The following is a 56,616-nucleotide window of genomic DNA, read 5'->3' as shown; positions in this document are numbered from 1 at the left end:
CCCCACGTTGTAATTGAGCTTCCTGCCGGTCAGGAACTCCAGCGCCCCGCCACCGGTGGCCATGTAGCCCAGGCTGCCGACCAGATCGACGTTGGGATAGAAGCCTGCATGCGCCACGTCGATGCCCCGGGCCTGCGCCGCCACTTGCCAGCGGCTGGCGACCACGTCCGGACGTTGCCCGAGCAACTGCGCGGGCAACGACGACGGCAATTTCAGCGCTGCGCCCAGCGACAGCGTCGGCCGTTGCAATTGCGCCCCCTCCCCCGGCCCCTTGCCTGCGAGTGCAGCCAGTTGGTTGCGGCTCAGGGCGATTTCCTCGTCCAGTGCATCGATCTGGCGATGGGTTTCCGGCAGGGGCGTCTCGGCCTGGCTGACTTCGAAATGGGTGCCGATGCCGCCGTTCAGGCGCTTGTGTGCCAGATCAAGGATTTGCTGTTGCTGCTTCAATGTCGCTTCGACGATGTCCCGCTGCGCGTAATGCAACGAGAGCTCGATATAGACGCGCACGATGTTGTTCTGCAATTCGAGCTGCGCCTGACGCGCTTCGGCGACGGTCATGTGGGCCATGTCCACGGCGCGCTCGGTGGCATTGCTTTCACGGCCCCAGAGGTCGAGGGCGTAACTGAAGCCCAGCGCCGCGTTGTTGTCCCAGGTCGTGCTGTTGGCCAGATCGCCAGGGCCGTAGAACTGATCGGTGGGCCAATTGTGGCGCTTGAGCGTGGATTGGCCGTTGATCTGCAACGACTCGGCCGACTCGGCCACACCGGCGATGGAATTGGCCTGACGCACTCGCGCGGCGGCCATGGCCATGGTCGGGCTGCCTTGCACGGCGAGGTCGATCCAGCGATTCAGTTGCGGATCGCCATAAGCCTGCCACCATTGAGCAGTGGGCCAGTGCGCATCCTGCGCGGCGCTCTGGATGGCTTCGTCGGTGGCCAGCGAATCAGCCTCCAGCGCCTTGCCCTGCGGGGCGATACCTCCGGTTCCGATGCAGCCGCTGATTGCCAGGGTTAAAGCCAGAATACTGAGGGGTTGAAGCGTTCTGCTGATGCGACGCGGCACTGCTGAAAATTCCTGAGGTGGGGAACATAGGAGGGACGGCGCAATTCTAGGGGTGGGTTTTGAAGGCGATAAGCTGGGATTCCTGTGAATCTTTGTTACCGTTAACGCGATAATCCCTTTGTAGGGGTCTCCGCCCCTGAAACTTCGTGTCACAATTTGCCATCGAACCCGAGAGCACCCCATGGACACATTGCAAAACATGCGCGCCTTCAGTTACGTGGCCGAGGCCGGCAGCTTCACCGCCGCCGCCGTGCAACTGGACACCACCACGGCCAACGTCTCGCGCGCGGTCTCCAACCTGGAAGCCCACCTGCAAACCCGTCTGCTCAACCGAACGACACGTCGCATCGCCCTGACGGAAGCCGGCAAGCGCTATTTGCTGCGCTGCGAACAGATTCTGACGTACGTGGAAGAAGCCGAGGCAGAGGCCAGCGATGCCCACGCGCGCCCGGCCGGGCAGCTCAAGGTGCACACCATGACCGGTATCGGCCAGCACTTCGTGATCGACGCCATCGCCCGCTATCGCAAGACCCACCCGGACGTGACCTTCGACCTGACCATGGCCAACCGCGTGCCGGACCTGCTGGACGAGGGCTACGACGTGTCCATAGTGCTCGCCAGCGAACTGCCGGATTCGGGCTTTGTCTCCCAGCGCCTGGGGATCACCTACAGCATCGTTTGCGCGTCGCCGGCCTACGTTAAAGCCAACGGCTGCGCGCAAAAACCCAGCGATCTGCTGAACCACGCATGCCTGCGCCTGGTGAGCCCGGTCATCCCCTTGGAAAAGTGGGCCTTCGACGGACCCGAAGGGCAGGAAATGGTCACCATCAACAGCTCGCCGTTCCTGGTGAACTCGGCCGATGCGATGAAAACCGCGATCACCAGTGGCATGGGCGTTGGTGTACTGCCGCTGTATGCCGCGATCGACGGTTTGCGTAACGGCACGCTGGTGCGGGTGATGCCCAAGTACCGCTCGCAGGAGCTGAACCTGTACGCGATCTATCCGTCGCGGCAGTACCTGGATGCGAAGATCAAGACTTGGGTGGAGTACCTGCGCGGGTCGTTGCCGGAGTTGCTGGCGGCGCATCAGGCGGAATTGGCGGCGTATGAATTGAGCGGCAGTCTCGCCGGGGCGCGACTGCCAAACTGAGACGTTCCTGAACGACAGGCAAAGAAAACCGGACCAGATCCGTAATGCTGTTCACTTAAGCCATCGTGGTTTAACGGGAACGATCAGAACGACAGGCGATAAAAAACCCGGATCAGGTCCGGGTTTTTTATCGCCTGGGCTAGATCAGTGCAGGATCTGGCTCAGGAACAACTTGGTGCGTTCGTTCTGCGGGTTGTCGAAGAAGTCGTTCGGCGCCGCCTGCTCGACGATTTCGCCCTTGTCCATGAAGATCACGCGATTGGCCACGGTGCGGGCAAAGCCCATTTCGTGGGTCACGCAGAGCATGGTCATGCCGTCTTCAGCCAGGCCGATCATGGTGTCCAGAACCTCCTTCACCATCTCGGGGTCGAGTGCCGAAGTCGGTTCGTCGAACAACATGATTTTCGGTTTCATGCACAGCGCACGGGCAATCGCCACTCGCTGTTGCTGCCCGCCGGACAGTTGCCCCGGGTACTTGTGTGCCTGCTCCGGAATGCGTACGCGTTCCAGGTAGTGCATGGCGATTTCCTCGGCCTTGCGCTTGGGCATCTTGCGTACCCACATCGGCGCCAGGGTGCAGTTCTGCAGGATGGTCAGGTGCGGGAACAGGTTGAAGTGCTGGAACACCATGCCGACTTCGCGGCGGATCGCTTCGATCTGCTTGAGGTCATTGGTCAGTTCCACGCCATCGACCACGATGCGGCCCTGCTGGTGTTCTTCCAGGCGATTGAGGCAGCGGATGGTGGTGGACTTGCCCGAACCCGACGGCCCGCACAGGACGATCCGCTCGCCCTGCTTGACGTTGAGGTTGATGTCCTTGAGTACGTGAAACTGACCGTACCACTTGTTCACGCCCTGCATCTGGATAATGCCTTCAGGGCTCACAGGCTTCTTGATTGCTTCGCTCATAAAAAGAACTCCTAACGCTTGTGGCCTGTGTCGAGCTTGCGTTCCAGATGCATGGAATAGCGCGACATACCAAAACAGAAAATCCAGAACACCAGGGCGGCGAACACATAGCCTTCAGTGGCCATGCCCAGCCATTTCGGGTCGGCGGCGGCTTGCTTGACGCTGTTGAGCAGGTCGAACAGGCCGATGATGATCACCAGGCTCGTGTCCTTGAACAGCGCGATGAAGGTGTTGACGATGCCGGGGATCACCAGCTTCAGGGCTTGCGGCAGAATCACCAGGCCCATGCTGCGCCAGTAGCCCAGGCCCATTGCCGCGGCCGCTTCGTACTGTCCTTTAGGGATCGCTTGCAGACCGCCGCGCACCACCTCGGCCACGTAGGCCGACTGGAACAGGATCACGCCGATCAGCGCCCGCAGCAGCTTGTCGAAGTTCATGCCTTCGGGCAGGAACAACGGCAGCATCACCGAGGACATGAACAGCACCGTGATCAACGGCACGCCGCGCCAGAATTCGATGAAGGTCACGCAAACCACTCGAATCGCCGGCATGTTCGAACGTCGGCCCAATGCCAGGACAATCCCCAGGGGCAAGGCACCGGCAATACCGACGGTGGCGATCACCAGGGTCAGCATCAGGCCACCCCATTGGCTGGTCGCCACCTGGGTCAGGCCGAAGACGCCGCCGTGCAGCAGGCACCAGGCAATGATCGGGTACAGCACCAGGAAGCTCAGGCCATACACCGCTTTGTGATGGAATCGCGAGATGAACAACGGAGCCACGCCGATAACCGCCAGCCACACGGTCAGGTCGACGCGCCAGCGCAGTTCCGGCGGGTAGTAGCCGTACATGAACTGGCCGAAGCGCTGCTGGATGAACACCCAGCAGGCGCCCTCCTTGGTGCAGTCGGCGCGGGTGGTGCCCACCCAGTTGGCATCGATGATCGCCCAACTCAGGATCGGCGGTATCACCAGGTAGATCAGGTAGAACGCGAACAAGGTCAGCAGGGTGTTGAGCCAACTGGAGAACATGTTCGCGCGCATCCACGCCATCGGGCCGAAGACCTTGGCCGGCGGTGGCATGTCGGGTTTGAAAGTATGAGTACTCATGCGCTATTCCTTACCGCTCGATCAGCGCAATGCGCTTGTTGTACCAGTTCATCAGCAGGGAAATGCTGATACTGATCGCCAGGTAAACGCTCATGGTGATGGCAATCACCTCGATCGCCTGGCCGGTCTGGTTGAGCACCGTGCCTGCGAACAGCGAGACCATCTCCGGATACCCGATACCAGCCGCCAGCGAGGAGTTTTTCGCCAGGTTCAGGTATTGGCTGGTCAGCGGCGGAATGATCACGCGCAGGGCTTGCGGGATGATCACCTTGCGCAGGGTCGGACCGTTGCGCAGGCCGAGCGAATGCGCAGCTTCGGTCTGGCCGTGGCTGACCGACTTGATGCCCGAACGCACGATCTCGGCGATGAACGCGGCGGTGTACACCGTGAGCGCCAGGGTCAAGGCCAGCAGTTCCGGGATCAGCACCCAGCCGCCGACGAAGTTGAAGCCTTGCAGCTTGGGCATTTCCCAGTGCACTGGCGCGCCGAAGATCAACACGCACAGCGCCGGGATCGCCAGGAACAACGCCAGGCCAACCCAGAACTTGTGGAACGGCTCGCCCGTGGCTTCAAAGCGCTTGTTGGCCCAGCGGCTCATCAGCACGATGGCGACAATGGCCACGACGATGCTGATCACGAACGCCCAGAAACCATCGGCCATCAGCGCCGCCGGCATGTTCAGGCCGCGGCTGCTGACGAAGAAGGTGTCACCGAAGTTATGGCTGTTGCGCGGCCCCGGCATGGTCAGGAACACTGCGAAGTACCAGAACAGGATCTGCAGCAGAGGTGGAATGTTGCGGAATACCTCCACGTACACAGTCGCCAGCTTGGCGATGATCCAGTTCTTCGACAGTCGGGCCACGCCGACGATGAAACCGAGGATCGTCGCCAGGATCACGCCGATGAAGGTCACCAGCAAGGTGTTGAGCAACCCGATGACAAACACCCGGGCATAGCTGTCCGCTTCGGTGTAGTCGATCAGGTGTTGGGCGATGCCGAACCCGGCACTGCGCTCCAGAAAGTCAAAACCGGAGGTAATGCCCCGGTGTTGCAGGTTGGTCTGTGTGTTGTCGAACAGATACCAGCCGAGCGAGACCACCCCGATAATGGTGATGATCTGGAATACCCACGCACGCACTCGTGGATCGCTGAGGCTGAGCCTCTGCTTTGGTGCGCCGATTGAATTTTGCATGAAGTGCCCCGCAAAGAATGGAACAGAACATCACCCGGTGGTTGGCCCACCGGGTGATAGAACCATCAGCGCACTGGTGGTGCGTATTGAATGCCGCCAGCGTTCCACAAGGCGTTCAGCCCGCGGTCGATTTCCAGCGGAGTGCTCTTGCCGAGGTTTTTCTCGAACACTTCACCGTAGTTGCCGACTTGCTTGACGATCTGCACGACCCAGTCTTTCTTCACTTTCAGGTCTTTGCCGTATTCACCGTCGGTACCCAGCAGACGAGCGACGTCCGGGTTCTTGGTGGCCTTGGCTTCGGCTTCGACGTTTTTCGAGGTGATGCCGGCTTCTTCAGCGTTGAGCATGGCGTAGCCAACCCAGCGCACGATGGCCAGCCACTCGTCGTCGCCGTTACGCACGACCGGGCCCAGTGGCTCCTTGGAAATGGTTTCCGGCAGGACCACATAGTCCTTCGGCGAGGCCAGCTTGCTGCGCTGGGCAAACAGTTGGGATTTGTCCGAGGTCAGTACGTCGCAACGACCGGATTCAAGCGACTTGGCGCTCTCGTCGGAGGTGTCGAAAGTGATTGGGGTGTATTTCAGACCGTTGCCACGGAAGTAGTCGGAAACGTTCAGTTCGGTGGTGGTACCGGCCTGGATGCAGATGGTCGCGCCATCCAGCTCTTTGGCGCTCTTGACGCCCAGCTTGTTGTTGACCAGGAAGCCGATGCCATCGTAGTAGGTGATGAAGCCAGGGAATTTCAGACCCATGCCCGCGTCACGGGAGCTGGTCATGGTGGTGTTGCGCGACAGGATGTCGATCTCGCCGGACTGCAGCGCGGTGAAACGCTCCTTGGCGTTCAACTGGCTGAACTTGACCTTGGTCGCGTCGCCGAACACGGCAGCGGCCACGGCACGGCAGTAGTCGGCATCGATACCGACGATCTTGCCGGTGGAATCTGGAACCGAGAAGCCCGGCAGGCCATCGCTGACGCCGCACTGTACGAAACCTTTCTTCTGTACTGCATCCAGGGTCGCGCCCGCCTGAGCGAACCCACTGACGCCGAGTACCGCGGCTGCAGTCACGACTGCCAGGGTGGATTTCAACATCTTCATTCAAACCTCCAGTTTTGCTCTTGTTGTGTCGGAGCGTGAGTCCAGTCGCACCCTTTTGAGGCGTTGGTGACCCTTGTTGGCTTTTTATAGGGTCAACCGACGTAGGACCGTAGCCATGAGTCTAGTAGGAGAAAATCCATATAAAGGACAACTCACTTCTCACCAATCGGCCGAACGGGCTGTAGCCCTTTCTCGTTCGCGAAGCCCGTAGCGGCCACTGGCGAACATCCATTACCGGATTTTTTTGCTATCCCACTGCCAACAATGGCCTGATAGTGTTACCGACAGATGTGGGATTTTCGTACCAGCTTGCGTATAGCAAAGCCCGTACCACACCGACTGCTTAAGCGGTTAAGCGACAGGTCAATAGCAAAACTTGTAACCTTGCGACATCTTCGTAACTGATCAACCAGAGACGCCCTCAGACCTCGCACTCAATGAGAGCGCCCGCACATGTTTGGAGCAGCCATGACCAACCCATTGATTCTTGAACCCATCAAGACCGCAGATGCCTGCGTTATCTGGCTCCACGGCCTGGGCGCCGATCGATACGACTTCCTGCCAGTGGCCGAAGCCCTGCAGGAGACTTTGCTGAGTACACGATTCGTCCTGCCCCAGGCACCGACCCGCGCCGTCACCATCAATGGCGGTTACGAGATGCCGAGCTGGTACGACATATTGGCCATGAGCCCGGCACGGGCGATCAATCGCGAGCAGCTGGAAGAGTCGGCCAACTGGATAATCGAATTGCTCGAACAGCAGCGCGCCACCGGAATAGACGCTTCGCGAATTTTTCTCGCCGGCTTTTCCCAAGGCGGCGCCGTGGTTCTACACACCGCGTTTCTGAAATGGCAGGGCCCGCTGGGTGGCGTACTTGCCCTCTCGACTTATGCACCGACCTTCAGCGACACGCTGGAACTGTCCGCCAGCCAGCAGCGCATTCCGGTGCTTTCGCTGCACGGCCAGTACGATGACGTGGTGCAAAACTCGATGGGACGTAGCGCCTACGAGCATTTGAAACAGCGTGGTGTCACCGTGACATGGCAGGAATACCCAATGGGCCATGAAGTGTTACCCGAGGAAATTCGCGACATCGGCGTGTGGCTCGACGAGCGCCTGCGCTAAACAATGACGTTTAAAAACGCCCTTTGATCCATCCCTCTACGCCGCGCCCGATTCTTGCATTACACTGGCCGGCGTACATTCCTTAACCAATTGATGAGATGACCGTGCTCAAAGCACTCAAGAAAATGTTCGGTAAAAGCGAGACTGAGCAACTCGCGCCAGTCCCCAGCGCTCCTTCTCACGCCCCCAGCCACCGCACCGACGGTAGTCAGCCTGGCCGTACCACCGCCGTAGCGGCACCGAAACATGAGCCCGCGAGCACGGCGGCCGTCCAGCCTGCGGTGGTCGCTGCCCCCGAGCAGCCACTCAGCGCAACACCGAAACCCGCCAAACCCCGCCGCGAACCGAAGCCGAAAGCGCCGGTCATCCCCTGGAAACTCGAAGACTTCGTCGTCGAACCCCAGGAAGGCAAGACCCGTTTCCACGATTTCAAACTTGCCCCCGAACTGATGCATGCCATCCAGGACCTGGGCTTTCCGTACTGCACGCCGATCCAGGCCCAGGTGCTGGGTTTCACCCTCGCCGGCAAAGACGCCATCGGCCGCGCGCAGACCGGTACCGGCAAGACCGCGGCATTCCTGATTTCGATCATCACCCAGCTGCTGCAGACCCCGCCGCCGAAAGAGCGCTACATGGGTGAGCCGCGCGCGCTGATCATCGCACCGACTCGCGAACTGGTGGTGCAGATCGCCAAGGACGCGGCGGACCTGACCAAGTACACCGGCCTGAACGTCATGACGTTTGTGGGCGGCATGGACTTCGACAAACAACTCAAGCACCTCGAAGCCCGTCACTGCGACATTCTCGTGGCCACCCCAGGTCGCCTGCTGGACTTCAACCAGCGCGGCGACGTGCACCTGGACATGGTCGAAGTAATGGTGCTGGACGAAGCCGACCGCATGCTCGACATGGGCTTCATCCCGCAGGTGCGCCAGATCATTCGCCAGACCCCGCCAAAGAACGAGCGTCAGACGCTGCTGTTCTCGGCGACCTTCACCGATGACGTGATGAACCTGGCCAAGCAGTGGACCACCGACCCGGCCATCGTCGAGATCGAGTCGCAGAATGTGGCCAGCGAAAACGTCGAGCAGCACATCTACGCAGTGGCCGGTGCCGACAAATACAAGCTGCTCTACAACCTGGTCACCGACAACGGCTGGGAGCGGGTCATCGTCTTCGCCAACCGCAAGGACGAAGTGCGCCGCATCGAAGAACGCCTGGTGCGCGACGGGGTCAACGCCGCGCAGCTCTCGGGTGATGTGCCGCAACACAAGCGCATCAAGACCCTGGAAGGTTTCCGCGAAGGCAAGATCCGCGTGCTGGTCGCCACCGATGTGGCAGGTCGCGGTATCCATATCGACGGCATCAGCCACGTTATCAACTTCACCCTGCCGGAAGTCCCGGACGACTACGTGCATCGCATCGGCCGTACCGGCCGTGCCGGTGCCGACGGCGTTTCCATCAGTTTTGCCGGTGAAGACGACTCCTACCAGCTACCGGCTATCGAGGAAAAGCTGGGGCGCAAAATCAGCTGTGAAACACCGCCGACGCATCTATTGCGGGCGGTTGAGCGCAAGCGGCCGCACTGAGCCCCCTTGCAGTAACAAGCGCAGCCGGAAACGGACTGCGCTTTTTTTTCGCCCGGAGATTGCCAGAGATATCTAAAAGTCCATAATAGACAAATTAGTTTACATTCCAGCGCCCGGAGCCGACCATGCCCAGCACCCCTTACGTGATCAATCAGACCCAGGCCCGCGAGTTGCTGGCACAGGTGGACGTGCCGCAAATCCTGCGCAAGCTGTTCCGCGACCTGGCCGCCGGGCAAGCGGTGCAGCCGGCACAGCAACTGGTGGAGTTTCCACAGGGTGCCGGCGACTTCATCAATTACCTGGGCGTGCTGGCCGAAGACGGCGTGTACGGAATCAAGACTTCGCCATACATCGTCCGTGAACAGGGGCCACTGGTGACGGCGTGGACGTTGTTGATGTCGATGCAAACCGGGCAGCCGCTGATGCTTTGCGATGCGGGCGAGCTGACCACGGCCCGCACCGCTGCAACCACCGCCGTGGCGGTCGATGCCCTCGCGCCGCTCACCGCCAATCGCCTGGCAATCATCGGCAGCGGCAAAGTGGCCCAGGCGCACCTGCATTACGTGAAAGGCCTGCGCGATTGGCAAAGCATCAGCCTGTACTCGCCAAGCCTGAGTGAAGACCTTGAAACGGTGAGCCTGCTCAAAACCATCGAGCCGCGCCTGACCATCGCGCAAAGTCTCGAGGCCGCCATCAGTGACGCGGATGTCGTCATGCTCTGCACCTCGTCCGCAGGTCCGGTGATCGATCCGTCGAGCCTGAGTAAACCGGCGCTGATCACCTCCATCAGCACCAACGCGCCGCGCGCCCATGAGGTGCCGCCGCAGAGCCTCAATGACATGCAGGTATTCTGCGACTACCGTATGACCACCCCGGGTTCGGCCGGTGAGATGCTGATTGCGGGCGAGCAGCATGGCTGGGATAGAAATGCGATTGTTGGCGATTTGCCCGACCTGCTCAGCGAGAAAGTGCAGCGCCCCGACTATGAGCGCCATGTGTTCTTCCGCTCCATCGGCCTGGGCCTGGAGGACATTGCGCTGGCCAATGCCATCTACCGCCTACACCCCTGACACCCCAATTCACTTGTGGGAGCGAGCCTGCTCGCGAATACGATCGTTCATTCAACATTGATGTTGACTGATACGACGCTTTCGCGAGCAGGCTCGCTCCCACAGAGAATCTCGACAACATTGGCATTTGCGCCCCATCAGGAGACGTTCATGAGCCAGGCAGACTTCATCATCATCGGCGGCGGGATTGCCGGCGCTTCCACCGGTTTCTGGCTGTCGCAGCACGCACGCGTGATCGTGCTCGAACGCGAGTCCCACCCGGCCTATCACTCCACCGGACGCTCGGCGGCGCTGTACACCGCCGCCTACGGAACACCTCAGGTGCGTGCGTTAACCCAGGCCAGCCGCGACTTCTTCGACAATCCGCCAAGCGGTTTCTGCGAACACCCGCTGCTGACCCCGCGCGGCGAGATGACCGTGGACTTTACCGGCGACCCGGCCGAACTGAACAATCAATACCTGAGCGCCAAAGCCACGGTCCCTGAAATGCAATTGCTGAGCGCCGATGAGGCCTGCGTGCGCGTGCCGATCCTGCGCCGGGAAAAAGTCCACGGCGCGATCTACGATCCGACTGCCAGCGACATCGACACCGATGCCCTGCATCAGGGCTACCTGCGTGGCATCCGCCGCAATCAGGGCGAAGTCCATACCGACAGCGAAGTCCTGAGCCTGAGCCGCGATGCCGCAGGCTTGTGGCAGGTACAAACCCAGGGCCAGACCTTCAGCGCGCCGGTCATCATCAACGCCGCCGGCGCCTGGGCCGACAAGATCGGTGAAATGGCCGGTGCCCGGCCCCTGGGCCTGCAACCCAAGCGCCGCGCGGCCTTCATCTTCGCCGGCCCCGAGGGCGTGGACATCCACCATTGGCCGATGCTGGTGAGCCTCGACGAATCCTTCTACATGAAACCCGATGCCGGGATGTTCCTCGGCTCGCCGGCCAACGCAGACCCGGTCGACCCCCACGACGTGCAGCCCGAAGAGCTGGACATCGCCATGGGCATCTACCAGATCGAGGAAGCCACCACCCTGACCATCCGCCGCCCGACCCGAACCTGGGCTGGTTTGCGCAGTTTTGTCAGCGATGGCGACTTGCTGTCCGGCTTCGATCCGCAGGTGCAGGGGTTGTTCTGGGTGGCGGCACAAGGCGGCTACGGCATCCAGACCTCGCCAGCCATGGGCCAGGCCAGTGCCGCGCTCGTACGCGGTGAACCCCTGCCCGAACCCCTCACCCGCTTCGGTCTGAATGCCGCAATGCTGTCCCCTGCCCGCCTGGGTTGACTGCAGTCCTCAGGTGACGCGCCGATTCGATTGCGGCACACTTTCAGCGTCCTGTTTGACGGGGCGCTGAAGCTGCCCGGAGCCCCACTGTATGAACGCACCTGAACAAGATCCGGTCCTGAACGAGACGTCCCTGGACAACTTCCGGGCCATCGCCGATGCCATCGCCACGCTGTTTTTCCCCCACGCCGAAGTGGTGCTGCACGATTTGCGCACGCAAAAGGTCGACTACATCGCCAACAACCTGTCGAAACGGGAAATCGGTGACGACTCGGCCCTGGAGGACATGCTCAGCGACGATGTCAGCGAACGCAACATCGGGCCATACGAAAAGCTCAATTGGGATGGTCAGAAGATTCGCAGTCTCAGCACCGTGCTGCGCGACCGCGAGGGACACCCGCTGGCGGTGCTGTGCATCAACCTGAATATTTCGCTGTTCGAGAATGCCAAGGCCGCGCTGGACTTGTTCCTGTCGCCGACCAAGCTGATTCCGCAGCCCGATGCACTGTTTCGCGATGACTGGCAGGAGCGGATCAACACCTTCCTCCACGCCTGGCTGCGCGAACGCCAGCTGAGCCTGAACCTGCTAACCCGCGACCACAAACGTGAACTGGTGCTGGCCCTGCACGCCGAAGGCGCCTTCAAGGGCAAGAGCGCATCGAACTATGTGGCCAATGTACTGAACATGGGGCGGGCGACGGTGTACAAGCATTTGAAGGAACTCAAAGGCTGAGCATCCGACACCAACACACCGTATGGCCATGGTCGCCAACGATAACGCGGGAAACCCGACACCCCGCCGCGACCTCAGGCCCACCTGTAGGAGCGAGCACGCTCGCGATGTTCGTCAACGATAACGCGGGAAACCTGACACCCCGCCGTGACCTCAGGTTCATCGCGAGCATGCTCGCTCCTACAGATGGCGCGTCCCCAGCCCGTTATTCCAGCGCCGCAGCCGGGCCGAAGAACTCGTAGCGGCTCTGCTTCTCGGGTACGCCCAACGCCTTGAGGTGGCGCTTGACCGCCGCCATGAAGCCTTTAGGCCCAAGGAAGTAAGCATCCAGGTCGCGCTCTTCGGGCAACCAGGCCGCCAGTTGTTCCTGGCTCAGCAGCCCGACCTTGTGCGCTGCCGGGCTGACGCCGTCATCTTCGGCATAGCAGTAGAAACGCTTGAGTTGCGGGTGACGCTCGGCCAGCCCGTCGATCCAGTCGCGGAAGGCGTGGACGCTGCCATTGCGTGCGCAGTGGATAAAGTGCACCGGCCTCTCGGTTTCCAGGGCCGCTTCCAGCATGGCCAGGGTCGGGGTGATGCCGACGCCACCGCTGATCAGCACCAGCGGTTTGTCACTGGCGCTCAGGGTGAACTCGCCCGATGGCGGGAACAGCTGGATGCTCGCCCCTACATGCAATTGATCGTGCAAGTGATTGGAGGCTCGCCCGCCATCTTCACGCTTGACGCTAATGCGGTATTGGCCCTTGTTCGCCAACGCCGACAGCGAATAGTTGCGACGAATCTCTTCGCCATCAAGGATCAGTTTCATGCCGATGTACTGGCCTGGCTCGGCGGCGAGGATAGGCCCCTTGTCAGCCGGTTCGAAATAGAAAGAGGTGATTTCCACACTTTCCTCGACCTTGGCCGCCACGATGAATTCCCGCGCCCCGCGCCAGCCGCCCGGTGCCTGCTCTTTCTGGTCGTAGATACTGGTTTCGGCACCGATCAGGATGTCCGCCAGTTGACCGTAAGCCGCTCCCCATGCCGCAATCACTTCAGGCGTGGCGATTTCTTCGCCCAGCACCTCGGCAATGGCCCGCAGCAGGCAGCTACCTACAATCGGGTAGTGTTCCGGCAGAATCTGCAGGGCCACGTGCTTGTTGATGATCTTGGCCACCAGATCGCCCAACTGATCAAGCTGGTCGATGTGGCGGGCGTACATCAATACACCGTTCGCCAGGGCGCGCGGTTGATCACCGCTGGCCTGGTGAGCCTGGTTGAACAGAGGACGGACTTGCGGATATTCGGACAACATCATCCGGTAGAAGTGAGTGATCAGCGCTTCGCCACCGCTTTCAAGCAATGGCACAGTGGACTTGACGATGGCACGGTCTTGAACGCTCAGCATAAGGTGACTCCTGGGCAACGGGTTTTTTTAACAGTTGCCTTAGACTTATCAGTTTCCGTGCCAACTATTAAAACCTTAAAAATCAATTACTTAATTGCGCAGTAGTCATTACGACACACAGCAGGTTATAGTCTTATCGACTACACGGAGTCACTATGACTGCAAAATCCTTGCTTACTGCGCTGTTGCCACTGGTGGCGGACCTGTCCCGCGAACTCCCCGAGGGCGAACGCTATCGACGCTTGCTGGAAGCCATGCGCGCCCTGCTCCCCTGTGATGCCGCCGCCCTGCTGCGCCTCGATGGCGAATGGCTGGTGCCGCTGGCTGTCGATGGCTTGAGCACCGATACCCTCGGCCGGCGCTTCAAGGTCAGCGAACACCCGCGTTTTGAGGCACTGCTCAGCAGCGCCGGCCCCACGCGGTTTGCCGCTGACAGCAATATGCCCGACCCGTATGACGGCCTGGTCGATGGCCTGGACGATCATCTGGAAGTCCACGATTGCATGGGTTGCCCGCTGTTTATCGATGAGCGACCGTGGGGCCTGCTGACACTCGACGCCCTCAACCCGGAACAGTTCGAACCGATCGAGCTCGATGCCCTGGAGGCTTTCGCCAGCCTCGCGGCAGCTACCGTCAACGCCGCTGAACGGATCGAGCGCTTGAACAACAGGGTCGAAGACGAACACCAGCGCGCCGAGGTATACCGTCAGGCCAGCGGCCAGCAAAGCCGCGAAATGATTGGTCAAAGCAAAGCGCACAAACGCCTGGTGGAAGAGATCAACCTGGTGGGCGGCAGCGATCTGACGGTGCTGATCACCGGGGAAACCGGGGTGGGCAAGGAGCTGGTGGCCCAGGCTATCCACGCCGCCTCGCCGCGTGCCGACAAACCCATTATCAGCCTCAACTGCGCTGCCTTGCCGGATACGCTGGTGGAGAGCGAGCTGTTCGGGCACGTCCGCGGGGCCTTTACCGGGGCGCTGAACGACCGACGCGGCAAGTTTGAACTGGCCAATGGCGGCACGCTGTTCCTGGATGAGGTGGGCGAGCTGTCGCTGACCGTGCAGGCCAAATTGCTGCGCGTGCTGCAAAGCGGTCAGCTACAGCGGCTGGGTTCGGACAAGGAGCATCAGGTCGATGTGCGACTGATCGCAGCGACCAATCGCGACTTGGCCGAAGAAGTGCGCAGTGGTCGCTACCGCGCCGATTTTTATCACCGGCTCAGCGTTTACCCGTTGCTGGTACCGGCACTGCGTGACCGTGGGCGCGATGTGTTGCTGCTCAGCGGTTACTTCCTCGAACAGAACCGCTCGCGCATGGGCCTCAACAGCCTGCGCCTGAGCACCGATGCCCAAGCGGCGTTGTTGGCCTACGGTTGGCCCGGCAATGTGCGCGAGCTGGAACACCTGATCGGCCGCAGTGCGTTGAAGGCGCTGGGTAACTGCAAGGAGCGACCGAAAATTCTCAGCTTGAGTGCCGCCGACCTCGATCTGCCCCATGGCAACGTCGAAGTCAGCGCCGAGCAACCCACCGCTGCAGCCGAAACGGTGACCGGGGATTTGCGCGAAGCCACCGAGCGTTATCAGCGCCAATTGATCGGCGCTTGCCTTGAACGACACCACCACAACTGGGCGAGCGCTGCCCGCGAGCTGGGCCTGGATCGGGCCAACCTCGGGCGGATGGCCAAGCGCCTGGGGATGAAATAAGCACCGGGGGCAATCGCTGCGAGTGGCGCATAACTTGCTTCGAGAGCCATCTTCGCGGCGACATTCTGTCGCCGCTGCCTGCCCCCGGATGCGACTGACCGCCCAATGAATACGACGTTTTCCTGTGTAGGCTGTGGCAAATGCTGCAATGACCACCACGTGCCCCTGACCCTGCAAGAAGCCCGGATGTGGGCGGCCGACGGTGGCCAGGTCATCGTGTTGGTGGAAGCCTTCCTGGGCAATGGCCTGGGCCTGCCGGCTCAGCAACGCGAGCACGCCGAACGGCGCTCGGCAGTGGTGCGCAGCGGCACCTGCGAGGCTTTCGTTGCCATCACTTTTGCCGCCTACAGCACCGGCGCCTGCCGCCATCTTGACCAGGACAACCTGTGCCGCATCTACGAACGCCGGCCGCTGGTGTGCCGCATCTATCCGATGGAGATCAATCCGCACATTCCCCTGAACATCGCTGCCAAGGAATGTCCGCCGCAATCATGGGAACAGGGACCGCCGCTGATTGTCGGTGGAGAGCTGGCGGATCCGCAACTGGCGGACCTGATCCAGCGCTCTCGCCAGGCGGATCGCGATGACATCCACATCAAGGATGCGATATGCGCGCTATTGGAGATTCGAACCACTGCACTCAAGGGCGACGGGTTTACCGCTTACCTGCCGGACATGACCGCGTTCGCCACGATCATCGACGAATTGGCCGGACAGACGTTACCGGCGTGGGAAAGCGAATGGCAGTTTCATGTGTCGGGGAACGATGTCGCCGGCCCCCTATTGGCAGCGGGTGCGCAGGTGGCGACCGAGTCGCCCGCTCACTATGCTTTCATTTCGTTGCGAAAGGCTTGAGCCCACCAGGCAACACCTGTATTCGCCCCTTCGCGAAGCACACTGGATAAACCTGAGACCTAACGCTTGCCCATCGAACGGCGAGTCCCCGGAGGCGCCATCCCCGGCGTCTTGGTGTGGCCATTCTTGGCGCCGTTCTTGTACCACGGCTGGCTGGCGTCCTTGGTGGCCTGCAGCTCACCGGGCTTGAACGGGAACTTGAACGCCGGGATTGCGGATTTGGTCTCGCTGTCAGCGCTGGAGTCGACGCTGTCTGGCAGCTCTGCCTGTTCGTCGCTCAAGGCGTCGGCTACCGGCGGTTGTTTCGGGGAAGTCATGAAAAGCTCCGGGTGATGCACACTGTGTCGGGCCCGTTCAGCGAGCCGCGAAAGACGCCAGTATAGCGGAAGGGCAGGTACAAGCTTCAAGCTGCAAGCTTCAAGTTAAACGCGCTGCGGATAGCTTTTGACTTGCGGCTTGGCGCTTGAAGCTTGTAGCTTTCCTCCCATTCTCTCCGCCTGACGAGCCCTGCGCCCATGAAAAAGACTGTTCTCGCCTTCAGCCGCGTCACGCCAGAAATGGTTGAACGCCTGCAACAAGACTTCGACGTCATCGTGCCGAACCCGAAAAAGGGTGATATCAACGCTCAGTTTAACGAAGCCCTGCCCCATGCCCACGGATTGATCGGGGTCGGTCGCAAGCTCGGTCGTGCACAACTGGAAAACGCCGCCAGTCTGGAAGTCGTGTCCAGCGTTTCCGTGGGCTATGACAACTACGACGTGGACTATTTCAACGAACGCGGGATCATGCTCACCAACACCCCGGACGTGCTGACTGAAAGCACCGCCGACCTGGCCTTCGCCTTGTTGATGAGCAGTGCACGCCGCGTCGCCGAGCTCGACGCCTGGACCAAGGCAGGCCAGTGGCAAGCCACCGTCGGTGCCCCGCTGTTCGGCTGCGATGTCCACGGCAAGACCCTGGGCATTGTCGGCATGGGTAACATCGGCGCGGCCATCGCGCGCCGAGGTCGGCTGGGCTTCAACATGCCGATCATCTACAGCGGCAACAGCCGCAAGACTGCGCTGGAGCAGGAACTCGGTGCGCAAATGCGCAGCCTGGACGAGCTGTTGGCTGAAGCCGACTTCGTTTGCCTGGTGGTTCCGCTCAGCGAGAAGACCAGACACTTGATCAGCCATCGCGAACTGGCCCTGATGAAGCCGAGCGCGATCCTGGTGAACATCGCTCGGGGTCCAGTGGTGGACGAGCCAGCACTGATCGATGCGCTGCAAAACAACCGCATTCGCGGTGCCGGGCTGGACGTGTATGAAAAGGAGCCGCTGGCCGAGTCGCCGCTGTTTCAGCTGAAAAACGCAGTGACCTTGCCGCATATCGGTTCGGCCACCCATGAAACCCGCGATGCCATGGCCAACCGTGCCCTGGCGAACCTGCGCAGCGCCTTGCTAGGTGAGCGCCCACAAGACCTGGTCAACCCGCAGGTCTGGAAAGGCTGAATGAACGATGGCACGTCGGGTTGGACGTGCCATTTTTTCATAACTTCAAGCGACCTGCTATTAAATAGTACAGACGACATAACTCGCAACGTAGTCTCCGACTGAACTTTCCCGAACAACTATAAACTTCGAGCCATTAAAAAAGCACCCAGCGTGCACTCGGAGAATACCCCAATGAATAAACTCACCACCGCCTCCGTGATAAGGCGGAGCAAAGTACTTATTGTTTTAACCGCTACATTATTCGGCTTGATGACGCTGGCCAACAATGTTACCGATTATGCGGCATACGCCGAATACATCGGGCGCATCATCAGCATGAGCGACACCACGGGCAACGACTCACGGCGCTACAGGTCCATTACGTCCAACATGTTTCATCATCGCTTTTACTGGGCAATCATTTCACTCGAAATTATTTTTACTTTTAGTTGCCTGGTGGGAACCTGGCAGCTCTATCGAAAACTCGATGCACCACGCAACGAGTTTCATGAAGCAAAAAAATTCGCGATCGCTGGCCTCGTGACAGGTATTTTTGTTTATCAGGCTTTATACGTCACCATACTCAATGAATGGTTCGACATGGATTACTCCGTTCACCGCAACACCTATATTTGGGCACAAAACAATATTGAATACATGTTTTTCGGCCTGATCTTTCTCACGGCAATAAAAGACAGCTGAACAGCCTGCGGCTCAGGCCAGCTTCCCCGTCACGGGTTTGGTGCTCGTGCCGGGCTTGCGAAACACCAACACGTTACCCAGCATGACCAGTACCAGGCCCACGAGCGCCGGGGGCGTCCATTGGTAGCCTTCGGCGAACGCCGAGACATTCAGCGCCACCACCGGAAACAGAACGGTGCAATAGGCTGCGCGCTCGGGCCCCATGCGTCCGACCAGGGTCAGGTACGCAGTGAAACCGATGACCGAACCGGGAATCACCAGGTACAACAGCGAGCCGATGTAGCGAGCGTTCCATTCCATGTCGAACGGGATCTCCTTGACCAGGCACCACACCGACAACATCGCCGCGCCATAGGCCATGCCCCAGGCATTGGTCGTCAGCGGCTTGAGCCCGGCCTTTTGTTGCAGGCTCGACAGCATGTTCCCCGCCGAGAAACACAGGGTGCCGCACAGGGCCAGGCCAAGGCCAAGCAAGGTTTGCGGGCTGGCGGTGTGACCCGCCAGCTCGGGCCAGAACAGCAGGCCCAGACCAAGCAAGCCCAACGCGCCACCCATCAGCACATTGCGAGCGATTTTCTGAGCGAAGAACACCCGTGCATTCAGCGCATTCCATAGCGTGGCCGTGGAAAACACCACGGCGACCAGGCCGCTGGGTATCCACTGACTGGCGGTCAGGAAACACATGAAGTTGACGCAGAACAGGCACAACCCCTGCGCCAGGCAAATCACGTGCCCGCGGCGGTTCATCACTTGCAGGCGGCGACTGAGCAGCAAAATCCCGAACAGCACCAGCGCCGCCAAGCCAAAGCGATAGACAATGGACACGGGAATCGCCACCACGCCCAGTTGCCATTTCAGGGCGATCCAGGTGGTGCCCCAGATCAGCACGGTCAGCAGGTACAACGAAAGGTTCATGGCAAAGGCTCCTTGATAGGCGACCAGTGTCCTGCGCCGCGTTGCGTCGCACTTGCATAATCTTGCGCTTTTGTCAGGCGACGGGCTGGCAGGCGAAGGCCTACGGAGTAGGATGCAAGGCGTTGGAGAGAAACGATCATGCCCGCACTGGAATCCCTGCAAGTGTTTCAAGCCCTCAACCGCTCGCCCAATGCTCGCCTGGAGCATAGCGCCGAGCTCGGTGACGGATTGGCAGCAGCCTTGTGGAACAACCATCACGATGCCCAGGACTACGAAGCGCCGAGCCACCATACGCTGTCCTGCTACATCGCTGGCGGTACCGGGACCTTCCGGCGGGACCAGCCCGGCACCAAGGGCGGTCCGGACAAGCTGTGCATCCTGCCGGCCGACCATCAGTCAGGCTGGGTGATCAATGGCGACATTCGCCTGGCACACCTGTATTTCAGCCCCGAACAATTTGCCCTCGGCTGCGTCACCCTGCTCGATCGCGAGCCACGGCAACTGCAGTTGCGTGAGCAAACTTTTCTGGATGACCCACAACAGGCGTTGCGCTTTCGGCACTTGATCAGCCTCAAATGGGACGAACCGGGAGAACGTCTGCTCACCAGCAGCCTGGCCCATGAAATGCTCGCCCACGCCCTGCTCAGCCAGGTCAGCGTGCGTCCCGACTTGCGCCTCAAGGGTGGCCTGGCCGCGCATCAGCGAAGGCACCTTGTGGAGTTCATCGACAGTCAATTGGCCGAAGCCATCAGCCTGGGGCAGTTGGCGGCATTGTGCGCGCTGTCGGAATATCACTTTGCGCGGATGTTCCGTGAGAGTTTCGGCTTGCCACCCCACCAGTATGTACTGGCGCGGCGCCTCAACCGGGCGCGGGATTTGCTGCGCACTACCTTGCAGCCATTGGGGGAGATTGCAATGGCGTGCGGATTTTCCAGTGCCAGTCATTTCACCAATCGTTTCAGGCAGGCGCTAGGTGGAACGCCGGGAGAATATCGGCAGGCGTTTTTACGATAAATAAGGGAAAGTTCGATTACTTTCGATTCAAAAATCAATCCTGTTTATTTCGAAATACAGCAAACATAACGAAACCCTGGTATTTCTGACAGTATCCACTCAACACTCGGACAAGTAATACTCCTCTCTCACCAAGGAGTTTTATATCATGTCCAAAACAACCTGTAACACTGAAGCGACCACCCTCAACAGCGAATTCGATGGAGCTAAATCCGAAGGCTCCGCAACGATCAACGTTGCAAGCTACGGTAAAGACTTCTCTTTTACGAATGTCTACACCCGGCAGGATACCTCCCTGTTTGAAATTTTCGCCACCAACGACGACCAGTCCTACGGACTGACACTTAAACTCCAAAAGGAGTTTGATGAGAGCGAAGATTCTCTGCGCGTCATAAACCAAATGCAGTTTTTGGCAAGACAACACAATGGTTCTCACGACGTTTATTCTTTCGTCCACGACAAGATTGGCCGGATTTCCATAAAGTTATCTGATGATGGAAGCATTAAAGAAATTGACTTTAAGCTCAACCTGAAACTCGGCGTCAACGGACCGCTGGATTGGTCCACAGGGCAAATCAAACTCAATAGTAAATAACGCTTCCCCGCCCACCTCACCGTCCTTGCCAGCAGCACGACAAGGACGGTTTGCTTCAGGAACAAAACACCGCCCCCTCGTCAAAACTCCAAGGTGCTCGACAACGTCACCTGCCGCGAATCCCCCATCGACACAAAGAACCGGCTCGCCGCCGAGGTGTAGTACGTGCGGTCAAACAGGTTTTTCACGTTGAGTTGAAACTTGACCCGCTGCCCATCGAGTTGGGTGTCATAGGTGGCGAACGCGTCGGCGACGGTGTAGCTCGGCAGGTCGAAATCATTCACGGCATTGCCCGCTCGTTCGCCGACATAGCGTGCTCCAGCGCCAACCCGCAGCTGATCGCCACCGACAATCGTGCCGAAGTCATAGACCGCCGACAGTGAGCCACTATTCTTCGCGACGTTCTGCAGCTGTTTACCTTTGTAGACCGGGTCCTGCGTCACTTCGGCATCGGTGTAGGCATAACTGCCGATCATGCTCCAGCGGTCGCTGAGCTGGCCGCTCAAGTCCACTTCCAGGCCACGGGAACGCACTTCACCGGCCGCACTGTAGAGGGTCACCGGGCCTTCGGCGTTAGCCACCAGGACGTTGCGCTTCTTGATGTCGAACAATGCAAGGTTGCCCGTTACGCGGCCCGGCATTTCCAGCCTGGCCCCCACTTCCCACGACTTGGCTTCTTCCGGCGCGATGCTGCCGTCGAGCACGGTGCTGCTGCCGCTCAGTGGGGCAATGGTCGAGTTGGGTTTGAACGATTCGGTGTAGCTGCCATAGAAGGACAGTTCATTGGTATAGCGGTAGACCAGGCCGGCGCGCGGCACCCATTTTTGCCCATTGCTGTCGGTGTTGGCCTTGAACGGCACGCCTTTGCCGGCGTACTGGTCGTACTCCTGGAAACGTCCGCCAGCCACCAGGATCCATTGGTCTGTGAGGTGGATCGAGTCCTGCAAATACACCGAATCGCTACGCAGGATATCGGTCTGCGCACTGTCGGCCGGGCTGACTGTGGTGCCGGGGACTTCGCGGCCGTATACCGGGTCGAGGTAGCTGAAGGTTGTCAGGCTTTTCTGACGGATCAGGTCGGCGCGGTAGATCTTGCGGTATTCGTCATCGACCCCGAGCACCAGGTCATGTTGCATGCCGGCTACGTCGATCTTGCCTTCGAGGCTCGCAGTCGTGAAACGGTCCGTACTCATAGCGTTCTGCGTGCCGTCCATGTTGCGTGAGAGCGTGCCGTTGCGGGTATCGATGGCGGTCACACGCACCTGGCTGGCGTCATAGGTCTCACGATTCCAGCTGTAGCCGAAATGGGCTTTCCAGTTGTCGTTGAGGTCGTGATCGGCCTGGAAGTGATACAGGTCGGAGCGCCCTTCCATGTTGTTGAACGGTTCGTCGAGCCGGCGATCACGGGGGATGTTCAGCGGATGATTGTCACGCGGATCGATCACCGTGCCACGGTCGAACGGGGTCAGGAACTCCCGGTGTTCATAGGCGAACGTCAGTTGGGTGCTTTCACCAAACCAGGCCAGCGACGGCGCCACCAGCGTCTCGCGATGCACCCCGTAGTTGCGCCAGTAATCCTCGTCTTCGTGGTCCAACACCAGACGGTAGGCCAACCCGGACTCACCCAGGGCGCCCGTGCTGTCAAAGGTGCCGCCGCTGCCGTTCTTGTCCTCGCCATAAGTCGAACCACGCAGGGTCAGGGCATTGTAGGGATCAAGCTCCGGCTGCTTGCTGACCATGTTGACCACGCCGCCGGGATCCTGGATACCATAGAGCAGCGAGGCCGGGCCCTTGAGCACTTCGACCCGGTCCACTGTCGCGTTCAAGCCCCGCCCCTGCACCACCGGCATGCCGTCACGCATGATCGAACCGTTGCGGTTGTCGCCGAAACCGCGGGTCATCACCGAATCCTGGGTGCTGCCCAGCGTGTTGCCCTGGGTGATGCCGCTGACGTTCGCCAGCGCGTCATCCAGGTTACGCGGAGCCTGGTCGCGAATGACCTGGGCCGGGACGACGTTGACCGTCTGGGGAATTTCCTGAAGCGGCGTCGAGGAACGCATCACCGAGCTGGTGGGTGGCGGCTGGTAACTTGTGGACGGGTCCATCACCGAGGTGATGGTGGTAGCGCCCAGATTCAACGCGCCCTCGGTCGGTAGCGGTTCCAGGACCATGGTGTGGCCATCGATGCGCCGCGAGGTCAAGCCGCAACCGCCGAGCAACCGCTGCAGGGCCTGTTCTGCACTCAACTGCCCGTTGAGCGCCGGGGCAGTGAGGCCGTAAGGCGCTTCATCGGTATAGACCACGCTGATACCGGTGATGCGGCTGAAGTCGCTCAAGGCCTGGGGCAGTGGTTTGGCGACCATCGAAAAGCTGAACAGCGTGCTTTGCGGGGCGCCGGCCTGCGCGGCCATCGCCTCGTTCAGCGGCAGCAGCGCCAATGCCGCGAAGCTCAACGCAGACACACCCAACCATTGTTTGACCGAACCCGGTATTGCCCTGGACTTCATGACTCATGACCTGTGTAGAACCGCAACGGATGCGAATGAATCGCAGTTTCAGTCACTACACGGATGGCATTCGGTTTTACCTCAGCAGAAAGTTGAAAATAATTATTCCAAGAAGGTGTGGTGTCAGATTGGCCCCTTCGCGAGCAGGCTCGCTCCCACACTTGGAATGCGTTCTCCTGCTCGCGAAGGGGCCAATCGTCTCAGCGCAAAATAATCAGGTGCCCCAGAACCTGGTGTTGCTCAAACCCCAACACCCCCCGCAATGAACTCAACACCGCTTGTGGGTCCTTGCTCGCAAAGCTGCCGCTGATCTGCCGCTGCGCCAATTCATCATTGAGCACCACGATCCTCCCCGGGTAATAACGGCGCAAATCCTCGACCACATCAGCCAGCGGCGCCTTGTAGTAGGTGAGCCATCCCTGGCGCCATGCCAGCTGAGCTTCACTGTCCACCACGTGCAGTTGTTCCGCGGAGCCTCTGCCGTAGGCCACTTGCTGGCCGGCCGTCAGGACTTGCTGATGCGCGTTCTTGTCTGCCGTCACGCCAACCCGGCCAGACAACACCGTCACCTGCGCCCCATGAGGTTGCAGTCGCACTTCGAACTGGGTGCCGAGTACCCGCGCCTGGCCCTTCTCGGCGTCGACCACAAACGGCTCGCCGGCATGGGTCACGCGGAAAAATCCGGCACCGCGGCGCACTTGCACATGCCGCTCACCGCCCCTGAAATCCACGGCAATCGCACTGTCGGCGTCAAGGGTGACCTGCGATTGATCGGCCAGGGTGACGGTGCGGATCTCCCCCGGCGCCGAGACGTAATCGGCACCCAGGTCGTCGACCCAGCGCAACGGCTGCCAACCGCCGCCGAGGCCGATCATCAGCAGCAGGCAAGCCGCCATGGCCAGCGCGCCCGACCAGCGCCGCACGCTGCTGCGGCGTGAGCGATTCATCGCGTTGAGGTACCCCTGCAAGGCCAGCGCGTCCTCATCGGCGAGCCTGCGCGCCGGCACTTCACTCAACTCCCACAACACTTGCGCACGGGCATAAGCCTGCGCATGCGCGGGGTCGGCCTGCAACCATTGACTGAAGGTGGCTTGGTCACCGCTGCTAGGCTGGTCATGCAACAGACTTAACCAGGCCAGCGCTTGCTGTTCCTGAGCGGGCGTCGGCATGACGCGTTCGATGCTGTTCACTGTGCATTCCCTGGCGTACGCGGCTCGGACTCGCGCAGGCTGGCCTTGCAGGCCTCGAGCGCGCGCATCATATGTTTTTCCACGGCACTCTGGGACAGGCCCATGGCCTTGGCGATCTCGGCGTACTTGCGACCATGGATGCGGTTGAGCAAAAAGATCTGCCGCGTGCGTTCCGGTAACGCGCGTAACGCTGCTTCGACGTGGCGCAGATCGTTGCCTGCCTCCAGTGCCGCTTGCGGCTCGCCGCCCATACAGTGCGCCGATTCGGCCATCAAACCTTCGTTGGCCCGCACCCGCGTGCCTTCGCTGCGCAAGTGGTCGATGGCGATGTTGCTGGCGCTGCGCAGCAGATAGGTGCTGAGTTCTTCAACTTGCACCAAGGGGCGTCGCCAAAACCGTACGAACAAGTCTTGCACCAGGTCCGCCGCCGTCGCTCGACAACCCACGCGACGGCTCACCAACGCTTCCATTTGCGCACGCTGGGAGAGAAATACCTGGAGAAAATGCGCACGGTCGCCGCGTGGTTCGCGGTGCTCGATCTCGGGAGATTCGGGAGTAGTCATCGATTCAATACTGCGCCATAGCGGCAATCGGGCTGGCCCACAACCGGGTGTGTGATCAGCGAGGCGCAATACTAATGATAAATATTCTCATACGCAAAACTAGATGAATGAACCTGAATAGCAAATATCAGAGCGCCCAACTCGCCGAGTGCGACGGTTCGCTGGATCCTTTGGCCACAAAACTAAACGGGCCTGCATTGCAGGCCCGTTTTCATTGGGAGGGTCAATCAGGCATCAAGCGTTTTGCGCAGCCTGTTCGTTTTCAAGAAACTCTTCTTCCAGCAGCTTGTCGGCGTGAGGCCGGCGCTCGAAGGGCACCACGGCAGCGCGTGGTTTGCCGCGCAGTTTGCCGAACAGGTGTTCAAGGGCGTGTTCGAGTTTCTCGGCAGCTCCGTCGATCGCCAGTTCCAGGCTGGCGGCTTTATGGGTGACAGAAATCGGTTGGTGGCCTTTTGGCCGCGCTTCCAGCTGGCAGCGCAAATCATGGGGACCCGGCTTGTCGCCGTTCTCGTCCCGCAGGTGAACCTCGACGCGGGTCAGGTCCTCCTCATAACGTTCGAGCGTGCTCTCAATGGTGGTTCGTACCCACTCCTCCAGTCGGATGCTGCTTTGAATATGGTTATCGCTATTGACTTGGATTTGCATAGTTCATCCCTTATTTCAGCTAGCTCGCGAGAGGCCGGTCAGCTAAGCCCTTGGGCGTCATCACCGTGACCTCTTACTTACACAATCGGTCTGTACGATGAACAATTCAACCCCTAAAAAAAGATAAATATCTAATCGCAAAAAAAGCCGGACAACCGGCAAAAGCGCTGTTAAGGTCGGGAGTTGGGTCGCCCCTCTCCTACGAAATAATTGCTCACATCTGCCGCTCCCCCAGCGGGTGCAGGCCGCGAAAAATCGCCGCCTCCTCCACCAGCCAGTCATGTACCGCCCGCACGCCCGGATGGCTCAGCGCCCCCGGCGCGTAGAGCACCATGTAGCGCTTGTGATTGGGCACCGCCAGGCCGAACGGTACGATCAATGCGCCCCGCTCCAGCTCGTCATTGAGCAGCGTACGCCGTGCAATCGCCACGCCCATCCCGGCGATGGCCGCTTCGATGGTCAGGTGATTGCGATTGAAAGTATGCCCGCGCCGCACGTCGGCACCTTCAAAGCCGATGGCATCGAGATAGAACTCCCATTCCGCGTATTCATAGCTGCCGCGCCAGGCAGTAATGTCATGCAGCAACGGAAAATGCAGCAGGTCCGCCGGGCCATGCAACGGCGGACGCCCGCGTAACAGGCCCGGGGCACACACCGGGAAAATCTGCTCATCGAGCAAGGCTGTGGATAACAATCCGGGGTAGCTGCCGTCATTCAGATCGATGGCCAGGTCGAAATCGCCTTCGTGCAACGGTACGCTGCTGTCTTCGGCGACCAGGCGTAGCTGGATGTCCGGGAAGCGCTGCTGCAAGCGTGGCAGGCGCGGCGTAAGCCATTTGCTCAGGAAAGAAGGGATCGAACGCACCCGCAGTGTGCCGCTGATCATCCCCGCGTCCAGCCGGCGCAGTTCGGCATCGATGCTGCCGTAGGCCTCGTTGACCGTAATGGCCAGTCGCTGGCCTTCGGCGCTCAGCTCTACGCCCCGGGCACGCCGGTGAAACAGTCGAAAACCAAGGCGCTCCTCCAGCTGTCGGATCTGCTGGCTGACCGCCCCCGGCGTGATGTGCAGTTCTTCAGCGCAACGGGTGAACGACAGGTGCCGCGCGGCACAGGAAAACACCTGTAGCCAGACGTAAGTCTGGGCGTGTAATTGGCGGCTCATTGTTTAGTCCTGCTAAAGGCTGTCTTAGGAAGTTTCGTTGGTCACGTCGGACCGAGAGAGGCAGTATCGCTGAAAGTGCGCTTGTCCTACAAAAATGGCAGCGATTCATCTTCCATTGCAGGAATAGGCTTTAGCATGGCTATCAGTGTTTTCGATCTCTTCAAAGTTGGCATCGGTCCGTCCAGCTCCCATACGGTCGGCCCCATGCGTGCTGCCGCGACCTTCGCCCAGGCGCTGGTAGACCAGGGTTCAGTGACTGACGTACGGCGAGTGGAAATCCGCTTGTACGGCTCCCTGTCGGCGACCGGTGTCGGTCATGCCACCGACCGAGCTTGCGTCATGGGCTTGATGGGCGAATGGCCTGACCGTATCGACCCCTCCACCATCGACAGCCGGATCCATACCCTGCGTGAAACCGGCGAGTTGTTGCTGGCAGGCCAGGTGAGCATTGCCTTCGACTGGTCGCGCGATCTGCTGCTGCTCGACGAGAGCTTGCCCTACCACCCCAACGCCATGTCCCTGACCGCCTTCGGCGAAACCGGCGAACTGTTCGAACAGACGTACTACTCGGTCGGTGGTGGGTTCATCATCGAGGCGGCAGAAGCCGAGTCCGGGCTCTCCCCTACCCGCGACGAGGTTTTGCCCTACGACTTTTCCAGTGCCGTCGAGCTGCTCAAGCTCTGCAACCAGCACGGTCTGCGTGTCAGCGAGTTGATGATGGCCAACGAACGGGCCTGGCGCAGTGACGAAGAAATACGCCAGGGCTTGCTGCATATCTGGTCGGTGATGCGCGAATGCGTCGAGCAGGGGCTGGAGCACGAAGGCATCCTCCCCGGTGGCCTGAACGTGCCGCGACGTGCGGCGAAATTGCACCGCAGCCTGTTGGAAATCGGCAAGCCGAACGTCATCACGTCGACCCTGTCGGCCATGGAATGGGTGAACCTTTTCGCCCTCGCCGTGAACGAAGAAAACGCCGCCGGCGGTCGCATGGTGACAGCACCGACCAACGGTGCAGCGGGGATCATTCCGGCGGTGCTGCACTACTACATGAAATTCAACCCCGACGCGTCGGACGATGACGTCGTGGCGTTCTTTTTGGGCGCCGCCGCCGTCGGCATCCTGTGCAAGAAAAACGCCTCGATCTCTGGTGCCGAAGTCGGTTGTCAGGGCGAGGTCGGCTCTGCCTGCGCCATGGCCGCCGCCGGCCTGGCAGAAGTCCTCGGCGCCACGCCGGAGCAATTGGAAAACGCCGCCGAGATCGGCCTTGAACACAACCTCGGCCTGACCTGCGACCCGGTCGGCGGGCTGGTGCAAGTGCCGTGTATCGAACGCAACGCAATTGCTGCCGTAAAGGCAATCAACGCCACGCAAATGGCCCTGCGTGGCGACGGCAAACACTTCATCTCCCTGGACCGGGTGATCCGCACCATGCGCGACACCGGTGCCGACATGCACGACAAATACAAGGAGACATCCCGAGGCGGCCTGGCGGTGAACTGGGTAGAGTGCTGACCGGTTTGGTGGCATGCAGGCGCAAATTGCCCTGAAACGGGCAGCCCCCTATAGGAGCGAGCCTGCTCGCGATGGATGTCCGGACACCGCTGGCATTCAGACTGCCATCGTCATCGTTGGCGACCATCGCGAGCAGGATCGCTCCTACAGATGGTGTTTGCTGCCTGACAAAGTTTCCGGCATGCCCTTTGCTACATCCCGTTTGGAACATTGATGGCGATATTGACGAGAGAATGGCCGATGGTCCGGTGTTGCGAACCAACCCGATCACGGCCGGTCAACAACTGCACGTTCAATCAAGCGGTGACGCATCATGGACAACCCTTTCCAGCTCATTACCGATGCTTTTGCAGCGGACTATCAGATCAACCTGAGCATTCAGGGTCTTGATGGCAGCATCATGCTGACCCTGTCCAACAATGGCCGCGTAGTCGCAAAGCGCATGATCAGTGCCGAGCAACGCAACGATCCACAACGGCTCAAGCGTCTGGTGCAAAGCATCCAGTTCGGCATCGCCATCGAACAGGGGCACAGTGCGGTGGCGATTCTCGAAGCCATGACCGATGGCGGCACGCACAGCCTGCCGCCACCCTCGATAAAAAATCGCCCGCGCCCGGCCATCAGGCTTTAAAGCTCGCCCTTCTCCACTTCCGGATGTTCGCCCGAGCCCGCACCTGTCTTACGGTGCGGATGCTCGATCTTCACTGAAGGAAATTGCGAGGAGGCGTAGCGCACCACCAGGATCGCAAACGCCAGCAACAGGATCCCACCGCACAGGTAGATGATCCCCAGGTCGGGTGGATTGTGATGGGACACGTTTGAAATCAGCAGCCGCGTGAGCGCCGTGATCGCCACGTAGATCAGGAAACGCACCGGCATGTGATTGGTCTTGAAGTAAATCCCGACCATCGCTCCCAGTTCCAGGTAGATGAACAGCAGCAGGATGTCGTCGATCTTGATATGCCCCTGCTCGAGCATCCCGAGAAACTCCATCACCGCAGCCCACGCGGTCACCGCACCAATGGCAAACAGCGCCAGGTAGTGGAAAGTTTCGACGAACAGGTTGCCCAGTGACTCGGCCAGTTCATGCACGTTCTGCCGCAGCTTTTCGGCCCAGTTGATTTTCACGATGATGCTTCCTTAGGTCGACTCGACCGGATAATGCAGGTTGGACGTGACGGTTGTTCTGCATGCAGAAACAAGGCCACGACCATGATGGCGAGACGCCTTGGATTCTGCTCCGTGACGTTTGGTCGCAGCTATCTTTACCCAGCTACCAATACCCGACGCCTGACAAATCCCGAAACCGACCTACATTAAAAAGCCACTACCCAAATCCGAGAGATTCGCTTATCCTTTGCTGTATATAGATACAGTAGTCGAATCAGACTAATAAATTTGAAGGCATGTGAGGTGGTGAATGGCCGTCGAAGTGGTATACCGCAGCAGCCGAGATCTGGAGCGCTTGTTCATGGATAAAGCCGAAGCCGATCGTCATGACAAAATGCTCGAGCTGGCCGAGTTGCTGGCTGACGTGTTGCAGAAAGCTGTTCCGTCCTTGACCGAACAGCAAGTTGAAGAAGTCGGGATCTACATGGCGAAAAACCGCGACGTGTTCGCCAAGGCGTTCAAGAGCCAGCCGGACGCCTTGTCCGAACTGCTCACAGCGCCAGCGCAAGTCGTAGAGCCGGTTAAAGAAGTAGTGCCTGTTGAAGAGGCAATCGCTGAGCCGGTGGCCCCGACGAAGCCTGCCAAAGCCGCGAAAACCCCAAAGTAGGCAGCCCCCGTAAGAGCTGCCACAGGCTGCGATCTTTTGATCTTTTTATCGATACAGCACTTTCTCCGCCAACTCGTCTGCCACTCGAGCCGGAGAGCGTTTTTCCGCTTGGGCGTGTGCGAAGACTTCGGTGAGCCGCGAGCTGATTTTCGACAGGTGCGCGGTGATGGTCCCCAAGTCTTCACCACGATGCTTGAGCGAAACATAGATCAATCCGCCGGCATTGATCACGTAGTCGGGCGCATACAGGATGCCCCGCCTTTCCAGCTGATCGGCGACGTCCAGATGGGTCAGTTGATTGTTCGCCGAACCGGCCACTGCCGAGCAGCGTAGTTGCGTCACGCTGTGGCTGTTCAGCACCCCACCCAGACCGCACGGCGCGAGAATGTCGCAAGGTGTGCTTAGCAATGCGTCGTTGGCAATCGGGTGCGCGCCGAGTTGCTCCATCGCCAGTTGTACCTTGCCGTGGTCGATGTCGCTGACCAGCAGCTCGGCGCCAGCGGCGTGCAACTGCTCTGCCAGGGAAAAACCGACGTTGCCCAGACCCTGGATGGCTACGCGCAAGCCTTCAAGGTTATCGCTGCCCAACCGTGCCATCGCAGTGGCGCGTATACCGGCAAACACACCCATCGCCGCATGCGGCGCGGGGTCGCCCGCCGATGTGGTGCTGGTGACGTGTTGCGTCTGCTGGGCGATGCAATCCATGTCCGCCACTGAGGTACCGCTGTCGATGGCGGTGATGTAGCGCCCGTCGAGCTGATTGATACAGCGCCCGAAGGCTTCGAACAGCGCAGCGCGATCGGCCACGTGAACGGGGCGAATGATCACCGCCACGCCGCCGCCCTGGGCCAGGCCGGCCAAGGCCGCCTTGTAGCTCATGCCTTGGGCAAGGCGCACCGCATCCTCGACTGCAGACTCGTCGCTGGGATAGGCAAGATAACGGCAACCGCCCAGAGCAGGCCCCAAACGGCTGTTATGAATGGCAATCACCGCCTTCAACCCGGTGGCCGGGTCGACGCTCAGATGCAGCGATTCAAGGCGAGTGCTTTGCATGAGAGCGAACATCGTAAGGCTCCCGAATCACTTCTTGTAGTCGCCAGTATAGGCTTGCGCACAAAAATTGCAGAAGCGCACCGGCATAAGCAAAGGTGCCATGCTAGCTTTAGGAAATAACCGAAACGGCTCCCTGTGCGGTACTGGACGAATGGCAAAGACCGGTCTAAAACGAGGCATAGCCCGGAGATTTTCATGACGCCGCGCCAATCGTTTTTCGCCTGCCTGCAACGATCACCGCCTGCGCTGTTCGAGGCGGCGCTGTGGATTGCCGTCGAACATGACAATCAGGTGAACCCCGAAACAGTGTTGGCGCACTTCAAGGAACTGCAACTGCGCGTCAGTGGCAGCTTGCCAATGCTGCCAGTGAGCGAGTTGGCGCAACCGCTGCTCAGGCGCATGGTCGAGTTGGGGTTCGCCCAGGATGACTTCGCCCCCTTGCGCCCGCAAGTGGCATTGCTCGATAAGGTCCTGGAGCGTCGCCGCGGGCAGCCATTAGCCTTGGCGATGATAGCCCTCGAACTGGCCAGAGGCCTGGAGATTCCGTTGGTCGGCGTCAATTTCCCGGGGCATTTCCTGCTGCGGGTGCCAGGTGCCGACCATCTGCTCGACCCCTGCGGCGGCCGGCGCCTTTATCCCAACGATTGCCGGGAGCTGCTGCATCGCCAGTATGGCCCGAACATGCAACTTAACGCTGAGCACCTGGTCACGTCCACACCCGCGCAAATGCTTCAACGCCTGTCACGCAATCTGCGCCAGCTGCATCTCTCCCATGACGATTACATTGGCGCCTTGATCGACGCCGAACGCGTGCTGGAACTGGGCAACGCCAACGCCTCCGACTATCTGGCCAGGGCCAGCCTGTACCAACGGCTGGACTGCCCGAATGCCGAGCGCTTCGACCTGGAACATGCACTGCTGCTCAGCGACGATCCGATCCAGCGGATTCGCCTGACCGAGCGACTGGGGCATTTGCCGCCTAATTCCATCGTCCACTGAACCCTGGTGTATCTATCGCACCGCGTCATCGTTTTTCGCGGGCAAGCCTCGCTCCTAAGGGCGAACCAGGCGCTGCGGTGTGTCGCGGGCGAGTCCATCCAATTACGGGTATATGCGACACATCAAGGCGTGTCGGGCTGGTTCGCCGGATGTGCCTTGATGAACGCCGGATGGTTGGCCACCAATGCCGCTACCCGGCGGATTCGCGGATAAGCCTCAAGGGAAATGTTGAAGCGCTCGGCGGCATACAACTGTGGAATCAAGTACACATCCGCCAACCCGGGCTGGGAGCCAAAGCAGTAACCCTCATCACCAATCAGTTGCTCCACGGTCGCCAGCCCCTGGCTGATCCAGTGCGCAATCCACTCAACAACCTGCGGTTCATCAAAGCCCAACTGACGCAGCCGATTGAGTACGCTGACATTGTGCAGCGGATGCACATCGCAGCCGATCAGCGCTGCCACGCCGCGCTCATGGGCGCGGGCAACCAGATCCTTCGACAATAGCGGTACCTGTGGATAACGCTCTTCCAGGTACTCGATGATCGCCGGCGACTGAATCAGCAGCTCGCCTTCGTCGGTGCGCAAGGCCGGCACGCGGCCTTGCGGATTGATGGCCAGGTACGCTGGCTGGCGATGCTCCCCACCCGGTGGCGCAATCAGGTTGATTGGCAGCGCCTGGTAATCCAGGCCCTTGAGCGCCAACGCGATGCGCACCCGATAGGACGAAGTGGAGCGGTAGTAGGTATAGAGTTCCATGAACCGATCCCTTAGCGCGCTGGCAGCACTTTGCCGCGACATTCGCCGAAACCGATGGACGCAAACCCTTCGCGGCTGCAGCGGCCACGCAGGATGATTTCGTCGCCGTCCTCGAGGAATTTACGCACTTCGCCCGAGGCCAGTTCGATCGGCGTCTTACCGCCTTCAGTGATCTCCAGCAGACTGCCGAACTGACCGCTTTGAGGACCGGACAAGGTGCCTGAACCGAACAGATCACCGGCCTGCAACTGGCAGCCATTGACGCTGTGATGCGCCACCATTTGCGCCACGGTCCAGTACATGTGTTTCGAGTTGCTCAGGGTCAGGCGATGGGCCGGCAGGTTCTGCTCGCGCATGGCTTCGGTGAGCAGCAGGACTTCCAGTTCGATGTCGAATGCGCCGGCGGCTTGATCGCGTTTATCGAACAGGTACGGCAGCGGTTGTGGATCGCCTTCCGGACGTGCCGGCTGTGCGAGGCGGAACGGTTCCAGCGCTTCGGCCGTCACGACCCACGGAGAAATACTGGTGATGAAACTCTTCGACAGGAATGGCCCCAACGGCTGGTATTCCCAAGCCTGGATGTCACGTGCCGACCAGTCATTGAGCAGGCAGAAACCGGCGATGTGATCAGCGGCGTCACCAATGGCGATGGAGTCGCCCATGTCGTTGCCTGGGCCGATCCAGATCCCCAGCTCCAACTCATAATCCAGGCGTGCACAGGGGCCGAACGACGGCTCGGTCTGGCCGGCCGGCAGGGTCTGGCCTTTAGGTCGGCGCACGTCGGTGCCCGACGGGCGAATGGTCGAGGCGCGACCGTGATAGCCGATTGGTACGTACTTGTAGTTGGGCAGCAACGGATTGTCCGGACGGAACAGTTTGCCAACGTTCTGTGCGTGCTCGATGCCGACATAGAAGTCGGTGTAATCGTTGATTTTCGCGGGCAGATGCATCTGGCAGTCGGCAGCCAGTGGCAGCAGTTTGGCGCCCTGGGCCTCGATCTTGCCGCGCAGGGAGCTCCCCTCCTTGAGCATTTCGATCAAACGTTCACGCAGGGCCACGCGCGCTTCACGGCCTAGCTCGAAGAGCGCATTCAGTTGACCGCCACGGGTGGCTTCGACCGCGGCTTTTGCAGCGCCATCGAACAGATCGGCATCGAGTGCCGCCTGCAGATCGAAGATATGCTCGCCGATGGCCACGCCACTGCGCGGTGCCGAACCTTTCACGCTGAACACGCCCAGCGGCAGGTTTTGCAGCGGGAAATCCGCGTGGCCGTTGGCCGAAGCAACCCAGCTGCGAGTCAGGGAAGTTTGCGTCATGGGTTATCTCCGGGTCGGGTCGAAAGTGGCTGGGAAAGTAGCCCAGCAGGCATCGTAGTTGTCTTGCAGTTGCGGGCATTCAAGGGCGAACTTACTCGGGCGCAGCACTTGGCTGGTCTCGAACATGAAGGCCATGGTGTTGTCGATTTTCGAAGGTTTCAGGTCGACGTTGATCGCTTTGGTGCAGGTCTCACCATCTGGCCCATGAGCGCTCATGCAGCTGTGCAGAGAAGCGCCGCCGGGCACGAAACCTTCGGCCTTGGCGTCGTATTCGCCCTGGATCAGGCCCATGAACTCGTTCATCAGGTTGCGGTGGAACCACGGTGGCCGGAAGGTTTTCTCAGCGACCATCCAGCGTGGCGGAAAGATCACGAAATCGAGGTTGGCCAAGCCGTGGACGCTGGTCGGCGAGGTCAGCACCGTGAAGATCGAAGGGTCCGGGTGGTCGAAGCTGACCGAGCCGATGGTGTTGAAACGGCGCAGGTCATATTTATAAGGCACGTTGTTACCGTGCCAGGCGACCACGTTCAACGGTGAGTGGTCGAGCTCGCAACCCCACAACTGGCCAAGGAACTTCTGCACCAGCGTCGTGGGCTGTTGACGGTTTTCGTAGCAAGCCACCGGCGTCAGGAAGTCACGCGGATTCGCCAGGCCGTTGCTGCCGATCGGCCCCAGATCCGGCAGGCGCAACGGCGCACCGTGGTTCTCGGCGATGTAACCGCGCGCTTGCGGGTCGAGTAGTTCGATGCGCCATTTCAGCCCGCGAGGTAATACCGCAATTTCCAGCGGCTCCACTTCCAGCACGCCCAGTTCGGTGGCGATGCGCAGACGGCCCTGTTGCGGCACCAGCAGCATTTCGCCGTCGGCATTGAAGAACACGCGCTCCATGGAGCGGTTGGCGCGGTACTGGTAGATGCTGATCCCCGACGGTTTATCCGCGCCAGAGTTGGCCGCCATGCTCACCAGGCCGTCGATGAAATCGGTTGGCTCGGCGGGAATGTCCAACGCGTTCCAGCGCAGGCGATTGGGTGTCACTTCACCCAATGGGCCGCCGGCCAGTTGTCGATCGAGTTTGACGAATGCCGGGTGGTTGGCCGAAGGCTGGATGCGGTACATCCACGTACGCCGCGCTTCACTGCGAGCCATGGTGAATGCGGTACCGGAGAACAGCTCAGTGTAAAGGCCGTAAGGCGCTTTTTGCGGGGAGTTCTGACCGACAGGCAATGCGCCGGGCAATGCCTCACTGCAAAATTCGTTGCCAAAGCCTGACTGATAGGCCAGTGCTGGCGTCGTTGAATCGGAGTTCATGGAGCCTCCTGAACAGGGCGTCGACAGTGGCCGGTCGCTCTGTTGCAGAGTTCGTGGCACGTCGGGGTTATTTTTATCGTAATTCAATTACGCTTAACGTAATTTGATTGGGATTGACCGTCAAGCTATAAAGACGCCCATTCGTCCCGGGATCTCAACGCCTCCATGGAAAAGCCAGACAGCAACGGTAAACAGAAAGTCCGCTCGGCCGAGGTGGGTACTGACATCCTCAAGGCCCTGGCCGAGTTGTCGCCCTCCACTTCGCTCTCGCGCCTGGCCGAGCACGTGCAAATGCCGGCGAGCAAGGTTCACCGCTACTTACAGGCGCTGATCGCCAGCGGTTTTGCCGAACAGAATGCGGCGACCAATCACTACGGGCTGGGCCGCGAAGCCCTGCGCGTCGGATTGGCGGCCCTCAACAGTATGGACGTGCTGAAAGTCGCCGCCCTGCCGTTGGCCGAGTTGCGCGACGACTTGAACGAAACCTGCTTCGTGGCGGTGTGGGGCAACCAGGGCGCGACCGTGGTGCATATCGAACCGGCGGTGCGTGCCGTAACGGTGGTGACGCAGTTGGGATCGGTGTTGCCGTTGCTCAGCTCCTCCACGGGCCTGGTGTTTGGCGCGTACCTGCCCAAGCGTGAAACCGTGGAATTGCGTGAGCAGGAACTGCTGTCAGCCGGCCCTCACACCCTCAGCGACGATCACGTCTATGAAACGCTATGTGGGCAGATCCGCGAGCGCGGCCTGCATCATGTGCACGGTTTGCTGATGCCGGGCGTCGATGCCTTGTCGGCGCCGGTGTTCAACGCCGTCGGCCACGTGGCGGCAGTCATTACCATTGTCGGCCCGACATCGTTGTTCCATGCCGACGAAAACGGCCCGGCGGCCCAGCGCTTGCTGGCAGCGACACGCGCCGTGAGCTGGCGGATGGGGTATGAACCGACCACTGCCGTCGGCTAGGGGCATCCCGATCTTTTGCTCGCCAGCAGCCGGCTCGGTGTACCTCCCGCTACGGGCTTCAATCCACAATGCCCAATGCTTTCGCCTTGGCCACGGCTTGCGTCCTGCGCTCCACATTCAACTTGCCGTTGATCCGTCGCGCGTGGGTCTTGACCGTATGCAGGGAAATGAACAGCAGATCGGCAATCTGTTGATTGGAGTTGCCATGTGCCACTAATCGCAGCACCTGTATTTCACGCTGGCTCAGCGGGTTATCGGCGGCTGCCGACACCTGGTGTTCATCGCGCGATTCGGTCAGGCCAATGGCTTGCGGCAGCTGTGGCTGACGCAACTGCAAATCGCGCAGGGCCTGTTGCAGGTTGCACCGTTCAACCAATGCCAGTCCTTGCGCCAGTGATTGCCGGGCAACATCCGGTTCGCCTTTGAGCCAGGCGACTTCTGCCAGTGCCAGTTGCAATTGCGCTTGCAGGGACAGCATGCCCCGCTGCCTGGCCCGTTGCAGCTGGGCTTCAAGCTGCTCCAGAGGGGTCTGCGCCTGCCCCAGGTAAACCTCGGCCAGGACACGCAGATACTCCAGGCCATCAATCAGTTCCAGGGTTGCCGGTGGAGCCTGGCGTGCGCAGGGGCCTTGATAATGGCGCAGCACCCGTATCAGGGCCTCATGAGCCAGTGGCGCGCGCCCTTGTTGCAGCCAGAACTGGATACTGGTGTGCAGCAAGACACTGCGATACACCGTTTCGGGAATCCGCCGTTGCTGCATCATCCGCTCGGCGTCACGCAGCAGGTCGAAAGCCTGAGCGTAATCCAGGCGATTGGCCGCCAGTTGCGCCAGCCCCAGAAAACCATACAGCGCTCGTTTGTCCTGGCTGCGCAGGCAGATCTGCAGGCCGCTCTCGAAGTATGTGGCAGCCTGTTGCGCCCGGCCCAGGCTCAAGTTCAATCGGCCACGACGCAGGGCGATCCGTCCCAACAAGGGTTCGGCGTTCGCACGCTGCTGGCAAAGCAGGCTGTGCATGTTGGCGAGCAGGTCATCAGCCCTGCAGGCCGCGCCCCGCTGCTCGAGCAATTGGGCGTGATCGAGCTCCAGCAACCCTTCGAATACCAGTGAACCTTGCGCCCGGGCCAGGCACAACGCTTCGCGATTAAGCGCCTGTGCGACGTCGAGTTCGCCCCGCAGCAAGGCCTGTTGCGTCAAGCCGGACAGGCATATCAGCCGGACCGGCCAACATTCGAGGTCAAGCTCGCCAAGCGCCTGGTGAAAGTGTGCCTGTGATGCGTCCATGCGCCCTTGCAAATGCAACAACCAGCCTTGTTGAGCCTGCCAACGCGCGATCAATTGCCGTTGAAGGGATGCCGACGGCTGGGGCGTGAATCGGGACAGTTGCTCGATACACTCGGCCGCCTGCTCGAAGCGCCCGGCAAACAACAAGGCAGCGGTGATCAGCCCGACCAGTTGCGGCGAGCCGAACATCAGTTCCTCGCCTTGTTGCTCGTGCAGGCGCAGCAGCAGGACCACGGTCTGCTCTTCGAACAGTTGCTCGAAACTGAAATGCTGCAACAGGCTGACCGCAACCTCGAATTCTTGCGCCAGCAACGCCTGTTCGAACGCGGCCTTCCAGTCCTGTTCGGCGACGAACCACTGACAGGCACGACGATGCCAGAAGCGCCCGGCCGGCCAAGGTTCATCGCGCATCAACCGGCTCAGGGGAGCGAAAATCTGCAACCAGTCCGTCGAGTCTTGCCAGGGTTCGATGAAACAGCCCAGCTCCTGCAACGCACTCAGGTATTGCGCGCCTTCGCCGGCGCCGAACAGGTGATCGCTGAGCCGGGCATTGAACCGCGGCAACAGCGCCAGCACCCGCCAGGCCTCGGCGAGCTCGGGTGTCAGGCTGGCGAAGAGCTCATGCTCCAGGTAGTCGTGCAGGGTATCCGGTCGACCGTTGAGGGCGTCTTGACGTGTCCAGTCGCATTTTTGCAGCAACGCAATCCGCACCCCGGCGCACCAGCCGCCACTGCGCCGGAATATCCTCTCGGCACCTTTTGCGGCCTGGGCCGGCTCCAGGTGATGCAACAGTTTTTCGATTTCACCTTGATCGAACGCCAGCGCAGATCGCTCGCCATCGTACAGTTCATCACCCAGCAGCAGCCGTGGCCAATTGCATTGCGGACGCCGCCGACCGCTCAGCCACCAGGTCACCATCGGACTGCTGCCGGCCAGCAGCCGGTCGAGCAGCAGGTCCAGCTGCGGGTGAGGTACCCGGCAATAATCATCGATAAACAGCCAGGTCGCTTTCTCTAAACGAGCCAGGTGCTCCAGCAATCCGGACTCATCCGTCGCTGCCAGTCCCAGCGCCTGGGCCAGGCGCCGGCAAAAACCACCCACACTGATCGCCTCACCCGCCAATGGCAGCCAGGCGACCTGACACGCTGCCGGCGCGTTCAGCATGCACTCGACGAGCAGCGCACTCTTGCCACTGCCGGCCGGAGCACAGAGCAATTTCACCCGCGCCGTCGAGGCCAGCAAGGGTTCGACCAGACGCCCGCGATACAAGTGATGGGCAGACAATCGAGGCAAAAGTCCAGGACGGTCCGGGCACGTCGTCATGGCAGTCATAGTGGTGAGCCTTTGTTATTGTTGTGGCGCCACCCTAGCCCTCTGTTGAGCGCTTGTTGAAGAAGTATTCAACACACTTATCGAACCCTATAAAAAAGGTGACCGCGAGGTCACCTTTTTGTGTAACTGCTGTAGGAAACTTACCTCACGCCTGTACTCCGTAATGCCGCAGGTGTGTAGTCCCCAGCCTTGGCAGCGATGTTGAATTCGAAGCTGCGTTTCTCCTCATTCTTCATCCCCAAGGCGATGTAGCGACCGGCAATCAGGTCGTACAGCGCTTCGACGGTATAGGCCGGGACCTGATGATCGTAGTAGAACTGCGCGTGTCCTTCGGCCACCCGCCAGAGCTGGCCACGACCGTCGTAATGATCAGCCAGGGCCACCTGCCAGGTGTCTTCGTCGATGTACATGTGACGCTTGGCATACACATGCCGCTCATTGGGCTTGACCGTGGCAACGACCTCCCAGACCCGATGCAACTCATAACGGGTCAGGTCCTGGTTGATGTGCCCGGCCTTGATCACATCCGTGTACTTGAGGTCGGGCGAGTCAAGTTTGTAGCTGTTGTAGGGTATGTACATCTCTTTCTTGCCGATCAGTTTCCAGTCATAACGATCCGGCGCGCCGGAAAACATGTCGAAGTTGTCGGTGGTGCGCAAACCGTCGGAAGAGGTGCCCACACCGTCGTAGGCCACTTGCGGCGCCCGTCGAACACGGCGCTGGCCGGCGTTATAGATCCAGGCCTTGCGCGGTTCCTGAACCTGGTCGAGGGTTTCGTGAACCAGCAGTACGTTGCCCGCCAGACGGGCCGGCGCGGTCACTTCCTGCTTGAAATAGTTGAGGACGTTTTCATCGCTGCCCGGCTTGAGGTCACCCAGCAGCGATGGCACCGCCACTTCGTCCTTGAAGCGGATGACGGTGAAATCACCGTTGGACTGGGGCGTGGCCTGGGTAATGGTGCGACGCAGGTTACCGCCGTGATAACGGGTGATGTGGTTCCAGATCACTTCGACGCCGTTCTTCGGAATCGGAAAGGCGTAGTAGCGATTTCCGGTGAAATTGGCCAGGCCATTGCCGTCATTGGTCGGTGTCACATTCAGGGCGCTGCGCTTGGCCGCTTCATACACTTGCGGTGGCAGCGCTGCCGTGCGATGGCTCGGATAGACCGGGATCCGGTAGGTCTCGGGGTAGCGCTTGAACATGGCGACCTGGCCATCGGACAGCTTGTCCTTGTACTGCTCGACCGTCGCCGCAGTGATGATGAACAACGGTTTTTCATTGGCGAACGGATCGGCCAGGAAGCCTTTGCTGTCCACCGCACCGGCATTTTTTGGAATGCCGCCGGTCCAGGGTGGAATCGAGCCAGCGGCATTACCGGCCTTCTCCGCGCCCAGCGGTGTCAGGCTGGTACCGAGTTTGTTCGCTTCCTCAGCCGATACTGCCGCCATCACGTTGACGGCCAGCAGACTCAGGGCCAGGGCAGTGCCCAATTGCAGAATCATCTTGCGCATCGAATTCATCCTCTTTCAGCCAGGTCAGAAGTTCACGCCAAAGCTCAACGCCACGAAATCGCGGTCTTCGAGCACGTTGTAGTCACCCCCGAAGAAGTCGGTGTAACTGAGGCTTGCGGTATAGGTGTTGCGGTAGTCCGCATCGACGCCGAGGCTGACGGCCTTGGCACCTTCGTTGAACAGCCCGTTGGGGCCGTACCCGGCGACGTCGTGGGACCACGACAGGTTGGGCCGGAAATTGATCCCGGCGATCACGTTGTTGTAATCGAGGATGGCGCGGGCGCGATAACCCCATGACGTCGAGGTCACGAAACCATCGGTATCGCCGCCGAAACCGTACTGCCCGTACACCGAGTCCCGGCCATAGCGCAACTTGCGGCGCGACTCCAGGCCACCAACGTGCACCACCGCGGCTTCACCCACCAGGGTCAGGCGATCCGCGCCTGCGACCTGATCGACAAAGTGCGTCAGGGTGCTCTGGACCTGGGTCACTTCCTTGCGACGGTAGCCTTTGTTATCGGCACCAGGCGAGGTCGCAATCGGCGATGCGGCGCCACCGGCGATCGGGTTGAGCATCGCCAGGGTCAGGTCGTTGGTATTGACCTGCACCGGCGCGTTGGGGCGATAGCTGATCTCGCCGGTCCAGGCCGTGCCGGTGGGCAAGGTGGTGGAGAAGCTTGCGCCATACAGGCGAATGTCTTCCGGGTACTCGAGGTAATACTGGCCGCGACCGAGCATCACGCTTTGCGCCAGGCCCGAACCGCTACCGGGAGCGATACGGTTGGCGGTCGCGACGATGCCCGGGATGCTCGCCAGCGTGGACAGGCCGGCCGTGGTGGTACCGACGTTGGGCGTGCGGCTGTGATAGTTCATGAAATACAGACCGTACTCGGTGTCGTCCCCCAGCCAGCGCAACGCCGTGCCCCACTGCCCGGAATCCCGGGCATCGCGGTCCTGGCCTCGAGGAACGACAACCCCTTCGCGGGTCACCTCGAAGCCCTGGCCAAAGGCGGCGGCAATCGGCTGCAAGGGCGCGATAGCCGGGCTGGCCACGGTGTAGCCCTTGTTGCAACCATCGGCCACCACGTCGACGCCGAAGAAGGTGCCGCAGTTGTCGACGACGGTCTGGTCCCATTCCAGTTGATAGAAGCCTTCCACCGTCAACTTGTCGGTCAGGCCTTGGGAGGCGAACAGCATGTTGACCGGAATCAGCCCCTCCTTGATCTCGGCACCGGGACGGCGGAAAGCGGACACGTCGACCGGGTTGATGCTGTTGATCGAGTTGCCGATGAAGGTGCTTTCACCCCAACTGACCACCTGCTTACCGGCGCGCACCGTGCCCGGCAAGTCGGCGATGGAGTAGTTGTGATAGACGAAGGCATCGAGGATTTGCCCACCGGACGATTTGGAACCTTCCTTACGATTGTGATCGCTGATCGGCTTGAACGGCCGGTCTTCGTCCTTCAATTCGAAGTCGTACCAGTACTTGCCCCGGACGAACACACCGGTGTCGCCGTACTTGAGCTCGAGGTCGTGAATGCCCTTGAAGATCTTCGAGAAGGTTTCACCCTTCTTGAAATTCTGTCGCCCGTCGTCACCGGTCGACGCCTGCCCGCTGCCACCATTGACGATACCGACCAGCGCATCATCGGCATCGCGCATGCCCCAGCTCGCACCGACCGACAGCGAAGAGTCGAACGTGCCCTCGATTTCGCCAATGTTGAATGACAGAGCCTGCGCCTGGGCACAGCAGCCCAAGGCCACCGCAGCGGCCAGCGCCTGCGGAGTGAAGATGGCGCGCATTGTTGTTTTTGTCATGCGTCTTCCCCGGTGAGTGACAGAAGGCCACACCCTACTGCCGCACGCCGGGAGCGATAAGCGCACCAAGGAGGTATTCGTGGTGTCGCTCGAAAGGATGACTGGCTGCATGGCACGGGGGATCAGGCGGGGGCATAGATGCACTGGATGTGGCAGCATTACTTGGAAATATGGTCTAGGCTGCTGGCAGGCAGGACTGTTGCGCCAGCGGTAACGGTGCATCTCCCTGATCGCTATTTTTCCCTTGCCGGCAAAGACTTATTCTTGCCCTGCGCTTTGGGGACAACAGCCGCAAAGCGCGAAGCAACGGAAGGTGTTCCCCTCCCGCCGTTCGCGACAGACTTCAGATGATTTGAACGTATCGAGTCATCACCCCGTGTACTTCGACGTTGATTTGTAGCTCCTGGATCCAACGTCTTCTTTGGCCGCTGCGTTTGCAGCGGCCTTTTTTATGGGCGAAGGTTTTAAGCGAAGGGGGGGGTAAAGAGGAAGAAAGGCAGAGCCCGTGCAGGCCCTGCCCGATGAAGCCTGATCAGAGCGAATACTTCTGCAAATTCCCCATCATCTCCTTCAGCGCCTCAATATTGTCCTTCGGATGCGCCGCCCCTTCGAAATCACAAATCTGCTGCCAATGCGCCGCCACGTCTTCCGGGGAGAACCCCACCCGCGGATCGAACCCGGCGCCGAGGCTGCGTTCCCAGCGCACTTTGCCCATCCAGCCGCCGCCGACTTCGAACAGCCCGGAGGTTTCCTGGCAGTTTTCGCTGGCCAGGTACACCACCAGCGGGCTGACCAGTTCCGGTTTGAGTTGTTCGAATACTTGCGGCGGGATCAGGCCTTCGGTCATGCGGGTGCCGCCGGTGGGGGCGATGGCGTTGACCAGGATGTTGTTCTTGCGACCTTCGATGGCCAGGGTGCGGGTCAGGCCGTAGAGGCCGAGCTTGGCCATGCCGTAGTTGGACTGGCCGAAGTTGCCGTAGATGCCCGAGGTAGATGCGGTGAAGATCACCCGCCCGTAGTTTTGCTCGCGCAGGTGCGGCCAGGCGGCGCGGGTGACTTTGTAGGCGCCCTCGACGTGGACGCGGTAAACCAGGTCCCAGTCGGCGTCTTCCATTTTGTGGAAGGTCTTGTCGCGCAGGATGCCGGCGTTGTTGACCACCACGTCGACGCGGCCGAAGGCGTCGAGGGCGTGCTGGACGATCTTGTCGCCGTCGGTGACCGAGTCGTGGCTGGCCTCGGCGGTGCCGCCCGCGTCGCGGATTTCGTTGACCACGCGGTCTGCCGCCGAGGCGTTGGCGCCTTCGCCCTGAGTCGAACCGCCGAGGTCGTTGACCAGTACCTTGGCGCCCTGCTTGGCGAACAGCAGTGCATGCGCCCGTCCCAGGCCGCCACCCGCACCAGTGATGATCACGACTTTATCTTCGAAACGCACAGACTCATTCATGGGGAACTCCAGCAGGCCAGGACATTGCCTTGGAGTTTCAGGCACGGCGCTACGGGTCACAATGAACAGGGGGGAGGCTGAATGTTATGCGATAAGGCAGGGGGATGATAAGCACGAGGCGGCCTGGCGGCCGACCTGTTGTTTGTTGACCGCGTACATATCCATTGGTGCGGTAATGGCCGTATATGGTTTCGCGGCGCCTGACACCCCCAGGTGCTCTCAGGTTTTTCGCGAGCATGCTCGCTCCTACGGGGGTGAGAGCGCCCGGAAAGGTGGCGCCGTGCTCAAGGGCGCCTTCACCGACGAGCCCTCTCCTACGAACAAGCCACCTTGAGCGGTGGTGAGGCCGTGCAGTCGCGAAACGCCAGGTAGTGCTTGAGCACCTGGCAGGGCGCCTCGATCTGCGGGTAATGACCGATGTCGCTGAGCAGGACCGTGTCCGGGTTGGGTATCAACTCACGGTAGCGCGCAATCATGTGGGCACCGGAGATCGGGTCGACCTCGCCATCGATCACCCGCAGCGGCACCTCGCCGCGCTGCATCGCGCCGACCCAACGCTCGCGCTGCGTTCGCCGCTCGGGGATGTAGGCAATCAATTTATGCATGACCCGTGGCCCGTGATTGCTTTCGACCAGGCTCCAGAAATCGTCCATCTGGCTCTCGCTGGGACGAGTTTGCGGGCCGAAGATCTGACGGAAACTCTTCACCAGGCCATCACGGCTAAAAGCACGGCCGATCATCCATCCCAACGGACTGAGCAGGAGTTTTTGCACCAGCACCGGGCGATGGGTTTCGGGGAACAACCCGCCATTGAGGAATACGCAACTGGCGAGGTCGATGCGCGCTTCGTAATGCCGGGCCAGCAGTTCCTGGGCCACGCTGTCGCCGTAGTCATGGGCAAGCAGGTGCAACGGTTGCTCGACGTTGAGATGGGCCAGCAGCGCCTGCTGCAAATCGGCCTGTTCCAGCAAGCTGTACTCGTGATCCACCGGTTTGGCCGAATCGCCGAATCCGAGCATGTCACAGGCGATTAGCCGATAGCGCTGGGCCAGTGGTTGCCAAAGGTAATGCCAGTCCCAACTGGCGCTGGGGAAGCCATGGATGAGCAACAACGGCTCACCCTGCCCCGCCGTCCAGTAACGGATAGCTTGGCCATGGAACATGAAAGTCTGGCCGCGCTTGCGCCAGACACTCAGGGGAATCTCGGCGAGTTGCATTAGAGTTTGTACCCCGGGTCCAGTTTATCGAGCTTGCGCAGCAACGCCGGCCAGGCCAGCGCTCCGCCCATTCCTTGAGCACTTTTGGTGACACCGGCGATCATTGCCTTGGCACCCGCCAGAATCTGCGGTTCGATGGCAATCAGTTCAGCCCCACCGTTCTGCGCCATGACCTGGATGTCGCAGGCACGTTGAAAGATAAACATCATCAGGAAGGTGTCGGCGATGCTGGGGCCACAGGTCAGCAGACCGTGGTTGTGCAACATCAGGAAATTGTTTTCTCCGAGGTCGGCTTGCAGCCGCGCTTTTTCCTCGTGGTTGAGCGCAACACCTTCGTAGGCGTGATACGCCAGGCTGGAAAGGACAAACAGCGACTGTTGGCTGATCGGCAAAATGCCTTGTCGCTGCGCCGACACCGCCACGCCGGAAGCGGTATGGGTATGCAGCACGCACACGACATCGTGACGAACTTCATGCACCGCGCTATGGATGGTGTACCCCGCCGGATTGATCTCGTAGGGGCTGTCCATCAACTTGTTGCCGGACTGATCGACCTTGACCAGGCTCGACGCAGTAATTTCGTGAAACATCAGACCGTATGGGTTGATCAGGAAATCTTCGGTACCCGGCACCTTGGCGGAGATGTGCGTGAAAATCAGATCATCCCAGCCATGCTGGGCGACCAGGCGGTAGCAGGCAGCGAGGTCGACGCGGGTCTGCCACTCGGCAGCGCTGACCTGGTCTTTGACACAGGAGGAGGACGACTGGACGGGGGCTACGCTCACGGCAAGGAACCTCGGTTCTTATTATGGAGTGTTTCCAATGACTACCGAGTCTAGTCACCCTCCGGGGTTCGCGTAGTTGCATTGGCAGCCAGCTTGATGGCCGAGCGGGTCAGCGGCCCGAAGAGTTTGGATCCATGGCCTGGCTGCCGGTGCACCAGCGTTACCGATCAACCACCCAGCGCGTCGACCAGTTCCGCCAGCCAGGGCTCGGCATCCGCTTCCGGGGTCACGCTTTCACTGGCGTCCAGGCGCAGCATCGGCAGGATTTCGCGAATGCCCAATTCACCGAACAACTCGCGCATCAGCTCGCCACCGCCGCAAAAAGTATCGCCATAGCTTGCGTCGCCCAGGCCGATGACGGCCCCCGGCAAGCCTCGCCAGGCGGCGGGCAACTGGTCGCGAATCGTCGAGTACAGGGGTTGCAGGTTGTCCGGTAGCTCGCCCATGCCGGTGGTCGACGTTACCGCCAGCAAGGCTTCGGGAGCGAAGGCCTGAATATCGGCGAGGCTTGCCCGCGGGTTGTGGAAGGTTTCGAAACCGGCGTTTTTCAACATACTGGCGGCGTGGCGGGCAACTTCTTCAGCCGTGCCGTATACCGAGCCGGAAATGATGGCGACTTTCATCAATCTGATCCTGACACTGAATAAAAGACCGGGATATTAACAGCACGGTCTGCATTGTTCTTTTAGAATCCCACAGACAACCAACAAGGAAGGGTATCACCGATGATCAACGCGAAACTGCTGCAGTTGGCGATCAATGCCTCCAACGACGGTATCGTGATTGCTGAAAAGGAAGGCGATCAAGACAAGATCCTGATTTACGTCAACCCGGCCTTCGAACGCCTGACCGGTTACACCAGCGAAGAAATCCTCTACCAGGATTGCCGCTTCCTGCAGTCGGGCGATCGTGATCAGGAGGCCCTGCCGAAAATTCGTGACGCATTGAAAAGTGAAGGCTCCTGCCGGGAAATCCTGCGCAATTATCGCAAGGATGGCACCCCATTCTGGAACGAGCTGTCGCTTTCTACGGTGAAAAATCCGAACGACGGGCAGGTTTATTTTATCGGAGTGCAAAAGGATGTGACCTTGCAGGTCAAGGCGCAGCAGCGTGTGGCGCTGCTTGAAGCGCAACTGGCAGAAGTCCAGGCAGAGCTTGCTGCACTCAAAGCGACGAACGGCAAAAACTAAACAGCGAATTAATTGTCATTAACTACAATCACCAGTGCTTCTGTAACTAAATTTTTCGAGCCTAACCATGCAACGCGACGCGCTCCTGACCCAGGATGAGCTGGATTTTATCCAGACCATGCAACACAACCCGCAACTGAATGTGCGGGATGCGACGTCGAGTCTGCTCGTTAATGGTGGATCGCAAATCCGTGACCTGCTCACGCGCCTGGCCGCGCATGAACAGGTTACCCTTCAAGCAACCTTCGAAAACCAGCAAATGACCTTCCCCCTGCACTTGGTGGAAGACGAGTTTCATGCCATGCACCTGCGCCTGGGCGTGCCGAGTATTTATGAGGGCGGGCCATCGGTCCGGCCGTGGCGACTGGTGCTCGACGAGCCGGTTGCGTTGGAAAACGCCAAAGGCCAACCCGGCACCCTGTGGGTGCACGAAGTATCGTTCAAAGGGGTTTTGCTGGAGATTCGCAACAAGACCAAGGCACCCAAGCACTTCGCCCTATGGTTCAGCCCCTCAGGCTATGAGCGCATCGCCTTGCGCGGGACACTCGAAAAAGAAACCGAACAGGGTTTCTATGCCTACCAGTTGAGCCAGAACGACCTGGATGAAACCGAGCGCCTTCGTCAATTCATTCTGCAGCAGCATCGCCTGACCCATCCAACCCTGCACCTCTGACCTTCAGGTATCCAGGCTGCCGACCAGAAACTGGTTCAGGCGCTGGCCCATCTGCGCACCTTCGTTGCCCAGGCAGCCGATCGATGACCCGGCGAGGTTTTCCTGCGCCAGGTCACACGCATCACCGGCCAGCAGCAAGGGGCAATCCAGGCTCATCGCCAGGCGATTCAGGCGCCGGGGCAAGTCGGGAGTGGGGACGTGATTGGAAACCAGCACCAGCGCCCTTGGCTTGATCCGCTCGCAGACCAGGGTCAGTTCGTCGAACGGTTGACCGGTGGTCAGCACCCGCACCCCCATTTGATCGCTGCCGAGGAACAGTGCGGCGATCAGCAACTCAAGTTCACGACACTCGCCCGCCAAGGCACTGACAATGACTCGCCGGGGATGCCGGTCACGGATCAACAGCAGGCGCTGTACCACCCGTGAGCGCAGAAAACCATCGAGGAACAACCACTCGCTGGCCCGGCCAAACGTATCCTGGCGCTGCAGCAATTGCCGCCACAGCGGAAGAATAATGTCCTGGAAAACCACCGGTTGGGAGTAGCTGGAAAAAATCTGCCCGTAGACCTGCTCCAGCCGGATGTCGTCAAACGCACTGACCGCGTCCGCCAGCTGTTGCTGCCACTGTGCGTAATCCGCCTGCACCAGATCGCTGGGGATGATGTGAGCCAATACCTGTAACGGCGCTGCCTTGGCCAGGATCTTGCCGATCTTGCTGACCGCCACACCGCGTTCGATCCAGTTGAGGATGCTGCGGATCCGCTCAATGTCCTGCATCGAATACAGGCGATGCCCGCTTTCGGTGCGAGTGGGCACGATCAGGCCATAACGACGCTCCCATGCGCGAAGCGTGACCGGGTTCACACCGGTCAGGCGCGCAACCTCGCGAATCGGGTAAAGCTCTGCCCGTTCCAGGGAGAGCGCGGGCGACACACCCGGGGCAACGTCGGTCAAGACAGGCATTTATTGGCCTACATCCATGTAATAATCGGGGCCCATTCTACCTCCCCTGAACCTCAACTATTCAAGAAATAGATTGTTACTGAGGTCACGGCCTGGCAGGTAAAATCAGCAATAGTACTGACCTGCCCCAAAATACCGCCGCCACCACGGCGCTGCGCCTGCGCAACCGACAACCCGAAACCTGTAGGCTCACGGCTCGTCGCTGGTATAGTTTTGCTCTTACCGCGATGCGAGCCGTACATGACTTCTTCTGCAGCCCCCATTCTGATCACCGGTGCCGGCCAGCGTGTCGGCCTGCATTGCGCGCAGCGATTGCTCGAGGATGGCCATCGCGTGATTTTCAGTTACCGCAGCGAGCGTCCCGGCGTACAAACCCTGCGCGATTTGGGCGCGATCGGGCTGTTCGCGGATTTCTCCAGCGAAGCCGGGATCGTCACCTTCATCAGTCAACTGAGAACCCACACCGACAGCTTGCGGGCAATCATCCATAATGCTTCCGAATGGCTGGCCGAGACGGCGGACACCGATGCCGCCGCATTCACCCGCATGTTCAACGTGCACATGCTGGCGCCCTACCTGATCAACCTGCATTGCGCCGACCTGCTCGAACGCTCAAGCCCCGCCGACATCGTGCACATCAGCGATGATGTGACCCGCAAGGGCAGCAGCAAGCACATCGGCTACTGCGCCAGCAAAGCCGGGCTCGACAGCCTGACCCTGTCCTTCGCCGCCCGATACGCGCCCGGCATCAAGGTCAACACGATCGCGCCCGCCCTGCTACTGTTCAATGCCGACGACGATACCGCCTATCGCGCCAAGGCGCTGGCCAAATCCGCGCTGGGCATTGAACCTGGCAGCGAAGTGATCTACCAGAGCTTGCGTTATCTGCTCGATAACCCTTATGTCACCGGCACGACCCTGACCGTCAACGGCGGAAGGCACATCAAATAAGTGTCCCGAGGATCTTCCATGACGCTTTCCCTGCATCAGAACTGCCTGTCACAGAGCTATCGCGAGATCCTCATCGGTCTCGGTGAAAACCCCGAGCGCGAAGGCCTGCGTGACACTCCGCTGCGCGCGGCCAAGGCCATGCAGTACCTGTGTCACGGTTACGAGCAAAGTGTCGAGGAAATCATCAATGGCGCCCTGTTCGCCTCCGACAACGATGAAATGGTGATCGTCGACAACATCGAACTCTATTCCCTCTGCGAACATCACCTGCTGCCCTTCATCGGCAAGGCGCATGTGGCTTATATTCCAACGGGCAAGGTGCTGGGTCTGTCGAAGATTGCCCGGCTGGTGGACATGTTCGCCCGTCGCCTGCAGATCCAGGAAAACCTCACCCGGCAAATCGCCGACGCCGTGCAACAGGTAACCGGCGCGGCAGGCGTTGCCGTGGTCATCGAAGCACAGCACATGTGCATGATGATGCGCGGCGTCGAGAAACAGAATTCGACCATGAACACCTCGGTGATGCTCGGCGCCTTCCGCGAGTCGAGCAATACCCGCCAGGAGTTCCTGCAATTGATTGGACGGAGCAAGTAGCAATGCCACAACTTCAACCAGGCATGGCGCGCATCCGGGTCAAGGACCTGTGCCTGCGCACCTACATTGGCATAAACGAAGACGAGATCCTCAACAAGCAGGATGTGTTGATCAACCTGACCATCCTCTATGCAGCCCAGGAAGCGGTGCGCGACAACGATATCGATCACGCGCTGAACTACCGCACCATCACCAAGGCGATCATCGCCCACGTGGAAGGCAATCGCTTTGCCCTGCTCGAACGCCTGACCCAGGAACTGCTGGACCTGGTCATGGCCAACGCGTCGGTGCTGTACGCCGAGGTCGAAGTCGATAAGCCCCACGCCTTGCGATTCGCCGAGTCGGTGTCGATTACGCTTGCAGCGAGCCGCTAGCTACAAGCCTCAAGCAGCAAGCTGTAAACTTCGACTCACCGCCATCCATCTTGCAGCTTGAAGCTGTTGCAGAGAAACCTATGACCGATCAAGAACGCCTTGAGCTCGAAGCCGCCGCCTTCCGCCGGCTGGTGGCCCACCTGGACAGCCGCAAGGATGTGCAGAACATCGACCTGATGAACCTCTCGGGCTTCTGTCGCAACTGCCTGTCCAAGTGGTACAAGGCAGCGGCCGATGAACGCCAGATCGAGGTCAGCCTCGATCAAGCCCGCGAAGTTGTTTACGGCATGCCGTATGCCGAGTGGAAAGCCCAATATCAGCAAGAAGCCAGCGCCGAACAACAAGCGGCGTTCGCCAAAGGAAAACCCAATGAGTGATTTGAACACCCTGCGAGCCAGCCTCAAGAGCGGCGAACACGCTTTCGCCGATACCCTGGCGTTCATTGCCGCCGGCTACGATTACCAGCCCCAGGCCTTCACCAATGGCGGCGTGGAAAACGCCGCCGGGCAGAACGAAGGTTCGTGCAAGACGCTGGGCCTGGCCCTGCTGGAAGGCCTGGGCGATGAAGAAGCGCTGCTGGCGTTCGGCGAGCATTACCGCTCGGTGCTGGCGACGCCTGAGGGCAGCGATCACGGCAATATCCGTGCGTTGATGGTGCATGGCCTGGCCGGTGTGAATTTCGCTCAGCAGCCCCTGACTCGCCGCTGAATCAAAACCCGGTTCTGAACCTGAACCCTGTGGGAGCGAGCCTGCTCGCGATGGACTCAAGAACACCGTGGGGTTTCAGGTAGCCAGCGTTATCGTTGGCGATCATCGCGAGCAGGCTCGCTCCCACAGGGTAGAGATGCAGAGGTTTCACCGTACATCCCGACTTTAAAGATTAACCCGGCGACTTTATTTCGTTTGCCGGGCACCGCTGCTCCCGGCTTAGATAAAAAGAATCCCTCCTTCTTCCGAGCCGGTCAGCCATGCGCAGCGAAACCATCAGCCAGTCGATCAATATCGTCCACCCTGTCACGCTCAGCCACGGCAAAAATGCCGAGGTCTGGGACACCGACGGCAAACGTTACATCGACTTTGTCGGCGGCATCGGCGTACTCAATCTCGGTCACTGCCATCCCCCTATTGTCGAAGCCATTCGCGAACAGGCCACCCGGCTGACCCACTACGCCTTCAACGCCGCGCCCCATACCCCCTACGTCGAGCTCATGGATCGCCTGGCGGCGTTCATTCCGGTGGATTATCCGGTCAGCGGCATGCTCACCAACAGCGGCGCCGAAGCGGCGGAAAATGCACTGAAGATTGTCCGTGGCGCGACCGGTCGCACAGCCGTGATTGCCTTCGATGGCGCCTTTCATGGCCGCACGCTGGCCACCCTCAACCTCAACGGCAAGGTTACCCCCTACAAACAGAAAGTCGGCGTGTTGCCGGGGCCGGTGTATCACCTGCCGTTCCCCAGCCGGGACAACGGCGTGACCTGTGTCGAGGCGCTCAAGGCCATGGAGCGCCTGTTCAGCGTCGAGATCGACGTCGAGGACGTGGCCTGCTTTATCGTCGAACCCGTGCAGGGCGAAGCGGGTTTCCTGGCCCTGGATGTCGAGTTCGCCCAGGCGCTGCGCTCGTTTTGCGACGAAAAAGGCATCGTACTGATTGCCGATGAAATCCAGTCTGGTTTTGGCCGCACTGGCCAGCGGTTTGCGTTCTCGCGCCTGGGCATCGAACCGGACCTGATCCTGTTGGGCAAAAGCATTGCCGGCGGCATGCCGCTGGGTGCGGTGGTCGGGCGTAAGTCGCTGCTGGATAACTTGCCCAAGGGTGGGCTTGGCGGTACTTATTCCGGCAACCCGATCGCCTGTGCCGCTGCGCTCGCGACCCTGGATGAAATGACGGACGCCAATCTGCAAGCCTGGGGTTCGCAACAGGAAGAAGCCATTGTCAGTCGCGTTGAAACCTGGCACGCGAACAAGCTGTCGCCGTACCTGGGTCGCCTGACCGGCGTGGGCACGATGCGCGGCATCGAGTTGACCACGGCCGACGGCACACCCGCTTCGGCGCAGTTGACGCAACTGCTGGCCCTGGCCCGGGACGCTGGTTTGTTGCTGATGCCCAGCGGCAAATCGCGACACATCATTCGGCTATTGGCGCCGTTGACCACCGAGGCAGCTGTGCTGGAAGAAGGCCTGGACATTCTCGAGGCATGCCTGCAGAAATTAACCTGAACATACGGTCCTCTGTACGAGCTGCCGAAGGCTGCGATCTTTTGATCTTGCTTTGTATAAGATCAAGATCAAAAGATCGCAGCCTTCGGCAGCTCCTACAGGGGGGCATTTGTGTTGCCCACAAAAAAACCGGCAGAAGCCGGTTTTTTCTTTTCTACAGAATCAAGCGTTCTGCAGGTTGTCCAGGTAACGCTCGGCATCCAGTGCCGCCATGCAACCGGCGCCAGCGGAGGTGATCGCCTGGCGGTAGACGTGGTCAGCCACGTCACCGGCGGCGAAGATGCCTTCGAGGTTGGTCGCAGTGGCGTTGCCGTCACGGCCGCCGTGTACGACCAGGTAGCCGTCTTTCAACGTCAGCTGCCCTTCGAACAACGAAGTGTTCGGGGTGTGACCGATGGCGATGAACACGCCATCGACTTTCACTTCGTCGAAGCTGCCGTCGTTGTTCTTCAGGCGGGCACCGGTCACGCCCATGTTGTCGCCCAGGACTTCGTCCAGGGTCGCGTTCAGCTTCAGGATGATCTTGCCTTCGGCCACGCGAGCGTTGAGCTTGTCGATCAGGATCTTCTCGGCGCGGAAGGTTTCGCGACGATGGATCAGGGTCACGGTGCTGGCGATGTTGGCCAGGTACAGGGCTTCTTCGACAGCGGTGTTACCGCCACCGACCACCGCCACGGGCTTGTTGCGGTAGAAGAAACCGTCGCAGGTCGCGCAGGCCGAAACGCCTTTGCCCATGAACGCTTCTTCCGATGGCAGGCCCAGGTAACGAGCACTGGCGCCGGTGGCAATGATCAGGGCGTCGCAGGTGTAGGTCGCGCTGTCGCCGGTCAGGGTGTAAGGCTTGGCGGCGAAGTCCACGGCATTGATGTGATCGAAAACAATCTCGGTTTCAAAGCGCTCGGCGTGCTCACGCATGCGCTCCATCAACGCCGGGCCGGTCAGGCCGTGGACATCACCCGGCCAGTTGTCGACTTCAGTGGTGGTGGTCAGTTGACCGCCGGCCTGCATGCCGGTGATCAAAAGTGGCTTGAGGTTGGCACGGGCGGCATAGACGGCGGCGCTGTAACCGGCAGGGCCGGAACCGAGAATAATCACTCGCGAATGACGAACTTCAGACATGACCTGCTCCTGTTGACCGGCCGGGAATACCTGGCGCGGAACGCCGGCTGACCGGCGGGAATAAAAAAGGACCATTGAAAGCACTTGGGGAAGGCTTGAACTCGACAGTCCTGTAAAAAGATTGGGTGCAGCGTATCGAGGGGGCGAAGATTAAGGAAATACGGTTTAACAATCCAGCTCATAGGTGGTCTCTATCCCCACAGCGTGTTTCTCAGGACGCCTTTGTTACAGTTAATGTCGATGTCGCTGTCGCGCTTTCGCCGGTCAGGCAAAGCCGGTAAGGTCGGCGCGTTTCCCACTGCCCGGAGCCTGTTATGCCCGCCCCCGTTCTGTCCGGCCCGCAATACTTGCGCGAAGGCCTCAAGCTGGTGCTGAGCCCCAGTTTGCGTTTGTTCGTATTGTTACCGCTGGCAATCAACCTGGTGCTGTTCGTCGGATTGATCTATCTGGCCGGCCATCAGTTCAGCCTGTGGGTCGATACACTGATGCCGTCCCTGCCCGAGTGGCTGAGTTTTCTCAGTTACATCCTGTGGCCGATTTTCGTCGTGCTGGTGGTGTTGATGGTGTTCTTCACCTTCACCATGCTGGCCAACGTCATCGCTGCGCCGTTCAATGGTTTTCTCGCAGAGAAAGTCGAAGTCGTGGTGCGCGGCACCGACGACTTCCCGGCCTTCAGCTGGGGTGAGCTGATCGCCATGATCCCCCGTACCCTCGCACGGGAAATGCGCAAGCTCGGGTATTTCCTGCCCCGGGCGCTCGGCTTGTTCATTCTTTCGTTCATCCCGGTGGTGAACATCATCGCGGCACCTCTGTGGCTGCTGTTCGGCGTGTGGATGATGGCGATCCAGTACATCGACTACCCGGCGGACAACCACAAGCTTGGGTGGAACGAGATGCTCGCCTGGCTGCGCGAAAAGCGCTGGCAGAGCATGAGTTTCGGCGGGAGTGTTTACCTGGTGTTGCTGATCCCGGTGGTCAACATCCTGATGATGCCGGCGGCGGTGGCCGGGGCGACTTTGTTCTGGGTGCGTGAGCGCGGAGCGGAGAATCTGGTGACCCAACGCTAGATCGGTCACAAATCCATCATCTCGTCGTCACAACGCCGACATGGCCTCAGCCGACACTGGGGTCATGACGACAGCCCTGCATATCACCCTGATCACCGAAACCTTCCCTCCGGAAATCAATGGCGTGGCCAATACCCTTGGCCGCCTGTGCGACGGTTTGCGCGCGCGCGGGCACCAGGTGGAGTTGGTGCGACCACGCCAAGGCTGCGATCAATCGACGAGCGGTGACGATGAGTTGTTGCTGTGCCGCGGCTGGCCGCTACCGGGCTATCCCGGATTGCAATGGGGGCAGTCGTCGATGCACAAGCTGCTGCGGCGCTGGAAGCGTCATCGCCCGGATGTGCTGTACATCGCCACCGAGGGTCCTTTGGGATTGTCGGCACTGCGCGCGGCCCGACGCCTGGGTATTTCAGTGGTGAGCGGCTTTCACACCAACTTCCAGCAGTACTCCAGCCAGTATGGATTCGGCATGCTGACTCGGTTGCTGACCCATTACCTGCGTTGGTTCCACAATAGATCGAACCTGACGCTGGTGCCCAGTGTCAGCCAGCGCATGGAGCTGGAACGTCGGCATTTCGAGCGCCTGGCATTGCTGTCCCGCGGCGTCGACAGCCAGCTGTTTCACCCAAGCAAACGCTTGAATGCGCTACGCGAGCAATGGGGGCTGGGCGAGAAGGACATTGCCGTTATCCATGTAGGCCGTTTGGCACCGGAGAAAAACCTCGGCTTGCTCAAACGCTGTTTCGACACGCTCAAGGCCACTTATCCACAGCGCATTCTGAAACTGATCGTGGTGGGCGATGGCCCGCAACGGCAGTTGATGGAAAGCGAGTTACCCGAGGCGATTTTCTGCGGGACGCAACGCGGTGAAGCCCTGGCCAGTCACTATGCGTCCGGGGATGTGTTTTTGTTCCCAAGCCTGACCGAGACCTTCGGCAATGTGGTGCTTGAGGCATTGGCCTCTGGACTGGGGGTGGTGGCTTACGACCAGGCGGCAGCGGCGCAGCATATTCGTCATGGCTACAACGGCGTGCTGGCGATGCCGGGGGATGAAGAGGCATTTTGTGATGCCGCGACGTGGTTGCTGGAGAAGCGCGAAACCTTGCGCTGTGTGCGGCTCAATGCGCGCCAGCATGCCAGTCGGCAGGGGTGGGCGGCGATTATCGAGCAGTTCGAGGGGCAGTTGCGGGGGGCCTGTGTGGGGGAGGTGGTGGTGCCGAATGCACCGACTCTGCCCTGAGATATTGGGTGCCATTCAGTCAATCTTCGCGAGCAGGCCCGCTCCCACAGGTTTTGTGTACAACGCATAACCACCGTGGGAGATTCTATGGTTGAGGTGAAGCCCTCAACTTGTTTTCGGTTGGTATTCG

53 protein-coding genes and 1 pseudogene (1 of these 54 only partly in view) are annotated in these 56,616 nt (G+C 60.1%); 27 read left to right on the top strand and 27 right to left on the bottom strand.

Annotation, left to right across the window (positions count from 1 at the left end; genetic code table 11):
* Positions 1-1,062 carry the 5' portion of an efflux transporter outer membrane subunit gene (locus tag QLG10_RS17170; protein ID WP_282487734.1) on the bottom strand. The gene continues 438 nt to the left of window position 1, outside the view, so 1,062 of the gene's 1,500 nt are visible here — the first part of the coding sequence; its start codon is at positions 1,060-1,062; its stop codon lies off the left edge, out of view.
* A 181-nt stretch (positions 1,063-1,243) separates the two neighbouring features.
* Between QLG10_RS17170 and QLG10_RS17165 the strand changes: the two genes are divergently transcribed.
* Positions 1,244-2,212 carry a LysR family transcriptional regulator gene (locus QLG10_RS17165; RefSeq protein WP_248678026.1) on the top strand — a complete coding sequence of 323 codons (969 nt, stop codon included), beginning with the start codon at positions 1,244-1,246 and terminating at the stop codon, positions 2,210-2,212.
* Between the two features lie 144 nt (positions 2,213-2,356).
* Here QLG10_RS17165 and QLG10_RS17160 read toward each other — a convergent pair whose 3' ends face one another.
* The 4 genes from QLG10_RS17160 to QLG10_RS17145 form a co-directional block, all read right to left on the bottom strand.
* Complete coding sequence (locus QLG10_RS17160; RefSeq protein ID WP_007905492.1) at positions 2,357-3,121, bottom strand: amino acid ABC transporter ATP-binding protein; 765 nt, start codon at positions 3,119-3,121, stop codon at positions 2,357-2,359.
* A gap of 11 nt (positions 3,122-3,132) precedes the next feature.
* A complete protein-coding gene (locus QLG10_RS17155; protein WP_110746923.1) occupies positions 3,133-4,230 on the bottom strand; it encodes an amino acid ABC transporter permease in 1,098 nt (365 codons plus the stop codon).
* A 10-nt stretch (positions 4,231-4,240) separates the two neighbouring features.
* Positions 4,241-5,422, bottom strand: coding sequence for an amino acid ABC transporter permease (locus QLG10_RS17150; protein ID WP_110746921.1), 1,182 nt, complete (start codon positions 5,420-5,422; stop codon positions 4,241-4,243).
* A 65-nt stretch (positions 5,423-5,487) separates the two neighbouring features.
* Positions 5,488-6,519 carry an amino acid ABC transporter substrate-binding protein gene (locus QLG10_RS17145; protein WP_020796717.1) on the bottom strand — a complete coding sequence of 344 codons (1,032 nt, stop codon included), beginning with the start codon at positions 6,517-6,519 and terminating at the stop codon, positions 5,488-5,490.
* A 468-nt stretch (positions 6,520-6,987) separates the two neighbouring features.
* Between QLG10_RS17145 and QLG10_RS17140 the strand changes: the two genes are divergently transcribed.
* The 5 genes from QLG10_RS17140 to QLG10_RS17120 all read left to right on the top strand — a co-directional run bounded on the left by QLG10_RS17140 (position 6,988) and on the right by QLG10_RS17120 (position 12,314).
* On the top strand, positions 6,988-7,644 hold the full coding sequence (locus QLG10_RS17140) for an alpha/beta hydrolase (RefSeq protein ID WP_110746920.1): 657 nt from the start codon (positions 6,988-6,990) through the stop codon (positions 7,642-7,644).
* Between the two features lie 98 nt (positions 7,645-7,742).
* A complete protein-coding gene (rhlB, locus tag QLG10_RS17135) occupies positions 7,743-9,233 on the top strand; it encodes an ATP-dependent RNA helicase RhlB (RefSeq protein WP_282487733.1) in 1,491 nt (496 codons plus the stop codon).
* A 125-nt stretch (positions 9,234-9,358) separates the two neighbouring features.
* Entirely contained in the window at positions 9,359-10,303 is a 945-nt protein-coding gene (locus QLG10_RS17130) for an ornithine cyclodeaminase family protein (RefSeq protein ID WP_188264296.1), read from the top strand.
* Positions 10,304-10,453: 150 nt separating this feature from the next.
* Positions 10,454-11,581: an FAD-binding oxidoreductase gene (locus QLG10_RS17125; RefSeq protein ID WP_188264295.1), complete on the top strand. Its 1,128-nt coding sequence runs from the start codon at positions 10,454-10,456 to the stop codon at positions 11,579-11,581.
* A 91-nt stretch (positions 11,582-11,672) separates the two neighbouring features.
* Positions 11,673-12,314: a PAS domain-containing protein gene (locus QLG10_RS17120; RefSeq protein ID WP_110746911.1), complete on the top strand. Its 642-nt coding sequence runs from the start codon at positions 11,673-11,675 to the stop codon at positions 12,312-12,314.
* A 205-nt stretch (positions 12,315-12,519) separates the two neighbouring features.
* On the opposite strand, the gene hmpA is transcribed toward QLG10_RS17120, so the two are convergent.
* Complete coding sequence (hmpA, locus tag QLG10_RS17115) at positions 12,520-13,701, bottom strand: NO-inducible flavohemoprotein (protein WP_188264294.1); 1,182 nt, start codon at positions 13,699-13,701, stop codon at positions 12,520-12,522.
* A 155-nt stretch (positions 13,702-13,856) separates the two neighbouring features.
* Here hmpA and norR point away from each other — a divergent pair, with 155 nt between their 5' ends.
* Both norR and QLG10_RS17105 read left to right on the top strand, forming a co-directional pair.
* Entirely contained in the window at positions 13,857-15,404 is a 1,548-nt protein-coding gene (norR, locus tag QLG10_RS17110; RefSeq protein WP_248678030.1) for a nitric oxide reductase transcriptional regulator NorR, read from the top strand.
* Between the two features lie 105 nt (positions 15,405-15,509).
* On the top strand, positions 15,510-16,259 hold the full coding sequence (locus QLG10_RS17105; RefSeq protein ID WP_110746905.1) for a YkgJ family cysteine cluster protein: 750 nt from the start codon (positions 15,510-15,512) through the stop codon (positions 16,257-16,259).
* Between the two features lie 59 nt (positions 16,260-16,318).
* Here the strand turns inward: QLG10_RS17105 and QLG10_RS17100 are convergent, their stop codons facing one another.
* On the bottom strand, positions 16,319-16,576 hold the full coding sequence (locus QLG10_RS17100) for a hypothetical protein (protein WP_110746903.1): 258 nt from the start codon (positions 16,574-16,576) through the stop codon (positions 16,319-16,321).
* Between the two features lie 198 nt (positions 16,577-16,774).
* Here QLG10_RS17100 and QLG10_RS17095 point away from each other — a divergent pair, with 198 nt between their 5' ends.
* Positions 16,775-17,749 carry a D-glycerate dehydrogenase gene (locus QLG10_RS17095; protein WP_020796705.1) on the top strand — a complete coding sequence of 325 codons (975 nt, stop codon included), beginning with the start codon at positions 16,775-16,777 and terminating at the stop codon, positions 17,747-17,749.
* 174 nt (positions 17,750-17,923) lie between these two features.
* Entirely contained in the window at positions 17,924-18,433 is a 510-nt protein-coding gene (locus QLG10_RS17090; protein WP_042955299.1) for a DUF2165 family protein, read from the top strand.
* Positions 18,434-18,445: 12 nt separating this feature from the next.
* Here the strand turns inward: QLG10_RS17090 and QLG10_RS17085 are convergent, their stop codons facing one another.
* Positions 18,446-19,348 carry a DMT family transporter gene (locus QLG10_RS17085; RefSeq protein ID WP_188264293.1) on the bottom strand — a complete coding sequence of 301 codons (903 nt, stop codon included), beginning with the start codon at positions 19,346-19,348 and terminating at the stop codon, positions 18,446-18,448.
* 138 nt (positions 19,349-19,486) lie between these two features.
* Here QLG10_RS17085 and QLG10_RS17080 point away from each other — a divergent pair, with 138 nt between their 5' ends.
* Together QLG10_RS17080 and QLG10_RS17075 are read left to right on the top strand one after the other, a co-directional pair.
* Positions 19,487-20,362: an AraC family transcriptional regulator gene (locus tag QLG10_RS17080; RefSeq protein ID WP_282487732.1), complete on the top strand. Its 876-nt coding sequence runs from the start codon at positions 19,487-19,489 to the stop codon at positions 20,360-20,362.
* A gap of 148 nt (positions 20,363-20,510) precedes the next feature.
* Positions 20,511-20,957: a hypothetical protein gene (locus QLG10_RS17075; RefSeq protein WP_110746899.1), complete on the top strand. Its 447-nt coding sequence runs from the start codon at positions 20,511-20,513 to the stop codon at positions 20,955-20,957.
* An 80-nt stretch (positions 20,958-21,037) separates the two neighbouring features.
* On the opposite strand, the gene QLG10_RS17070 is transcribed toward QLG10_RS17075, so the two are convergent.
* From QLG10_RS17070 to QLG10_RS17050, 5 genes are all read right to left on the bottom strand, one after another.
* The gene (locus tag QLG10_RS17070; RefSeq protein ID WP_282487731.1) at positions 21,038-23,464 is read right to left on the bottom strand and encodes a TonB-dependent receptor; all 2,427 of its coding nucleotides are present in this window, start codon (positions 23,462-23,464) and stop codon (positions 21,038-21,040) included.
* Positions 23,465-23,664: 200 nt separating this feature from the next.
* Positions 23,665-24,654, bottom strand: coding sequence for a FecR family protein (locus QLG10_RS17065; RefSeq protein WP_282487730.1), 990 nt, complete (start codon positions 24,652-24,654; stop codon positions 23,665-23,667).
* Entirely contained in the window at positions 24,651-25,217 is a 567-nt protein-coding gene (locus QLG10_RS17060) for an RNA polymerase sigma factor (RefSeq protein ID WP_110746894.1), read from the bottom strand. The genes QLG10_RS17065 and QLG10_RS17060 overlap by 4 nt, the downstream gene beginning before the upstream one ends.
* Positions 25,218-25,451: 234 nt before the next feature.
* Positions 25,452-25,862, bottom strand: a complete 411-nt coding sequence (locus QLG10_RS17055) for an HPF/RaiA family ribosome-associated protein (protein ID WP_008054445.1) — start codon at positions 25,860-25,862, stop codon at positions 25,452-25,454.
* A gap of 214 nt (positions 25,863-26,076) precedes the next feature.
* On the bottom strand, positions 26,077-27,024 hold the full coding sequence (locus QLG10_RS17050; RefSeq protein WP_020796698.1) for a LysR substrate-binding domain-containing protein: 948 nt from the start codon (positions 27,022-27,024) through the stop codon (positions 26,077-26,079).
* Positions 27,025-27,159: 135 nt separating this feature from the next.
* On the opposite strand from QLG10_RS17050, the gene QLG10_RS17045 reads away from it, so the two are divergent.
* Together QLG10_RS17045 and QLG10_RS17040 are read left to right on the top strand one after the other, a co-directional pair.
* A complete protein-coding gene (locus QLG10_RS17045; RefSeq protein WP_282487729.1) occupies positions 27,160-28,536 on the top strand; it encodes an L-serine ammonia-lyase in 1,377 nt (458 codons plus the stop codon).
* Between the two features lie 313 nt (positions 28,537-28,849).
* On the top strand, positions 28,850-29,167 hold the full coding sequence (locus tag QLG10_RS17040) for a DUF3509 domain-containing protein (RefSeq protein WP_020796696.1): 318 nt from the start codon (positions 28,850-28,852) through the stop codon (positions 29,165-29,167).
* Here the strand turns inward: QLG10_RS17040 and QLG10_RS17035 are convergent.
* A complete protein-coding gene (locus QLG10_RS17035) occupies positions 29,164-29,664 on the bottom strand; it encodes a phosphate-starvation-inducible PsiE family protein (RefSeq protein ID WP_008054441.1) in 501 nt (166 codons plus the stop codon). The genes QLG10_RS17040 and QLG10_RS17035 overlap by 4 nt on opposite strands.
* 292 nt (positions 29,665-29,956) lie before the next feature.
* Here QLG10_RS17035 and QLG10_RS17030 point away from each other — a divergent pair.
* A pseudogene (locus QLG10_RS17030) lies at positions 29,957-30,196 on the top strand (YebG family protein); the annotation flags it as partial.
* Positions 30,197-30,358: 162 nt separating this feature from the next.
* On the opposite strand, the gene QLG10_RS17025 reads toward QLG10_RS17030, so the two are convergent.
* On the bottom strand, positions 30,359-31,378 hold the full coding sequence (locus QLG10_RS17025) for a Glu/Leu/Phe/Val dehydrogenase dimerization domain-containing protein (RefSeq protein ID WP_110746885.1): 1,020 nt from the start codon (positions 31,376-31,378) through the stop codon (positions 30,359-30,361).
* 183 nt (positions 31,379-31,561) lie between these two features.
* Here QLG10_RS17025 and QLG10_RS17020 point away from each other — a divergent pair, with 183 nt between their 5' ends.
* The gene (locus QLG10_RS17020) at positions 31,562-32,365 is read left to right on the top strand and encodes a transglutaminase family protein (protein WP_282487728.1); all 804 of its coding nucleotides are present in this window, start codon (positions 31,562-31,564) and stop codon (positions 32,363-32,365) included.
* Between the two features lie 122 nt (positions 32,366-32,487).
* Here QLG10_RS17020 and maiA read toward each other — a convergent pair whose 3' ends face one another.
* The 3 genes from maiA to hmgA are packed head-to-tail and all read right to left on the bottom strand — an operon-like array spanning position 32,488 to position 35,747.
* The gene (gene maiA / locus QLG10_RS17015; RefSeq protein ID WP_248678036.1) at positions 32,488-33,123 is read right to left on the bottom strand and encodes a maleylacetoacetate isomerase; all 636 of its coding nucleotides are present in this window, start codon (positions 33,121-33,123) and stop codon (positions 32,488-32,490) included.
* An 11-nt stretch (positions 33,124-33,134) separates the two neighbouring features.
* A complete protein-coding gene (gene fahA / locus QLG10_RS17010) occupies positions 33,135-34,439 on the bottom strand; it encodes a fumarylacetoacetase (RefSeq protein ID WP_248678037.1) in 1,305 nt (434 codons plus the stop codon).
* Positions 34,440-34,442: 3 nt separating this feature from the next.
* On the bottom strand, positions 34,443-35,747 hold the full coding sequence (gene hmgA, locus QLG10_RS17005; protein ID WP_282487727.1) for a homogentisate 1,2-dioxygenase: 1,305 nt from the start codon (positions 35,745-35,747) through the stop codon (positions 34,443-34,445).
* A 165-nt stretch (positions 35,748-35,912) separates the two neighbouring features.
* Here hmgA and QLG10_RS17000 point away from each other — a divergent pair, with 165 nt between their 5' ends.
* Positions 35,913-36,707: an IclR family transcriptional regulator gene (locus QLG10_RS17000; RefSeq protein WP_110746875.1), complete on the top strand. Its 795-nt coding sequence runs from the start codon at positions 35,913-35,915 to the stop codon at positions 36,705-36,707.
* Positions 36,708-36,765: 58 nt separating this feature from the next.
* Here QLG10_RS17000 and QLG10_RS16995 read toward each other — a convergent pair whose 3' ends face one another.
* From QLG10_RS16995 to QLG10_RS16965, 7 genes are all read right to left on the bottom strand, one after another.
* Positions 36,766-39,321, bottom strand: coding sequence for a LuxR C-terminal-related transcriptional regulator (locus QLG10_RS16995; protein ID WP_110746873.1), 2,556 nt, complete (start codon positions 39,319-39,321; stop codon positions 36,766-36,768).
* Between the two features lie 140 nt (positions 39,322-39,461).
* Entirely contained in the window at positions 39,462-40,832 is a 1,371-nt protein-coding gene (locus QLG10_RS16990) for a DUF1329 domain-containing protein (RefSeq protein ID WP_110746872.1), read from the bottom strand.
* Positions 40,833-40,856: 24 nt separating this feature from the next.
* Complete coding sequence (locus tag QLG10_RS16985; RefSeq protein ID WP_110746870.1) at positions 40,857-42,650, bottom strand: DUF1302 domain-containing protein; 1,794 nt, start codon at positions 42,648-42,650, stop codon at positions 40,857-40,859.
* Positions 42,651-43,182: 532 nt separating this feature from the next.
* Positions 43,183-44,094 carry an SDR family oxidoreductase gene (locus QLG10_RS16980; protein ID WP_282487726.1) on the bottom strand — a complete coding sequence of 304 codons (912 nt, stop codon included), beginning with the start codon at positions 44,092-44,094 and terminating at the stop codon, positions 43,183-43,185.
* Positions 44,095-44,408: 314 nt separating this feature from the next.
* On the bottom strand, positions 44,409-45,311 hold the full coding sequence (locus QLG10_RS16975; RefSeq protein ID WP_110746863.1) for an alpha/beta hydrolase: 903 nt from the start codon (positions 45,309-45,311) through the stop codon (positions 44,409-44,411).
* Entirely contained in the window at positions 45,311-46,096 is a 786-nt protein-coding gene (locus QLG10_RS16970; RefSeq protein WP_033044533.1) for a class II aldolase/adducin family protein, read from the bottom strand. Before QLG10_RS16970 ends, QLG10_RS16975 begins: the two co-directional genes overlap by 1 nt.
* Before the next feature lie 167 nt (positions 46,097-46,263).
* Positions 46,264-46,719: a flavodoxin gene (locus tag QLG10_RS16965; protein ID WP_282487725.1), complete on the bottom strand. Its 456-nt coding sequence runs from the start codon at positions 46,717-46,719 to the stop codon at positions 46,264-46,266.
* A 102-nt stretch (positions 46,720-46,821) separates the two neighbouring features.
* Here QLG10_RS16965 and QLG10_RS16960 point away from each other — a divergent pair, with 102 nt between their 5' ends.
* Together QLG10_RS16960 and QLG10_RS16955 are read left to right on the top strand one after the other, a co-directional pair.
* The gene (locus QLG10_RS16960) at positions 46,822-47,286 is read left to right on the top strand and encodes a PAS domain-containing protein (RefSeq protein ID WP_110746859.1); all 465 of its coding nucleotides are present in this window, start codon (positions 46,822-46,824) and stop codon (positions 47,284-47,286) included.
* Positions 47,287-47,353: 67 nt separating this feature from the next.
* Positions 47,354-47,959: a hypothetical protein gene (locus tag QLG10_RS16955; RefSeq protein WP_110746857.1), complete on the top strand. Its 606-nt coding sequence runs from the start codon at positions 47,354-47,356 to the stop codon at positions 47,957-47,959.
* A gap of 3 nt (positions 47,960-47,962) precedes the next feature.
* Here the strand turns inward: QLG10_RS16955 and QLG10_RS16950 are convergent, their stop codons facing one another.
* A complete protein-coding gene (locus QLG10_RS16950) occupies positions 47,963-48,922 on the bottom strand; it encodes a MerR family transcriptional regulator (RefSeq protein WP_110746855.1) in 960 nt (319 codons plus the stop codon).
* Between the two features lie 240 nt (positions 48,923-49,162).
* Here QLG10_RS16950 and folM point away from each other — a divergent pair, with 240 nt between their 5' ends.
* From folM to QLG10_RS16920, 6 genes are all read left to right on the top strand, one after another.
* Positions 49,163-49,873, top strand: coding sequence for a dihydromonapterin reductase (gene folM, locus QLG10_RS16945; RefSeq protein WP_282487724.1), 711 nt, complete (start codon positions 49,163-49,165; stop codon positions 49,871-49,873).
* Between the two features lie 18 nt (positions 49,874-49,891).
* Entirely contained in the window at positions 49,892-50,467 is a 576-nt protein-coding gene (gene folE / locus QLG10_RS16940; RefSeq protein WP_020796673.1) for a GTP cyclohydrolase I FolE, read from the top strand.
* Positions 50,468-50,469: 2 nt separating this feature from the next.
* Complete coding sequence (gene folX, locus QLG10_RS16935) at positions 50,470-50,841, top strand: dihydroneopterin triphosphate 2'-epimerase (protein ID WP_020796672.1); 372 nt, start codon at positions 50,470-50,472, stop codon at positions 50,839-50,841.
* 80 nt (positions 50,842-50,921) lie between these two features.
* Positions 50,922-51,218, top strand: a complete 297-nt coding sequence (locus QLG10_RS16930; protein ID WP_020796671.1) for a DUF1244 domain-containing protein — start codon at positions 50,922-50,924, stop codon at positions 51,216-51,218.
* Positions 51,211-51,549 (top strand): HopJ type III effector protein, encoded by a 339-nt coding sequence (locus QLG10_RS16925; protein ID WP_177411550.1) that lies wholly within the window; start codon positions 51,211-51,213, stop codon positions 51,547-51,549. Before QLG10_RS16930 ends, QLG10_RS16925 begins: the two co-directional genes overlap by 8 nt.
* Positions 51,550-51,809: 260 nt before the next feature.
* Positions 51,810-53,060 (top strand): aspartate aminotransferase family protein, encoded by a 1,251-nt coding sequence (locus QLG10_RS16920; protein ID WP_110746851.1) that lies wholly within the window; start codon positions 51,810-51,812, stop codon positions 53,058-53,060.
* A gap of 162 nt (positions 53,061-53,222) precedes the next feature.
* Here the strand turns inward: QLG10_RS16920 and trxB are convergent, their stop codons facing one another.
* On the bottom strand, positions 53,223-54,179 hold the full coding sequence (gene trxB / locus QLG10_RS16915) for a thioredoxin-disulfide reductase (protein ID WP_033042914.1): 957 nt from the start codon (positions 54,177-54,179) through the stop codon (positions 53,223-53,225).
* 314 nt (positions 54,180-54,493) lie between these two features.
* Here trxB and cysZ point away from each other — a divergent pair, with 314 nt between their 5' ends.
* The gene (gene cysZ / locus QLG10_RS16910; protein WP_110746847.1) at positions 54,494-55,246 is read left to right on the top strand and encodes a sulfate transporter CysZ; all 753 of its coding nucleotides are present in this window, start codon (positions 54,494-54,496) and stop codon (positions 55,244-55,246) included.
* Positions 55,247-55,286: 40 nt separating this feature from the next.
* On the top strand, positions 55,287-56,486 hold the full coding sequence (locus QLG10_RS16905) for a glycosyltransferase family 1 protein (protein ID WP_188264280.1): 1,200 nt from the start codon (positions 55,287-55,289) through the stop codon (positions 56,484-56,486).
* The last annotated feature ends 130 nt before the right edge of the window (positions 56,487-56,616 follow it).

Origin of the sequence: Pseudomonas sp. V98_8 (assembly GCF_029967975.1) — a bacterium.
Lineage (GTDB): Bacteria > Pseudomonadota > Gammaproteobacteria > Pseudomonadales > Pseudomonadaceae > Aquipseudomonas > Aquipseudomonas umsongensis.
This window is presented reverse-complemented; position numbering and strand designations above follow the sequence as displayed.

Bases quoted from the DNA above. Each gene is read 5' to 3' on its own strand.
- QLG10_RS17165 (WP_248678026.1), top strand. From the start codon at position 1,244: ATGGACACATTGCAAAACATGCGCGCCTTCAGTTACGTGGCCGAGGCC.
- QLG10_RS17160 (WP_007905492.1), bottom strand. From the start codon at position 3,121: ATGAGCGAAGCAATCAAGAAGCCTGTGAGCCCTGAAGGCATTATCCAG.
- QLG10_RS17155 (WP_110746923.1), bottom strand. From the start codon at position 4,230: ATGAGTACTCATACTTTCAAACCCGACATGCCACCGCCGGCCAAGGTC.
- QLG10_RS17150 (WP_110746921.1), bottom strand. From the start codon at position 5,422: ATGCAAAATTCAATCGGCGCACCAAAGCAGAGGCTCAGCCTCAGCGAT.
- QLG10_RS17145 (WP_020796717.1), bottom strand. From the start codon at position 6,519: ATGAAGATGTTGAAATCCACCCTGGCAGTCGTGACTGCAGCCGCGGTA.
- QLG10_RS17140 (WP_110746920.1), top strand. From the start codon at position 6,988: ATGACCAACCCATTGATTCTTGAACCCATCAAGACCGCAGATGCCTGC.
- rhlB (WP_282487733.1), top strand. From the start codon at position 7,743: ATGACCGTGCTCAAAGCACTCAAGAAAATGTTCGGTAAAAGCGAGACT.
- QLG10_RS17130 (WP_188264296.1), top strand. From the start codon at position 9,359: ATGCCCAGCACCCCTTACGTGATCAATCAGACCCAGGCCCGCGAGTTG.
- QLG10_RS17125 (WP_188264295.1), top strand. From the start codon at position 10,454: ATGAGCCAGGCAGACTTCATCATCATCGGCGGCGGGATTGCCGGCGCT.
- QLG10_RS17120 (WP_110746911.1), top strand. From the start codon at position 11,673: ATGAACGCACCTGAACAAGATCCGGTCCTGAACGAGACGTCCCTGGAC.
- hmpA (WP_188264294.1), bottom strand. From the start codon at position 13,701: ATGCTGAGCGTTCAAGACCGTGCCATCGTCAAGTCCACTGTGCCATTG.
- norR (WP_248678030.1), top strand. From the start codon at position 13,857: ATGACTGCAAAATCCTTGCTTACTGCGCTGTTGCCACTGGTGGCGGAC.
- QLG10_RS17105 (WP_110746905.1), top strand. From the start codon at position 15,510: ATGAATACGACGTTTTCCTGTGTAGGCTGTGGCAAATGCTGCAATGAC.
- QLG10_RS17100 (WP_110746903.1), bottom strand. From the start codon at position 16,576: ATGACTTCCCCGAAACAACCGCCGGTAGCCGACGCCTTGAGCGACGAA.
- QLG10_RS17095 (WP_020796705.1), top strand. From the start codon at position 16,775: ATGAAAAAGACTGTTCTCGCCTTCAGCCGCGTCACGCCAGAAATGGTT.
- QLG10_RS17090 (WP_042955299.1), top strand. From the start codon at position 17,924: ATGAATAAACTCACCACCGCCTCCGTGATAAGGCGGAGCAAAGTACTT.
- QLG10_RS17085 (WP_188264293.1), bottom strand. From the start codon at position 19,348: ATGAACCTTTCGTTGTACCTGCTGACCGTGCTGATCTGGGGCACCACC.
- QLG10_RS17080 (WP_282487732.1), top strand. From the start codon at position 19,487: ATGCCCGCACTGGAATCCCTGCAAGTGTTTCAAGCCCTCAACCGCTCG.
- QLG10_RS17075 (WP_110746899.1), top strand. From the start codon at position 20,511: ATGTCCAAAACAACCTGTAACACTGAAGCGACCACCCTCAACAGCGAA.
- QLG10_RS17070 (WP_282487731.1), bottom strand. From the start codon at position 23,464: ATGAAGTCCAGGGCAATACCGGGTTCGGTCAAACAATGGTTGGGTGTG.
- QLG10_RS17060 (WP_110746894.1), bottom strand. From the start codon at position 25,217: ATGACTACTCCCGAATCTCCCGAGATCGAGCACCGCGAACCACGCGGC.
- QLG10_RS17055 (WP_008054445.1), bottom strand. From the start codon at position 25,862: ATGCAAATCCAAGTCAATAGCGATAACCATATTCAAAGCAGCATCCGA.
- QLG10_RS17050 (WP_020796698.1), bottom strand. From the start codon at position 27,024: ATGAGCCGCCAATTACACGCCCAGACTTACGTCTGGCTACAGGTGTTT.
- QLG10_RS17045 (WP_282487729.1), top strand. From the start codon at position 27,160: ATGGCTATCAGTGTTTTCGATCTCTTCAAAGTTGGCATCGGTCCGTCC.
- QLG10_RS17040 (WP_020796696.1), top strand. From the start codon at position 28,850: ATGGACAACCCTTTCCAGCTCATTACCGATGCTTTTGCAGCGGACTAT.
- QLG10_RS17025 (WP_110746885.1), bottom strand. From the start codon at position 31,378: ATGTTCGCTCTCATGCAAAGCACTCGCCTTGAATCGCTGCATCTGAGC.
- QLG10_RS17020 (WP_282487728.1), top strand. From the start codon at position 31,562: ATGACGCCGCGCCAATCGTTTTTCGCCTGCCTGCAACGATCACCGCCT.
- maiA (WP_248678036.1), bottom strand. From the start codon at position 33,123: ATGGAACTCTATACCTACTACCGCTCCACTTCGTCCTATCGGGTGCGC.
- fahA (WP_248678037.1), bottom strand. From the start codon at position 34,439: ATGACGCAAACTTCCCTGACTCGCAGCTGGGTTGCTTCGGCCAACGGC.
- hmgA (WP_282487727.1), bottom strand. From the start codon at position 35,747: ATGAACTCCGATTCAACGACGCCAGCACTGGCCTATCAGTCAGGCTTT.
- QLG10_RS17000 (WP_110746875.1), top strand. From the start codon at position 35,913: ATGGAAAAGCCAGACAGCAACGGTAAACAGAAAGTCCGCTCGGCCGAG.
- QLG10_RS16995 (WP_110746873.1), bottom strand. From the start codon at position 39,321: ATGACTGCCATGACGACGTGCCCGGACCGTCCTGGACTTTTGCCTCGA.
- QLG10_RS16990 (WP_110746872.1), bottom strand. From the start codon at position 40,832: ATGCGCAAGATGATTCTGCAATTGGGCACTGCCCTGGCCCTGAGTCTG.
- QLG10_RS16985 (WP_110746870.1), bottom strand. From the start codon at position 42,650: ATGACAAAAACAACAATGCGCGCCATCTTCACTCCGCAGGCGCTGGCC.
- QLG10_RS16980 (WP_282487726.1), bottom strand. From the start codon at position 44,094: ATGAATGAGTCTGTGCGTTTCGAAGATAAAGTCGTGATCATCACTGGT.
- QLG10_RS16975 (WP_110746863.1), bottom strand. From the start codon at position 45,311: ATGCAACTCGCCGAGATTCCCCTGAGTGTCTGGCGCAAGCGCGGCCAG.
- QLG10_RS16965 (WP_282487725.1), bottom strand. From the start codon at position 46,719: ATGAAAGTCGCCATCATTTCCGGCTCGGTATACGGCACGGCTGAAGAA.
- QLG10_RS16960 (WP_110746859.1), top strand. From the start codon at position 46,822: ATGATCAACGCGAAACTGCTGCAGTTGGCGATCAATGCCTCCAACGAC.
- QLG10_RS16955 (WP_110746857.1), top strand. From the start codon at position 47,354: ATGCAACGCGACGCGCTCCTGACCCAGGATGAGCTGGATTTTATCCAG.
- QLG10_RS16950 (WP_110746855.1), bottom strand. From the start codon at position 48,922: ATGCCTGTCTTGACCGACGTTGCCCCGGGTGTGTCGCCCGCGCTCTCC.
- folM (WP_282487724.1), top strand. From the start codon at position 49,163: ATGACTTCTTCTGCAGCCCCCATTCTGATCACCGGTGCCGGCCAGCGT.
- folE (WP_020796673.1), top strand. From the start codon at position 49,892: ATGACGCTTTCCCTGCATCAGAACTGCCTGTCACAGAGCTATCGCGAG.
- folX (WP_020796672.1), top strand. From the start codon at position 50,470: ATGCCACAACTTCAACCAGGCATGGCGCGCATCCGGGTCAAGGACCTG.
- QLG10_RS16930 (WP_020796671.1), top strand. From the start codon at position 50,922: ATGACCGATCAAGAACGCCTTGAGCTCGAAGCCGCCGCCTTCCGCCGG.
- QLG10_RS16925 (WP_177411550.1), top strand. From the start codon at position 51,211: ATGAGTGATTTGAACACCCTGCGAGCCAGCCTCAAGAGCGGCGAACAC.
- QLG10_RS16920 (WP_110746851.1), top strand. From the start codon at position 51,810: ATGCGCAGCGAAACCATCAGCCAGTCGATCAATATCGTCCACCCTGTC.
- trxB (WP_033042914.1), bottom strand. From the start codon at position 54,179: ATGTCTGAAGTTCGTCATTCGCGAGTGATTATTCTCGGTTCCGGCCCT.
- cysZ (WP_110746847.1), top strand. From the start codon at position 54,494: ATGCCCGCCCCCGTTCTGTCCGGCCCGCAATACTTGCGCGAAGGCCTC.
- QLG10_RS16905 (WP_188264280.1), top strand. From the start codon at position 55,287: ATGGCCTCAGCCGACACTGGGGTCATGACGACAGCCCTGCATATCACC.